Here is a 55,920-nt window from a genome sequence, read left to right as displayed (position 1 = left end):
CCGCCGACCTCGGCAGCGACCTCGCCGGCTCCCTCCGACTCCCCGCTCACTACTGCGGCGTCTACGGCCTGCGCCCCACGCGCGGACTTGTCCCGGCTCGCGGCCACATCCCCCGCCCGCCGGGATGGATCACCAGCAGCGACATGGTCACCCCCGGCCCCCTGGCCCGCCACCCCCGAGACCTCGGCCTGCTTCTTGACGCGCTGACAACACCGTCGCCCGCCGAGAACAGCCCCTGGCTCGTGAAGCTGCCCACCCCCCGCCGCTCAGTCGGCCAGCTCCACGTGGCGGTGTGGGCCGAGGACGCGAGCTGCCCCGTCGACCGTGAAACTGCAGATGCTCTCGCCGCCGTCGAGCAGGCTCTGGCCTCCGTGGACACGAACGTCGTCCGCACCGCGGGACCGGTCGGCTTCGCTGACTCTCTCCGCCTGTTCGAGCAGCTCCTCCATGCCACCTCGACGGCCGCCACCGACGATGAAGCCGGCGCGGTCGAGCTCGCGGCGGCGTGTGATTTGCACGAGGATGACGCGAGCCCACGGGCCACTTTCCTGCGCCACCGAACGCAGACGCACCGCGTCTGGCTCCGCGCCAACGAGGAGCGCCTCCGGCTCCGGGAGACGTGGCATCGATTCTTCGCCGCCGGCGAGCACGATATCCTCATCACCCCCGCCGCTCCCACTGCGGCGATCCCGGCTGGCTCCCGCGCTCTCACGGTTGACGGCGGCGAGCGGAGCTTCTTCGACCAGACCGGTTGGGCCAACCTCACCAGCCACGTCGGTCTGCCCAGCCTCGTCGTACCTGTTGCGCGAAACGTGGATGGCCTCCCGATCGGCGTGCAGCTCGTGGGACCGGCCTATTCGGACCGGACCCTGCTCGCTCTGGCCGAACACCTGGCGTCGCTTCTCGGAGGGGTGGCCGTGGGGGGCAGCCTTTGACACTGTTGGCCAGCGGCGCGCCGAGCCCTTGTGTCACGGTGGCAAGCAGCCAGAGGAATATGCGGCGCCGACCCGGCGGCCACGGCCGCGCGGGAGGAGCTCAAGGGCTCTTCGTCCGCTGGCTCGCTGCTGCGGAGAACAGGCTGCGGCTCAAATCGATCCCCCTCGTTCAGGCGGTCGGGTACCAGCTCGATCTGTTCGATCTCGATCGGGTCGTGCTGCTCGGCGGTGCGGTACATCGGCTGCCTCCTGGGTCTGGGGTGGGGCCGTGACCGGATGGGGGATTAGTCGTACAGGCGTCCCAGCAGGGCACCCTGGCCGGACTGCAGAACGTGGGCGGCCTCCAGCGGGATCCAGAAGCACTCGAAGCGGGTGGGTTCGTTCTCGCCGTCGTGGTCCTCCTGGCTGGCCCAACGCTCCGGTGTGGTCTCGGTCAGCTCCAGGTGGAAGACGTGGCGGTGATGAATCTCGAACCGGTACGGGCTGATGTCGTATTCGGCCTCGCCGAGCTTCCGCACGATCTTGAAGTCCTTTAGGCCGGTCTCCTCGCTGGCCTCCCGCAGGGCCGCCGCCTCCGGCGTCTCGCCCACGCGGATGCTGCCGGCCGGGACCTGAATACCGACTTCCTCGTAGCTGTAGTCGGTGTGCCGAAACACCAGCAGCTCTTCAGCGCGCACGACGTAGCACAGCACCTTGTCCTTGGTGACCTTCTGGGGCACGGACACCTCTCCTGAATGCGGTGGAACGGGACGCGAGACAGCACCCGGCGATCACGGCTCACGGCCGCGTGCACCCCAGTCAGCCAACGGTCGTACTCGGGCAGTCGGCCCCGAGTTTAGATCTCGCTGCAGCACGTCACGAAAGCACGAGGTCTACCGAACTGCCGTACAGGGCACGGGTGATGGCCTGATCGCATCTCTCATCTGGTGATTGTCCCTGCTCGCCCTTCTCTCCTGCGGGGCAGCTGATCCGGAACCAGGCCGCTTGCCGCACAGCAGTGGCCGCGTTTGCAGTTCATCCGCCGGACGGGACAGGAGGCGATGGGCGTGCCGCAATTGGTGCCGACCGGCCGTCACCTCTACGGTGGGAATCCCACATCTTGTGGTCATCGAACATCGGATGCCCATAGGTTGTAGTCGTCGCCCTGTTATGCCCTTTTCGACCACCCAGAGGACACATTCGATGGCGGACCGAACCGTTGACGGCATGGCGCGTACTCAGAGGGTCGGGGCGCACCCCCTTAGACAGGTGCTCCCGCGATCCCCGAGGCGCCTGAAGTCGACGACTCGGTCGTTCGAGGTCGGCGAGGGGAAGGGCTACCTGACGGTCGCCTGCACCGCGGACGGCAGTCCTGCCGCGGTCACGATCTCCATGGCTAAGCAGGGCTCGACTATGGCGGGCCTGATGGACGGCTTCAGTACGACCATCACCCAGGGTCTGCGGCACCAGGTCCCGCTGGAGGCGTTCGTGCGCGAGTACGTCAGCATGCGCTTCGAGCCTGCGGGCCTGACCAATGACCCCGAGATCAAGCAGGCCACATCCGTCCTCGATTACGTCGGCCGGCGTCTGGCGCTCGACTTCCTGCCGTACGACACGCGGGTGGAATTCGGCGTGCTGACGGCCGAAGAGCGCGTGGCCAAGGAGCTCCAGGACAACGTGGGCGACGCAGCGTGGACCGACATGATCGGCCTGGCGATGTCCGCGCCGACCGTCACTAGCCCCCGTCGAGGTTGAGAGCACGACAAGGCGGGGCCGACCCGCGATGCGTTCGCGGGTCGGCCCCTTCGCCTGTACCAGGCCGTGTGCGCCGGTTCAGTCGTCCGTCCAGGTGAGCTAGTGCCGCATCAGGCAACGTTCACCTCGTTCATGTCAGACTGCTCGGATGATCGTCAGACTCGCGGGAGATGAAGACTTCCCCGGCTTCCTTGGCCTGGCGGCCCAGGTCGAGCACTGGTTCGGACCGATGGTGGAGGATGTCGGTTTCCATGACGCTGTGCGCAAGCACATGCGTCGGTCCAGGGCGCTCGTTGCTGTTTCCTCGGAGCCGGATCTCCTCGGCGGGCTGCTATTCGGAGCGAAGGCGTCCACCTACCACGTCCACTGGCTTGTCGTCTCGGAGCAGGCACGGGGGAAGGGCGTCGGTCGTGCACTGATGTCGGACGCGATGCGTAGATGGGTGCAGAGCCCGGGCAGCATTGAGGTGGTCACTTTCGGGGTCGAACACCCCGGTGCTTTCGCCAGCGGCGCGCGTGTCTTCTACGAGCGACTCGGCTTCGCCCCTGCCGAGGCTATCGGTCCAGGGCCGGAAGGCGGTTCCCGGCAGATCTATCGCCGGGCCGTCGCCTGAGCAGTACCGCGGTCGGCTCGTTCATGGTGCTGTGCTCCCTCGTGGTGCCCGTGCTGGGGCTACTTCTTGGCGACCACGTACACGCTGCCCCACTGTCGCTTCGGATTGGCCATCGTGGCGTCGAAGTCCCACGGTTCTACAGTGCGGAAGCCAGCCTCGGTGAATAGCTGTATCAGCTTCTTTTCGTCGTAAGCCCAGAGGTGGGGCGTGTAGTTGGGGGTGTCGTCCTGGTCGCGGAAGGCGTAGTTGATCAGATCGAGGAAGGTGTTGATGTCGCCGCGGCAGTTCCGCTTGGAGTACCACCGTTCCACCATCTCGGTGGCCAGCTCGGGGTTGGCGGGGTAGTGCTTCAGGAGGAACGCGGCGTCGGGTATGCCCGTGACGAGCTGCCCGCCGTCCGCGAGTACGCGGTGCGCTTCGCGGGCGTAGTGCTTGACGGAGCGGGGGTAGTCGATGTGCTCCAGGAAGTGCTCGGAGAACATGAGCTGCACGCTGGCATCGTGCAGAGGGATGCCTTCGCGGATGTCCCACAGGAGGTCGGCGGGCGGGACGGCGTCGATGTTGAAGAAGCCGTCGATCCTGTGGGCGCCGCCGCCGATCTGTACCTTCTGGGGCGTCGTGTCGATGCGGCCGTTCGGCCAGGCCCGGTTGGTGGCCTGGTGGTAGCGGCTGATCTCGAGCTCCTTTGCTGCGGCTCGCAGGGTGCGGGAGAGCCCGTGGCTGGTTGCGGGTTCCTGCAGGAGGGCAGCGATCTGCTCGCGGAGGAGGTCGAGCGAGGGCGCGGCGGGGTGCACGGTCATGTCGTCTCCTGACGGGGCGGATCAGTTCGGTGAGGGTTCGGGGACTGACCATTTGTTGTTGCGCATCAGCGTGTACTTGATGTCCACGAGCCGGGGCGCGATGGTCAGGTCCAGCTTCTCGACGGGGTGCACGCGGCCGGCCTCGTCCCGGACGGCCCGGTAGATGCTGTACTCCAGGTCGGGGTAGGCCGGGTTGATGCCGACCTCCCCCTTGGGCATCGTGCCGTTGAAGGGCGCGATGATGTCCATGTGGTTCCAGTAGTTCCACGCCTGGAGCGCCTTGTGCTGGTCGAAGTAGAAGTAAAAGTCGGGGTAGCGGCCGAAGGTCCGCAGCTCCCGGTGGATGAGGTGGCCGAGCAGCGGCCCCATCTGGGCGGCGAGACTGTCGAACTCCCAACGGGTGTGGCGCCAGCCTTCCGGTATCTGGCCGGGGGTGAAGAGACGCGCGGCGACGAGGTAGCTGATCCGGTCGCGTAGGTAGGCGCGGGCGTGCACGGGATCCACGGTGGTGTCAACGCTGGCCAGGAGCACGTCGAACTTGCCGGGCGCAGGGCGGAACTTCGCGAGGTCGAACCTGCCGGCCATGTCGGGGAAGGTGGCGAACAGCATCTCCTTGTAGAGCCAGTTGTTGAACTCGCCGCGCTCGATGAGCTGCTGGGTGTGGTCACTGGTGGAGTGGAGCATCAGGTACTCGGCCAGGGCCTCGAAGTACAGGTATCCGAGAATGGGCAAGCGCGGGATCGTCTCGTCCAGCAGTTCAAGGAATGACGGGGCGGCGACGTCCGCGCCTTCGTAGACGATGGCTGCCGCGAGGGCGAGGAAGGCGGTGCTGTTCTTGATGCGGCTGACGATCGTCTCGCGCAGCGCGGACCGCTCGGCGTTGGACAGCAGATATTCCAGGTCGCTGTAAATGCTGAGGTGGATCGCGCCCAAGCGCAGGTAGTCCACGCCCGCCAGCCCGCGGTACGCGCGACGGGGCCGGGTGATCTCGAAGATCAGCGGGGTCGGCGTACGGCCTCCGCCGCCCTTGGCCACGAACGCCGGCGCTTCCTTGTTCAGGACGTACTCGGCGAGGTTGTGCATCCGGAACCCACTGCCGTGCACAGTCAGCGGTGCGCAGTAGATGCTGCCGACCAGGCACCCGCCCGACGGGTAGAGAAAGCCGTTCTGACTGATCTCCTCCAGGGCGTGGGTGACGTGCAACAGGTGCAGTGGTCCATCCCCGTTGAGGGTGTCGAAGAGGGCGTTCGTCCGCAGGAGCGCGCCGTGGGGGGTCTCGTCGGCCAGCCGCGATTCCCACCGGGCGGACTGCTCGGCGAGGGGCCCTACCTGGTCGCGGGTGTCGGGTAACAGCGGGGTGTCGTAGAAGGCGTGAGCATCGGCCCACAGGTGGTATGCGTCGTGGGTGTCCATCAGGTGATTAACCCCCGCTGCTCCAGAGCTTTGAGTATGGAGTCCGCGCTGTCGATGCCCGCGAGGTGAGCGGCTTCGGAGGCCACCACGAGCTCGAAAGCCGTGGGGCGCAGGGAAGCGAACGCGGCGGCCCGTACGCGGGTGGGGTCCGGCCACCAGGAGAGCTTCGGGAGGCGGTAACGGTCCAGGGCGTCGGCGGCCTTGAGCAGATCGGTGATGTGCCGGGCTCGCGCGTAGTCGGTGAGGTCGTCCGGGGTGAAGACGTCGTACGGCACGTCGTGCAGCCGGACGGCCGTCGCGACCGAGACGATGCGTTGCGGCGTGGGTGCAGTGTGGAAGTGCGCCCAGACCATGTCGGCGTTGCCCGTCAACCAGATCGCGGCGCGTGCCCCGTGTCCGCGGTCGTCTTTGTCGTGGACTCGGCGGCAGTCGTGGACGGCTGCGGCCATCACGAGCGTCGCTGTGTCGTCTTCGGTCAGGTCGTCGGCGTCTGCGAGAAGCGCGGCCAGGGTGGCGGTGCGCATGGCGTGGCGAACGCCGTGCAGCGAGTCGGCGAGCTCGGAGTTCGCCATCCAGGCGGTGGGAATGGCCGAGCGGTAGACCAGCCGCTGGGAGGTGGCCCGAAGCGCCGGAGTCACTGCGTCGGGGAAGTCCGGCCGGTTGGCTTCGATCCATCGCACGGTGGCGTGGTCGGTGAACTGGTGGTGCGGAAGCTGCTTGCGTGCAGCCAGCTCGACCAAGCTGTCGGCCGGCGGGGTGGTGCTCATCGGGCCTACCCCCTCGGTGGGTCGGAACGGCGGGTATCGCTCAGGTCTGCGGTTCGATCTCCTCGAACGGCATCTGCTGGTCCTTGCGGGCCTGCTCGGCGGACTCGAACGCCGCGGTGAAGTCGGCCAGCTCCTGTTCGCTCATCAGCGTCACACCCAGCTCCTGAGCTGCGGTGGTGACGCGGATAACGGCCTCCTCGCGGGCCGTGTCGCTGGCGTTGTCGTCCAGCAGCACTTCGAACTCGGCGTGGTGGCCCCACGCCTCGCTCCACTTCACGGCGATCTCCACGCCCCGGAAGCGGTAGTTGTGCCGCTGGTTGTACGCCTGGTGCATGTGCGGCTCGAAGCCGAGTGCGTTGAGGACGGTCACGGCCGCAGCCACGTCTTCGCGGGCGATGGGGAACTCGGTCTCCGGGAACGCTGCGCCCTGGCCGATCTTGCTGTGCTTGAGGGTGATCTTCGCCGAGCCGGCGGCGGTGTTGTCCGTGACCTTGAGCAGCTTGTCGGGCAGGACGTAGAAGTAGATGAGTTTGTCGTCGCGGCCCAGGTCAGTGGCTTCGCGCTCCAAGCGGGCGGTGAGCCGGTCGTGGGTCCCTTTGTCGTAACGGGCGCGCATCTCGATCTCGATGGGCAACGGCTCTGTCCCTTCTTCGGGCATGGGTGATCCGCCCGAACCCGCGCAGGCCGTGGGCCTGGCTGGTCCGGTTGGCGGGTGGGATGCGGTTGTGATCGACGGCGGTGCGGTCAGCGTGCGGACGTGATCCGCACCGCCGTATCAAGGCGCGTGGGCGTCAGCCGAGGTCGCCGAAGCGGCTGCGCACGACGCCTTCGTGCAGGTAATTCGGCAGGTCGACGCCTCCGACGGAGGTGCGCTGCGTGGCCACCTGCTCCTCGGTCTCGGCGGGGAAGCCTTCGAGGAGCTGGAGGGTCTGCTTCACCCACTCGCGGGACTTCTCCCAGTCGCCGGCGTCGCGGTGCCGCACGGCCAGAGCGTAGGCCGTCTCCGCCGCGGCCCAACGGTCGGTCGCCAGCTCCTGCTGGAAAACCGACTCCAGTTCCTGGACGGACGCGACACGGGTCTGGTTGGTCATGGTGCCCTTTCGGTTAACGGTGTGCCCCAGTGGTGCTCAACGCTTCGACGTCCCCGTGGTGACGTCGTCCGCCTCAGCAGGCGAAGATCTCCGCGAGCGTGCGGTAGTCGTGCAGCTCGTCCTTGTCGAACCACAGCTCCACCTCCTGTGCGGCCTCCTCCTTGTTGCCGCTGGCGTGCACGAGGTTCGCCACGGCCTTGCCGGAGGCCACGCTGGCGGCCTTGCCGTAGTGCGAGAAGTCCCCGCGGATCGTCCCGGCCGGAGCCTCGTTCGGGTACGTGCTGCCGACGAGCTTGCGCACGGTGGCGATTGCGTCGAAGCCTTCGAGTACCAGGGCGATGACCGGCCCCTGCTGCATGAACGCGGAGGTGAAGTCGTAGACCTCCTTGCCCAGGCGCTCTTCGAGGTCGAAGTAGTGGCGCCGGGTGAACTCGGCGTCCATCTGCTTCATCTTCACCCCCACGATCTTCAGTGCCGCTTCCTCGAACCGGGTGATGACCTTCCCGCCGAAGCCGCGAACGAGGGCGTCGGGCTTGAGCAGCACAAGCGTGCGCTCCACTGTCTGGCTCTGCTCATGGGACATGAGTTCCCTTTCATCTGCCACGCGGGTGATATGACGGTCGCTCAGCGCGTCAGTGATTGAGGTTACCCGCGCCGGATCAGCCGATCGCGCCTGGCAGTTGGGCTACAGCTGACGGTGCCGCCTCACCCTCCTGATACGGACATTCGAAAGCCGAAAAGTGATGCCCCATCGAACGCAGGGCGGCCGGAACCTGGTTGACGGTCGGGCGCGGGCACCGTCGGAGCGAAGCCGAGCGGGGGTGCTCGCGGCAGGCGCCGCAGCCTCGCGTGAGGGAGTCGGGAGGCGGTGCCGGCGCTGGGTGACGGTCCAGTGCGACTGTTCCAGACGGAAGACGTACGGGCGGCACGCGGTAATCACGGCGTCGCCGCTCCGGGCTCCGATCTCCCCGATGATCGCGACGTGGGTCTCCTGCGCGTCGCACCTGCCAGGAGCCCAGTCGAATCGCCCCCACAGATAGAGCGGCTTCACCGCCAACTCCAGCTTCCAGAGGGATAGGTCCCCGTTGGCCGGCTGCGTCCGGTGGTCTGCATCGTGTCCCTCCGTCGTTCGGTTAGTGGCGGCCGGTCCGTGCCGGGCCCGGCACGGACCGGCCTGCTGCCCGAGGCGGTCAAAGCGTGACTCGCGCCCTGGGTCGCGCTCTCGGCCACTTCCAGACCGGATTTCGATCTTCCAACTCGCCGATCTCGCAAGGGTTCTGAACTAGCATGCCTGGGGGCTGCATCGCTCGCGCATTTGTGCGAGAGGGCGGGACCGGTCTGGGGTGGCACGTCTTAGAGTCAACCGGTGTTCGCTCCCCTCCGCCATGAAGCGGCAGTGCAACTAGCTTGCAGTTGAGACGCATTGACCATGCACGTTGCCGATCGGATACGTGAGGGCCGCGATGGAAGTAGTGGATGTCTGGACCGGCCAGCTTGCCTGCACACTCCAATCCGCTCTCCGCATGACCAACGAGTCCTTCGCCAATCGTCTGGGCATCTCGTCACGAACTGTCGCCACCTGGCACTCCGACCCCGACGTCATCCCGCGCCCGGAGATGCAACAGCTCCTCGACTCCGTCCACGAGGACGCGCCGGCCGCTGTCCGTAAACGCTTCGCGCTGATGACGGCGGGCACAGGCCAGGCAGACGCCGCGGCCACGTTTCCCAAGGCCCAGGCCCTGCGCGTCGCCATCGCTGTCGTCGTCCGCGACGCCGACGTTCTGCTGGTCTGCCGCCGCGCCGAGGACGTCTCCGGGATCACCTGGCAGTTTCCCGCGGGCGTCATCAAGCCCGGCGTCCGACCTGAGACAGCGACCATCCGCGAGACGCTGGACGAGACCGGTGTGCATTGCACCATCCGCCAGCGCCTCGGCGAGCGGCTCCACCCAGTGACTGGCGTGCACTGCGTGTACTTCCTGTGCGAGTACCTCGCTGGGGACGCGATGAACAGCGATGCCGTGGAGAACGTGGACGTGACGTGGGTAGCCAAGAGCGCAGTGACCCGCTTCATCCCCGTCGACAACATTTACCCGCCGATCCTGGAAGCACTGGAGGAAGACGTATGACTGAGCAGACGGCAGCGGAGCGGCCGGGCATCTCCGCTGCGATCGTGGTCCACGAGAACCGCGTCCTGATGGTGCGGCGCAGGATCTCCGAGGGCCAATTGTCATGGCAGTTCCCCGCCGGCGAGATCGAAGACGGGGAGACTTCCGAGCAGGCGGCCGTACGTGAGACACAGGAGGAGGTCGGACTGGCCGTGATCGCAGTCAAGCCCCTCGGCGAACGGGTCCACCCCAAGAGCGGAAGGAACATGTCCTACACCGCCTGCGCGGTCACCTCCGGCACCGCTTACGTGGCCGACAAGGACGAACTGTCCGAGCTGAAGTGGGTTGCGCTGGCAGACATCCCGGAACTCGTTCCGTACGGCCTCTTCGAGCCGGTGCAGGCGCATCTCGACAGCGTGCTGACCTAGCTGTCGGCGGGAGGTGAGGGTCTACATCAGCTCCTCGAACATGTGCTGGAGCCGCCGAGGGACGGTCATGCTGACGCGCCGGTGGGCGGGGAGGTGTCGTTGTCGGCTGACTGGTGCCTATAGACGGACACATGGTGCGTGCTGGTCGCGGTAAATGGGGAGCCCTCCCAGTCGGCGGTCCGCCGTTCCAGGCGAAGGCCAGCCAGCTGCGCCATCAGGTCCATTTCGGCGGGATAGGCGTAGCGCATGACGTTCGGCAGAAGATGACAGCCATCCGGGCCGACGAGTACGTCCTGGGCCCGGACGACCTGGTGCACGGGGTCGTGCACGAACGCGGACCATTTCAGGTGTTCCTCGCTCAGTTCGCGGACGATCATCTGCTGGCGTTCGGAGGCCATGCCCGAGGCGTGCGGGACAGCCGCTTCGACGACGAATCCCCCACGGGGAGTTAGGTGTTTGGCCGCGCTGCGGAAGCAGCTGACCTGGTCCTCTTGTTTGGTCAGCAGGAAAAGCGCGCTCGCTATGACGTAGACGAGTGGGTAGTGCGTTCCGAGCTCGAACCGGGCCATGTCGCCGATCCGCGCCTGGACAGGCGAGCGCCCCTCGGGGGTTTGCTCTTGGTGCTCTTCGAGACGGCTGATCATCTCCTGGGAGGCGTCAAGGCCGAAGACGGGTGTACCCCATTCGGCCAGAGGAAAGGCGACGCGGCCGGTTCCGATGCCGAGCTCCAGGGCTGCGCCGTCCCCGGCGAGGTCGGAGAGGGCGGAAGCCGCGGCGGTCGGGTCCGAGTTACGGGTGTCCACGTCGTAGTACGGGGCCCAGTGGTCCGAGCGGGTGGTTTGCTGGTGCAGGTTTTCCATGATCTCTCCTGTGGCCCTAGGTGAACTCTGGTGCGGGTGTGTGCGCTCTAGTTCTGGTTGGGCGGCGCTGCGCGAGTACGCCGCCGCCGAGCAGGGACGACAGCTTCGCCGGTCTGAAGCGCCGAGGCAGGCGCTTGGTCCTTTGCGGCTCAAGGTCCGGGAACGGTTACTCCGGTGGGGTGCTGGGCGTGGTGTTGGCGCGGGGGCGCCAGTTCCGGGTGGCCGCCACGTTGGGCGACTTACAGGAGCTGGCCCACGGCGATGAGTTCGCCGACTCGCCCCTCGGCGGTCTCCCACCAGGAGCGGATGGGAGCGGCTCCGCTGCCCTTGGCGAGTGATCCGTCCGGGCGGCGGTCGGGTAGGCCGAGGAGCTGCTGCTCGATGGGGGTGAGGGCGGGGTCCCTCTGGAGATGGGTGGCGGGGTCGTCGACGGGGTGGAGCCAGCGGTATCCGTACTGGAGCATGAGGGCGAGGCGGGAGCGGCCGGAGAGGTTGATGCCTCCGGTGTGCCAGGTCCGGTTCTCGAACAGGACGGCGTCGGTTCCGGCGATGTCAGGCGTAATAGCGCTGGGCGGGTCGATGGCGCCAGCGGGGACGACGGGTTCCTCGGTGAGGCGGTGGCTGCCGGGGAGGAACATGGTCAGCCCGCAGTCGGGGGCGACGGGGGTGAGGTAGTAGGCGGCCTTGATCGCCATGCGGGGGGTGTGGGGGAAGCCGAGGTCGGCGGTGACGCCGTACATGTCGCGGTGCCATCCGTGGCGCTCGGGGATGCGGATAGTGCGGGGCGGACCGCTGGGCAGGGCGATGAGGTGGGCCGACAATAGGTGGATGTTCGGGCTGAGGAGCTGGACGACGGTGGGCAGGACGGCCGCGTTGGCGAGGAGCGGGAGGAAGGCACAGTCGAGGTTGAGGCATCCGCGGAAGCCGTCCTTGCCGTCGCCTCCTCGGTCGCGGCCCTGGGTGATGGCGCTGGCCAGTAGCCGCTCGGCGGCGGTCAGGAGCCGGTCGCGCAGGTCCGGGGTGATCGCGTCGCGGACGATCGCGTACCCGTCGCGTTCGAACGTGTCGATGGTGCCGGCGTCGGGGGTGACGGGTGGGAGCGGGGCGCTCATGCCGGTATCTCCTTCGGGAGGTCGGTGAGGGTGGTGGCGAACTGCCACAGGCCGGGGTCGTCGAGGCCGCAGAGCTGGAGGAGACGGGTCTGGGAGACGGGGTGGCCGGGGTCGCGGTAGCCGAGGACGGTAAGCCGGGGCCCGGGGTGGCGGCGTCCGAGGAGGGCGTGGATGTCGGCCGGGTGCCCGCTGGTGGCCAGGACGATCGGTGCCCGGGTGCCGAAGTGGCGGGCGAACGCCTCCGGGGCGAGGGCGAGAGGGCGGGCGCCGTCCTCGGCGAGGACCGTGAGGTCGTGGACGTGGACGTACCGCAGGCGCAGGCCGGGGCGTTCGGCGCGCAGCCGCTGAGCGAGGGTGGTCAGGGCCTCGGCGGGCAGGTCGCCGGCGGAGGCGAGGATCAGGTCGGGCTCTCCGGGGCCGGGGTGGGTCAGATGGGGCCAGATCGCGATGCCGTGCCGCAGTTCCTCGTCGAGGGTCTCCAGCGGGTGGTGGACGACCGTGTGCTTGCCGGCGACGACGATCGTGCACCGGCCGAGCTTGCGCAGGGCGAAGGTGAGGGCGGCGGCGGCGCGCCCGGAGTCGGCGGGGGTGAGGACGTGAAGCGTGGGGTCGCCGCCGGCCAGAAGTGCCGTAGTCAGGCTGGGGTTTTGATGGGTGAACGTGTTGTGCCAGCCCAGGCTGGTCAGCAGGTAGACCAGGCTGGGCAGCGGGGCGAGCCCGGCGTGACGGCGCACGGACCGGTGCTTGAGCTGCTGCTGGATGAGGCTGAGGGTGATCGGCGCGAACGCCTCGTAGGTGGCGACGAGGGCGTGCCGGCCGGTCTCCGTGTAGCCCTGGGCCCAGGCGTGGCACAGCTCCTCGCTGAGCACTTCCACCGCCCACGGCACCGGGCGTCCGTGCTCGTCGGCGAGGTCGAGGCGGTTGGAGGCCAGCTCGTCGGGGCTGAACACGCGGAACGGTCCCTGCTCGGCGCGGGCCCGCAGGACCTCGGGGACCACCTGCGCGAACGGGCGCCCGGCGGCGCGGGCGGCGACCTGGGCGGAGGCGGCGACGCAGCCGCGCGGTGCCGGGAGGCAGTCGGGCTTGGGCCGGGGCAGCGGCAGCGCGGGCAGCAGATGCGGCCGGGGCCGGCCGCTGGAGGTGAGGAGCTGGGCGGGCTGGTACGAGGCCAGCCAGTCGGCGAGCGCGTCGAACTCGGCGGGCACACCGGCTGGGTTATGCAGCGGCGTCTTGTGGACCGCCGGGGTGCCTGCGAGGCGGGCGGGGACGCCGTGGCCCTTGTCCAGGGTGAGCACCAGGACGCTGGAGGGCCCCGGAATGCCCAAGGGCTGGGCGGCGCCGAGTGCTTCGGCTACCGCCTGGCGGAGCTGGCCGATGTCGAGCCCGTCGCTGTAGACGGGCCGGTGGCCAAGGCCGGTGAAATAGGCGGTGAGTTCGGCGCGGCCCAGGGTGGCCAGCACGCTCGGTCCGCCCATGCGCATCCCGTTGAGCAGGACGACGGGAAGGACTGTGCCGTGGTCGCCCGTACCGTGCAGCGCGCGGGTGGCGAGCCACGAGGCGGCGGTCGTCCCGGTCTCGCATTCTCCGTCGCCGATCAGGACCAACGACAGCCGGTGGGGCGCGTCGAGGACCGTGCCTTGTCCGATCGCGAGGGCGGGACCGAGCTGGCCTCCGGTGTGCAGGTGGCCGGGGATCATCGGGGTGATCTCCCCGCCGACGCCGGGCAGGGGGAAACCCGTGAGGAGTTCGCGCAGCCCGGCCGCGTCCTGGCGCAGGTGAGGATGGGCATGGCCGAGTCGGCCGGTGAGGTAGGCGTGGGCGAGGGCGGAGGGCCCGGCGTGCCCGGCGCCGTGCAGGACGTGCAGCTCGTAGCCGTCGGGGACGGCCGCCTGGAGCGGGCCCAGGGCGGCGAGCATCCGGTTGGTGGGCGGGCACACCCCCCAGTGGCCGGCCGGTCGCGTCTTGACGTCGCCCGGAATCAGGGGCCGGGCCAGGAGCGGGTTGTCGCGCAGGTAGAGCTGGGCGAGACAGAGGTAGTCGAGCGCGTCGGCGACGGCGGCCACCGAAGCGTCGGGCACTAGGCGGTTCGTCCGGCGGGCGAGGTCAGCCCACATGCGGTCCTCCAGCCGGGGCGAGAGCGGCTTCGACGGTGCGGGCGTGAACGGTGCCCTCCCGCTCCAAGCGCGCGGCGGTGCCCATAGGGCAGTCGACGATGGTCATGTGCCGGCCGTGCGGGCAGATCCCGCCGTCGACGACCGCGGCGATACCGGCCCCCGTGGCCCGTTCGAAGGCGGCGACCTGGCCGACTGTGAGCGCCGGATGGTCCTCGTCGCCGGCGGCGGGGGTGGAGATGCTGCATACGGCGGCGGCCAGCGGCTCGCCGGCCAGGGGAACCAACTGGCCCAGGACCCCGTCGGGGCATCCGACGAGCGCCGGGGAGCCCACCGCCGCGATGGGCTCCACCCCCGGCTTCCACGGAAGACGCAGCGCGAGGTCCCCCGGCCACAGGCCGCAAGCCAGCAGACGGGCGTCGTCGCTCAGGTCGAACAGAGCCTCGGCCGTGTCCGGGGAGTCGAGCAGGAGCAGCAGCGGCTTGGCGGTCGGGCGTTGCTTGGCGCGGAAGACAGCGTTCGTGGCGGTCGGGTCGGCGGCGCGGACACACAGCATGTACCAGCGGGGGGTGGGCACGGCGACCACCTGCCCGGCGGCCAGGAGCCGGGCGGCGTCGGGGAGTTGGTCGGGCGTGAGGACGTCCACGATGCTCGGCCCTTTCACGCGGTGCCGGGGCGGGTGAGGGCGGCGAGCGCCGGGTACTCCAGCCACGGGTCCGACAGGGCACGCAGGGCGAGGTCGGTGTGCTGGGCGTGGTGGACGCGGAAGTACGCCATCACCCTCGGGGTGCTGCTGGTGTTGATGCCGACATGGTGCGGGACGAGGTGGTGCATCGTGACCACGTCGCCGGGCTCGGCGGTGAAGGCGGTGCCGTCCTGGGCGTCGATGTCGTCGGGGGTCTGTGCCGGCTGCCCCAGGGCCCAGTCCGTGGCGAAATACCGGGCCATCTGGTGGTGCCCGCCGGGCACGTAGTGCAGAGCGCCGGCGTCCGCAGTGGCGCTGCCGTCCAGGACGACGCCGACGATGAAGGTGAACGTGCGCAGGTCGCGGGGTTCCAGGTGGGGGCAGGAGACGCCGTCGACGTGCATTCGCTTCACGGGCTGCTGCGCGCCGTGGGGCAGCCGGATCTGGATCTGCGCCCGGGTGACCGGGGCGGTCCTCGCGGGCCGCAGGAGATCCCCGGCTAGCTCCGCCAGGCCGCTGTGCTGGTAGACGGTGAGGAGGTCGGGGTGCTCCTCCAGCTCGGGGGCGAAGCTGCGTTCGGTGTAGGCGGTGAGCCGCGCGGGGTCGTACGCCTCGGCTAACCAGTCGCTGACGAGGTCACGGGCCCGGGACAGGACTACGCCGTGGACCAGGCCACGGCGTATGAGGACGCCGTCGTCGATGAACTGGCGCCGCTCGTCGTCGCTCCACGTCAGAGGTCGGGGCATGGTGGTTCTCCTTCCGGAGGGACGGGGCAGAGAGCCGGGGCGGGGAGAGGGGCCGCCCCGGCGAAGAGGGAGGAGCGGGTTAGCCGCGTCGGCCGAGGACGACCTGGAAGGAGGCGTGCTCGATCAGCCCGCCTGCGGCGGTGTGCTCGTCGAGCAGAGCTCGGGCACGGCGCTCGAAGTCCTCGACTCGCTCGCCGAACAGCGGCCGGGCGGCGAAGGAAGTCGAGTACAGGTAGCCGATCACGGTGTCGGTGGTCCACTCTCGCTCGACGGCGATGGTGTGCTCCTCGACCTGGCCGAAGGCGGACTCGGCGAGGATCTCGCTGTATGGCCGGTCGTGTGCCTCGTACTTCTTGCCCACTCCGGCTCGCCGCTTCTCGCCCAGGTACTCCTGGATCAGGGCGCGCAGGGCGTCGGTCCACTCGGTGCGTGCGGTCCACAGGCTGCCGTCGCCCATGACGGCGACGGTCGCGTCCGGCGCGGTCATGCCCTCCAGACGCGACAGCACCACCTCCTGGTCCATCCAGTGGAACGCGCGGCAGACCGTGACGAGATCGGCCCGGGTGGAGGAGAGCGGGGTGAATTGCTCGGCCGAGGCGTTGTGCAGGCGGACGGTGACCGGCAGCCCGGCGAGCGCCTTGTCTGCCTCGGCGAGCATGCCCGCGTCCTGCTCGACGACGTCGATCTCCGTCACCGTCCCGGCCAGGGCGAGGGGGACCTGTCCGGTGCCGGACCCGAGGTCGAGCAGGGCTCGGTGTTCCTTGCCGGCCACCCGCCGCGCGAGCAGCTCGACGGCCTCCTTCGGGATGCCGGGCCGGTAAGCGGCGTAGAACGGGGCGGTGGCGTCGAACTGGCTCACGGGATGATGCTCCTGATCGTGTGGGTTGGCGGAAGGACTGTCTGCTCTATGTGCCCGACCGCGCGGGCGAGGTCCGGTACGACCGTGACCCGCCCGGGGTGCTCGGCCAGCAGCCGGAGGGCTTCGGCCGACGGCGGGTGCGGGGTAATCCACAGAGCCTGGGCTCCGGCGGCAAGGGCACCGCGCACGTCGTAGTCGAGGCTGTCGCCGACGTGCAGCACCTCTGCGGGATCCCGGCCGTGCAGCGAGGCAACAGTCTGCACAGCGCGTGGGTCGGGCTTGGCGAACCCGAGCTGCCACGAGGGGTGGTGGGCCCGGAGGTGCGGGGCGAGAAGGGCGGCGACGTCGGTCTCCCGCTCGTCCCAGTGGCTCACGTTCGACAGGGTGACCACCGGCACGACCTGCGCGATCCGTGCCACCGCCACAACCGCGCCGGGCCACAGAGCGAAGTGAGGCGGGCGGTGGTCGTGGGGGAAGGCAGACGGCGCGAGACCCAGAGCGGCGCACACCGTCTGCGGCCCCGCCGCATCACGGCGCGGGTCCAGGGCGTGCAGGATTCGCTGGGCGGCCCGCTTCGCCTCACGGGCCGGGAGCGGGGACAGCTCCACCAGGCGCTGCGTCAGCGTTGTCCCTGACGGCTCGCCCAGGGTGTATCCGACATCGAGGCTCACCAGCCGCACCCCACCCACGTTCACGATAGACCCGCCAGAGCCGCGATGATCAGGCCGATCCGCTCGGTGCGCACTGGCCCGGAGCCAGCTTCGCTAAGGAAGGTCAGCAGGTGCCGGGCTTCGGCCGGCGACCAGCCGCTGGTGTCGACACCGGCCTCGGCAGCAGCCTGGGCGAGGTCGTCGGGGATCGTCGGCGGGCGGGCGCCGTGCGGAATCAGCAAGGTACCGCCCCACTCCTCCCCGTCCTGCGACTGGGGCAGGACGGGGACGAGGGGTGCCAGAACGGTGATGTCGTCGAACGTGAGGATCCGGACAGGGAGGTCGGGCAGGCGCACCGGCTGGTCGAGGCGAAGAGTTGTCGACAGGAAAGTGTCGTGTCCGCTCAGCCGCTCGTCCACGACGAGCAGGACGGCTCCTTCGCGCCGCTCCAGTCGTCCGCGGACCACTAACTCACCTGTGTGCCTAGGCATTACCAGCGCACCTCCATCCCGAGACCGGGCCGGTCGGGAAGAGCCACATGCCCGCCCTCCGGCCGGAGCGTGCCGCGCAGCGTCCGCTGCCGGCGTGGCTCCCACACCACCTGGTACTCCACCGCGCCCGCCGCGTGAGGGAAGGCTGCGGCCAGGTGCACGGCGGGAAGGAACGCCCGCCCGTGCAGATGGACGGGCACCCCGGCATCGTGAGCGACGCCCACCCAGTCCCGCGCTTCGGTGATGCCGCCGCACCACACCGCGTCGAACGTGAACGCCTCCGGTCGGCATCGCCTCAGCAGGACTGCGACCTCCTCCAGGCAGGACAGCCGCTCGCCCACCGCGACCGGTAGACCTTTCGTCTGCCTGCGCAGAAGTGTGTAAGCGGCCAGATCGGTCCGGGGGAGCGGGTCCTCCACCCAGCGCACGGCCTCCGGGATGAGTCGTCGTGCAACTTCCCTGGACCGTGTGGGGCCCCATGTGCCCAGGGCGTCCACCGCCACGCTCTGACCCGCCCACTTCGCCGCCCGTTCTGCCAGCAGTGCCAATTCGTCGGCTTCTGCCTCGCGCAGCGCCCATTTGGTGAAGGCGAACCCCTGGCCAGCGGTGGCCTTGACCGACTCGATGGCCGAATCCGCGTTCAGGTCCAGGGAGAGCCAGGAGGCGTAGACAGGCACCTGCCGTGCGGGACTCTCGCTGAGCAGGGCCGCGACCGGGAGGCCGGCGAGGTGCCCGTGCAGGTCCCATACCGCGCAATCCAGCGCCCCGACCGCCCAGCGTCCGAGCCCCGCCGCGTGCGGACCGAGTTCGGCCAGGAGTCTGCGCAGCAGACCGTCGTGGTCGACCACCGGGTGGTGCAGAGCGCTCTGCCCGAGCCGGGTGGCTACCAAGGCGGCGGGCAGCTCGTCGACCGGAGCGAACACGCCGGCCACCCCGCCGGACTCGACCACCACCGCGAACTGGCTGTCGCCGCCCTCCCACGGGCCCGCCACGTTTTCGTCGAGGCGCTCGACCCTCACCCGGTCGATGGCCGGGTCAGCGAGGCCCATCGACGAGGTCCTCTCCCGCGTAGGTGAAGTACCACAGCGGTCGGTAGCACTCCCAGCCCACCGGCTGCAGCCCAGTCTTCGCCATGGCCCGCTCGATCACCGTACGTGCCTGCAGGTAGTACTTCAGGCTCTCCGCGCCCGGCGTCCGCATCCCCTGCATGATCACTGTGTGTGCCTGGAAGACCTGGACGTTCGGGAACGCCGTGACCTCACCCGCCAGCTCGTTCACCCCGCGCATGAGGTCCTCCATCGGGTCCAGGCCGACGATGTACGTGTACGAGGTGTCCAGCCCTGCCTTCCGCGCCCGCGTCAGCAGGCGCGGCATCTGCTCGGGGCCAAGGTCGGCTTTAGTCGCTTTCATCAGGGCCTCGCGCCGGGTGAAGTGCTCGGTCGTCAGCCTGAGCACGAACGGCGAGACCTGCGATGCGATGGTCTCGAACGCCTCGTCGGTGCGCAGCACGGAGGTGAGGAAGCCGATCCGAGCCGTGACACCGGCCCGCTGCAGAGCGGGGCGTAAGGCGGTCAAGTGCGCGACGGCGGCCCCCTCGCGCTCGAAGCAACCGGTGGAGACGGTGACCTCCTCCAACTCGGCCAGGTTGCGGCGGGGGTGCTGCTCGCCGAGGGCCCGCAGCAGAGCGTCGAGCCCCTGGTCCTCCTGCATCCTCGGGTCGGCGGCGGCCTCCAGGGTGTTCGGGCACCAGCCGCACCCGACGCACCGGCTGCGGGCGTTGGGATTGAGGGTCGCGGCACGCCCCTCGTTTCGGAAGTACCCTCCGACCGCCTCGTCGGCATCGATGCGCTCGACGTGTGCGACCACCTCGCCGTTCAGCGACAGCTCGTCACCCCGGAGCCGGAACGGGCTGGCCGGCTGGTTCAGCGGAACGATGATCTGCCAGGCAACGTCGGGGCGGCGCACGAGGCGGAGGTTGACCCTGGCCCGGTGACGGTCCTGGGCCGAAGTGATCCCGTACAGGTTGACGGCGATCAGCAGCACGTCCTCGACGGGGACTTTGTGGCGCAGGGCGGTCTGCTCCAGATCATGCAATCGGCCGGTGCCGACGGCGCCGTCCGAGGATATGGGCCGGCGCATGGAGAGATGTGGCATGGAGGACTCCAACTTGATCTTGAGTGGTGTGTGTTGCTACAGGAGCGCGGCACCTACCTCGTGTCGCGGCAGATCATCGGTGTCGGCCGTTGTGCTAGTGCACCGACTACTCGGCTGGGGCGAAGGTGGTGAAGTGCGCCGGCGGGTGGTCGATGGGCAGGCTGGGCCGCCAAGAGGTGAGGATCTGGGCGCTGCAGACGAACAGGCCGTCGGGGAGCTGATCGAGCGGATACCACGCCCAGTCGCCGACGCTCTCCTCCGGCTGCGTGGCCGGTTGTCCTTGCCAGGCGTGGACGAGCGCGCCGACGGTGATCCGCAGGACACCTTCGACGTGGTCGACAAGCGTGCCCAGGAGTCTCACGTCGCCGCGCCGAGCGACCAGACCGGATTCCTCGGCGAGCTCGCGGATGACCGCGTCTTCGAAGGTTTCCCCGGCCTCTACGCTGCCGCCGGGCAGTTCGAGTGTTCCGCGGCTGTGCCGGCCCAGCAGGATGCCCCGTTCGCTGAGCAGGATCGCGCCGACGCCGACGGCCGCGTGGGCGGCCGGCGCTCGGGTGCTGCGGGGTCGGCTGGAGACTCGCGCGGGCCGGTTGGGAAGGCGCCGGGCGCGGATGAGCTGCTGGATGACCGAGGCGCTCTCGTCGGGGTGCGGGAACAGCTCGATGGCCTCGACTCGGAAGCCGTATTCGGTGAGCAGGTCCTCCCACAGCTGCGGTGCCAGGACCCACATCTGCGTCGGCAGGGGCGGGTCGTCGCGCAGCAGGATCATCTGCTCGCGCGGTGCCACTTCCGTGGACGGACCGCGGCCGTGCAGGTCGGTGTGGAGGAGCGAGAGGATCAGAGGTGCGCCGGGGCGCAGGCCATCGCGCAGGGCCGGCAGCGAGCGGTGCGGATCAATGAAGGAGAGCGTTCCGATCGCGTACGCGGCATCGAACGGCTCGACTCCGGCCAGGTACTCGGTCACGTCCGCCTGGACGAACTCCACGCCCCCTACGTCCGCGTGGGCGGAGACTGCGCGTTCGTGCTGGGTCGGGGACAGCTCGATGCCGGTGACGCGGGCTCCGTGAGCCTGGGCGAGATGGACGGCGTGGTGTCCAGCCCCGGAGCCGATGTCCAGGACACGGCGGCCGGCGACATCGCCGAGGACCTCCGCTCCCGGTCCGATCCCTTCCCAGGGCGTCCAGCCGAGCCGGTCGGGGATGGGCGGTGTGTAGGCGCGGGCCATTTGGCGCTGGCCGTAGATCTGCCAGGCCCGGGTGTTGGTGTCCTCGGCGGGCACGGTTGCCTCCTGATAGGGATGGTGAAGGTTCAGGTGTGCGTGGTCAGGAAGGTGGGGCCGTCACCGCGCCTTGCTCGCTCGATGGCGTCGAGACGGGCGAAAGCGAGCGGTGCCATCAGCTCCTGCCAAGTCGCGAGGTCGTGGACGGCCCACATGTCGTGCTCGGCGGGGTCGAGGCGGATCCGGCCGAGCTGCTCGGCGGTCAGCCGACCTCCGTCGAAGATGAGCCCGACCTTGTTCAACGGCAGGCGTGAACCGGCGTGCATGAAGTGCGTGAGAAGCAGCTTCGGCGCGTCCAGACCGAGTTCAAGGCCCGTCTCCTCGACCGCCTCGCGCTGAGCGGTCTGCAGCGGGTCCTCGTCCGGGGCGTCCAAGTTGCCGCCGGGGAACTGCCAGAGTCTCGAGCCGTAGACCGAGCGGAGCTGGATGGGCCGGTCGTGCGCGTCGCGGATGTACAGGCAGCCGTACACCGTGTGGTGGGGGACGGTCTGCGCGTACTGCTCGGCTGTCATCGGCATGGGGCGGCCGGGCCGGGCGGGGCGGTGGTCGAAGGCAAGGGCGAGCACGCCGAGGGCTTCCTCGTCCGGTGGGTAGATGCCGCGGAGGTTGGCGAGCAGCTCTCCGGGCGGCCCGTCCGGGTCGATGCGAGCGGTGTCCTCCCAGCGGAGCAGGTCCTCGAAGGAGGAGTACGGGGTGATCCGCTGCACGATGACGTCGAGTTTCCGCCCGGTGTCCCGGTCGTGGAAGACGACCGTGTCGCCGACGCCGATGTCGCGCTTGTTCGGGGCGGCCACCCTCACTTCGATCGTCTTACGACCGGCTTCCACGTGGCGGTAGTACCTCCCGAGCAGGTGCATGTGGTGCTCGGGTGGTGCGTCTCCGGCCGATGGGCTCGGGACGGCCGGGATCGTCTGTTGCGCGTCGTCGGGCATACGTGCCTCCGTTCGGTGCTGTCCGTCCGTCGCGGTCGTCCGGACCGGTCGTGGAACGGTGGCCGCCGCACTCCTGTGTCTGCGGATCGGAGCGGGTGGCGGGGAAGTAGAGTCCGCCGGCGTGCTAGGGCAGTTCGATCGGTCCGTAGCGCGCGTGAGGCTCCTGGCGCATCAGCGCGTCGTACCGGTCCGCTGCCGAGAAGTGCCAGAACTCGGTCCCATAATTCGTAAAGCCCGCGCTCTCCATGGCGTTGAGCAGCAGCGTGCGTTGGTGGCGTGCCTGGTCGCTGAGGTTCAAGGCGTGCGTGAAGCACGCCCCGTTGCTCTCCTCGGGGGAGGCGTTGACGCGGGTGCCGAGGTCGAGTTCGTGGCCGTCCTGGTCGACGAGGGTCACGTCCACGGCTGCTCCCGCGGAGTGCGGCGCGATCTCCGGCGGAGACACGTACCGGCTGGCGGCCTGGTGCAGCTGCTCAGGTGCCCAGTCGGGATGGGCGGCGGCCAGCTCATCGCGGTACTCGGTGAAATAGCGCTGCTGGAGCGCCAGTGGCCGGTAGCCCTCGATGAACAGCAGGTCGGTGCCGGCGGGCAGGAGCGAACGGGCATGCTTCAGCCGGGCGAGGACGCCTTCATGGACGTGGGCGAATGCGCCCAGCGGGTCTTGCTTGCGAGGGTCGACGCGGAAGTCGTGGTCGCGCACGTCGACGAGCGGCTCTCCGCACTCGCGCACCGGGATCGCCGCGACCTGCGGATCGGACATCAGCACCAAAGGGTTCATAGAGTCTCCCTGTGACGGCTTGCACTGCGGTAGCGGGGCGGCGGCAGGGATCAGATCGGCGTCGCGCACGATCCGGGCGACGGTGTCCTGCAGCGTGCTGTCGACCGGGACCACGGCTTCCAGACCGCCGGGCAGCAGATCCAGCTCCCGGTACCACGAGGTGAGGTGGCTGTCGGTGACTTGCTCCAGGTACGCGGCGTCCGCCTTCGACGCATGCCGTACCAACGTCGACTCCAGCGGCACGTCCAGGTAGTAGCAGGCCGAGACGCCGCGGTGGTCCCGTACCAGCGACGTGATCATGTGGCCGTAGCGGTCGGCGTACAGGATCCCTTCGAGTACCACGTGGAAGCCGGCGTCCAGGGCCTGGCGGGCGATCCTGCCGAGCAGGGCAATGTTGGCGCCGCCCGTGGTGTCGTGCTCGCGCAGCACGTTCCGGCGGATCACGTCCTGGCCTACGATCGCGACACCGCGGCCGTAGTGATCTCGCAGCCCCTGGGCCACGCTCGACTTGCCCGACGCCGAGTTCCCGCGAAGCACCACGAGTCGGGTGTCCGGGCGCCCGGCCGCTGTAGCAGCGGGCATGCGACTGGGTGCGCTGGTCGGGGTGCCAGTCATGCGGGCCAGCCCGTCTCGCTGTAAAGCTCACCGCTCTGGATCTTCGCGATAGCCAGTCGGGTATAGGGGACGAGGTCATCGGGAAGGGCAGTCGGGTCCCAGAATCTCCACTGCAGGCACTTGTCCGGCTCGCGCAGCTTCGGTTCCCCGCGCCAGGTACGGGCGCGGAAGAACAGGCCCATGCGGGGTGGGTTCCTGGGCTTGCCGATGTGGTGGACGACGTGGACGAGTTCGACATCCTGGCGCTCGATCTGCAGGCCGGCCTCCTCCTGGGCCTCCCTGATCAGGCAGGCGATAGCGTTCTCCTGCTCGCAGTGGCCAGCCAAGACGTGCCAGGTGGACGGCGCGAACGCGGAGTTGGGGTGGCGCAGTCCGAGCAGCACCGTCCCGTCGGGCCGCTCCAGATAGAGGTGGACGCCGATGATGTTGGGGACCGTGCCGTGCGGCGAAGCCAGACGCTCCTCCTCGGGTTCGGGCCCGCTCCGCATCGCTGGATTGCGGGCGGCGTGGCGCCGAACGAGGTCGCTGGTGGTGTCCGCGATGCGCAGGCGGTGGAGGTCCGAGGGGGCGAACCAGGCCAGCATTACCCCTTCGGTCAGATGGAGTTCGCGCGGATCACCGTTCCAGCGGCCCGCGTAGATGGCGATGGGCACGGTCGCGCCGGCGTCGTCGGTGGCGTACTCGGTGCCGAACGGGGTCAGGTCGGTGAGGTCGAGGCCGGCTTCCTCGGCAAGTTCGCGCCGGACGGTGTGTTCCAGGGTGGCGTCCTGGGGCTCTCGGCCGCCGCCCAGAAGGGACCACATGCCCGGCTCCCAGATCTGGCCGGGGAAGTAGTCGCGCAAGTGGAGCAGGTACTCGCCGCGGTCGTTGTGGATCAGGGCCGAGGCGTTGGCCGTCTCCGGTTCGACCTGGAACGGGAGCTTGAGCAGCTTCTCGCGCAGGGTCGGTGAGGTCACCCGGTCCACGGGGCGCCACTCGATGCCGCCGACTTCGTCCTCCTGAAGCACGACCGGCACCTCGGTCGAGGTATGCAGCCGGAAGAGGAGGCGGAGGGCGAAGTGCTGGTGGCCGGGTTCGCCCTTGCCCGGGTGGGCGTCGATGTCGTGGATGTCGATGTCCAGCGGCACGGTCTCGTAGCCGGGCCACGCGGTGACGGCTCGGGGCGGGATCCCGGTCTCCTCGTGCAGCTCCCGCAGTGCCACCGCTGCCAGGGAGTCGTCGGTGGGCTCGGTGTGTCCGCCTGGGGCTAGTACCTTCCCGCTGGCCAGGTGCAGCACGTGCAGGACGCGGCCGAGCTGATCGACGACGATCGCGCTGCAGGTGACGTGTCCGGTGAAGGTCGAGCGGCTGGCGATGTCCTCGCCGGTCCGGTCGAGGGCGTCCAGGAGGACGCCGAGCTGCTCGCGCTCGTGGGGGTGGCGTGCGAGGTAGGCATCGACGGTCGTGCGGATGTGGTGGTGCGACAACGGCATGTGGCTACCTCGGAGGGGGCGTGAGCGGGGCGAGTCAAGGCGGGGCGGTCGGTGGGGTCAGCTCAGCCGCATCCCCTCCGCAGGGATCTCCTCGATGGCGGCGGGGCGAGCGGTGGGCAGGCGCCACTGATCTCGTGTCGTCTCCATTGCGAGCTGGGCTTGTCGCGCTCCGGGCGGGCCCCAGCCCAGCAGGGCGGCTGCCTGGGCGGGGGTGGCGATCAGACGGGCGAAGGGGCGTCCGGTGGCGGGGTCGACGGCCGCTGGCCTGATGGCGGTGACCCGGGCGGCCAGGCGGAGCCGGGCGTTGGGCCCCACGCCTCCGTAGACCTCGCCGGTCTCGTCCAGCACCCAGCCCAGCCGAACCGGATCGGCCAGGGTGAGCTGGGCTTCCTCGGCGGCTTCGCGGCGCAGGGTGTCCTCGGGCGTCGCGTCGGTGCTCTCCACGGTGCCGCCGGGCAGCATCGGCAGCGCGCCCCGCGGGCCGGGGTCGGCCACAAGTACGACCCTGCCGTCAGGAACGAAGCACCAAGCCCAGGCTTGCCGTACGGGGAGCCGCTCGGGCACGGGGCCGCGGTTGAGGGGGCTGTCCCACAGGGGCCGGTAGCGGACGTGGACGTCGTGCCGGTCCAGGGCTGGGACGTCGAGGATGTGCTGGCCGTCGGCGAGGTGGGCGGTGGCGGTGTTCCCGAGTCGGGCACGGTAGGCAGCGAGCATGATTTGCGCATCCACGGGGCGCAGCCGCCGTACTGCGTCTCGGGTCTCCAGGAAGGCGTACTCGGACAGCTCCTCATAGGGCAGGCTGATCGCCTCCACCTGGTTCGGGCGAAGGGTTCCCGCGTCGAAGACGAAGCGGACCTCGCCGGGGCTGGTCGAGCGGGGTGCGAGGTCGGGGTGGTACGAGGAGAAGGAGTGGACGGCGAGCACGGCCGACAGAGGCAGGACGAGGCCCAGTTCCTCAGTGATCTCGCGCCGGCAGGTGACGTGGGGGTGTTCGCCGGGTTCGACGACGCCTCCGGGCAGCAGCCACGTGCCGTCCTTGCGGTAGGTGGGGCGCACCAGCAGGACCCGGCCGACCTCGTCGGTGATGATCGCGGCTGCGCCTAGCCAGGCAGCGTGCCGGGCGGCGGCGTACTGCGCCGCCGGCAGAGCAGCATCCGGAGCGACGCGATCCGAAGGGGAGACAGGAGAGGACACGGGTCTCTGCCTTTCACGACTATGGACGGGTGGACGTGCAGCACGGGTGGGAGGCGGTGATCAGGAAGCACCGTCGTTCATCCGGCGTCGTTCCTTTCGAGGTCGGTGGGACGGGCGGTGCTGACGGGCAAGATCGGCCAGTCCACGGTGACGCGGGTGTGCTTCTTGGCGAACACGTGCGGCTCGTGGACCGGGCCCGCCGGAGCACGGCCGGCTGCCGGGCGGGCGGTGATGAGGGGGCAGCGGGCGCCGCGATGGTTGCGCTGCCAGCTCTCGACGTGCTCGGCCATCTCCCGCGCGGCGAGGTGACCGTGGTCGCCGTAACCCTGGACGACGAACTCGTACCGGCCCTTGCCGTCGTCTCCGTCGCCGATGCGCTCATGGGCCAGCCGGGCGAGGGAGGCTCCGCGGACGATCGCGGCGGCGGGCCAGTGCGGGGGCGGAGGGTTGAGGACCTGGTGGTCGCCGTCGGGGTCGGCTTCTAGGCGGCAGAAGCCGGGCAGGGCGCCGGCGAGGTAGAGCGTGAGGAGATCGAAGGGCTCCTGGCCCTCGACGGTGATGTTGGTACGGGTGACGGTCGGCTCGCGGGTGAGGGCGGGGGCGAGTTGGTCCACGGACAGCGGGGTGCAGTCTTCCCAGGAGAGGTGGACTCCGGTGCCGGGGACGGTGCGGCGGTTGGGGTTCCAGGCGCCGTCGCCCTGCATGGCGACGAAGCCGCAGATGACGAGCGGTTCGTCGCTGTGCAGCGCCCCCTTCTCCTTGGTGAAGCCGATGGCCCAGTGGTAGCCGTGCAGGCGCAGCGGCGCGACGAGTCGGCCGCCGACGGACAGGGCGTCGATCCAGGGCAGGTCCCAGGTGTCGACGGTGACCACGATGGCGTCGAATCCGCCCTCCGGCACCACCTTGGAGGGCAGATACTCGGCGTCCGCGGTGACCACACTTACCTGGCTGTATCCGGTCTCGGGCAGGAAGCGGACGGCTCTCTCGGTGACGACCGGGTCGATGTCGAGGGTGGTGACGTGACCGGTCGGACCGACGAGTTCGGCGATCAGGGCGGCGTTGTATCCGCCGGAGCCGATCTCCAGGACGCGGTGGCCGGGTTGGATGCGGGCGGCTTCGAGCATGTCGGCTTGTAGCCAGGGCGCGGAGATGGAGCTGGTGGTGGTTCCGTCGTCGCGGTGCCGGGTGGCGACGATGTCGTCGGCGTACGCAGAGGGGAGGGGGACCTCGGGGGCGAAAGCGTGCCGGGGCACGGTTCGGAAGGCGCTCTCGACTGCGGCGGAGCGGATGTGGTTGCTGGCGCGGAGCTGCTCGACGAGCTGGTGGCGAAGCTCACTCGCGTCGCTGACTTCGGTGGCCGATGAAGTCGTCACGGCATTCCTTCCGGTGTTCGTCGGACGGTTGAAGCATGGGGAGCAGGGAGGATCGGCGGCGGGTCGGTTCACTTGCCTGGCGGAGCGGTGGTCTGGCGAGGGCGGGGTGGTCAGGGGGTGTCGCCGCTCATCCGTCGCTGCAGTTCCCACAGCGTGCGGAAAAGTCCAGGTTCCTGGGTGAGCTGGGCATAGGTGCCCTCCTGGACGATTCGTCCTTCGTCCAGGACCACGATTCGGTCGGCGACGGCCACGTTGGTGAGCCGGTGTGTGATCAGCAGGATGGATCGGTCCTTGGCCAATTCGCGCAGGCCGGAGAAGATCCGGTGTTCCGCACGGGCGTCGAGGGCGGCCGTGGGTTCATCCATCACCAGCAGCGCTGCCTGCCGGTGGAAGGCGCGGGTAAGAACGAGGCGCTGCCACTGCCCGCCGGAGAGCTGCTGCCCGCCGAACCATTCGCTGGTCAGGAGGGTGTTCAGGCCGGAGCGGAGGCCCGGCAGTATCTCCGCGGCGCCGGATGCCTCGCACGCGGCGAGTAGCGCTGCATCGCTGGTGTCGCCCTGCCCGAACGTGATGTTGTCGCGCATCGTCAGCGGCAGGTACGTGAACTTCTGCGGCACCAGCGCGACATGCTTCCACGCTCGCCACGGATCGAGGTCCGCCGTGGAGACGTGGTCCCAGGCCACGTCACCCTCGGTGGGCAGTAGCAGCCCACACAAGAGACGCGAAAGGGTGGACTTGCCGGAGCCGTTCTCTCCGACCAGTGCCACGATCTCGCCCCGCTTCACGTGCAGGGAGACGTCGCTCAGGCTGTCCTTGGGGGCGCCGTCGTAGCGGTAGGTGACGTTGCGGACCTCGAAGCGCTGCGGGGCGGCAGCCACCGTCTCGGTGCCACGGGAGTCGGCCATGGCCTGCCCGTGGGCGTTGTCGAGAAAACCTTGCCAGTCCTGTACGTACCAGCCGGTGCGTACCAGGCGGGCCCCGCCGTTGATGATGCCGCGCACCGAGCCGGTGGCGGTCTGGAGGGCGAAGACGGCGCCGCCTCCGGCCGCCAGGCCCATCTGTCCCGACGCCAGGAGCCACAGGAGCGCCGCCCACACCGCGATCGAGGCAATCCCGCCGGCCACGGCTCCGGCCAGTCCCATCCAGGCACCGGTGTTCGCGGCCTGGCGTTCCGCCGCGTTGACGGAGGCGGCCAGCTTCCGGTACCGGCCGATCAGGAAGGGACCGGCCAAACAGGCCCGCATCTCCTCGCTGGACTCCATGTAGGCCATGTGCCAGCGCAGCTTGCTCAGCATCCGGCGCCGGCCGGAGGTCTCCAGGCCGGCGAGGTAGATGACGCGGGCGGAGCGGACGTAGGCGGCGGCCTGCGGCAGGCACGCGAGGAAGAGAAGGGGAAGGAGCAGCGGATGCAGGACGGTCAGAACGGCGGCGCCGGCCGCGAGTGTCGCGGTGGCTGCGAGGACGTCCTGCGCTTCCTCGACCAGGTCCGGGGTGACCTGGGCGCCGCGGTCGGCGATGTCGTAGGCGTCGTTGTAGCCGGGCTTGTTGTTGGCGGCCAGTTCCGCGCCGAGCGCGGCCTCGACCATCGTCACTTCCGCGGCCCGACCGAGCACTGGGCGCAGTCGGCCGGTGAGCCAGACGACCGCGATCCCCAGCATCGCGCGCAGACCGGTGGCAGCGGCGATCACGGCCAGCTGCGGGGCGGCATCCCACAGCCTCTCGGTGATGTCGCCCGCGGAGATCAGCGCGGTGATCGTGCCCGTGACCGCCAGGAGGCCGAGAGCTGCGAGGACGCCTGTCCCGACCTGACACACCAGCAGCCCGATGGTCGCGCCGCGGTCCACACGCCACGCCATCTGTACCGAGCGGCGCACGAGCGAGGGCAGGCGGCGCGCCATGGTGCGGGAGGTCAGCTGAGAGCCGGCCTGGAGGCGTGACTCGTCGCGGTAGAGATATTCCTCTTCTCGAACGCTGGCCTCCTGCGGTTCGTCCTCCGGCGTGGTCCCTTTCGGTGGTTGCGGCGGCTGGTCCTGTGTAATGGCCGAGGTCATCGTTCCCCCTAGGACGGTCACTGCGGCAGAGTCGTGAGGTCTAACGACACGGCTGCGATATCGAACACACGTCATTCGGTCGTGCTGGAAAGCCCGCTATTGCCTGCGTGAGGGAACCCTGCAGGCGCGGGATCCCTGACGGGGCTTGGAGCAGCTCCGGGCGGGAAATGGCCGAAACGCCGACACCGCCGCGCGCCGTGGACAATCCGGCAGCTCCTCCCGGTCGTCCGCTCCTAACGGGGTTCCGGTTCGGTCTTCAGCAGCCTTTCCAGCTCTGCGGAGGCGTGGGCGACCGCGCCCTTCAGCGCCTGGTGGTGGTGGGCGGGCAGGACGCCGGATCCCAGTCCGGCTGCGGCGATCACCGCGTGGAGCGCGTGGGTCGAACCGGCGTCCAGGACGGACGCGGCGATGGGGTGGTGCAGTACGTCGCGGGCAGCGTAGGCGTCGAGCCGGGCCACCTCGGCGATGGTTTTGGGCAGCGTGTCCGCGCACTGCCCGTCGGGGGCCAGTTCGAGGGCGGTCAGGCCCGCCCGGGTCTGGAACACGGCGGTCGACGGATCGGGAGGGGCGAGGAGCACGGTGGCTTCGTCCAGAGTGTGTTCGAGGTCGGCCCGCGCAACCGGGACGCCGACGGGACGGCAGTGGGTGCGCAGGAGCAGGCCGATGGGGGTCTCCCAGGATTCCGTGGGCTGGGTGGTGTCGATCAGGTCGAGGGCCTGTTGGCTTCGTCCTTGTTCCATCAGAGCCATGATTTTGATCTGGCGGCCGTCGAGGAGCCGGTTGCCGATGCCGCGGTGCTGGGCCATGGCGTCGGCTGCTTCGGTCCATCGGCCGATGCGTGCGAGGGCGCGGGCGCCGTCGACGAGCAGGGTGACCCACAGCTCCTGGCACACTTGCCGGTGATCGGCCTCGGTGCTGGTCAGCGCGGACAGGTCGATGGTGCGGCCGTCTATCTCGGTCTTTCCTCGTTGGCGGGCGGCGTGGTTGAGGCAGGTGAGGAGGTCATAGGCTGCCTCGCCTTGGCCGTCGCGTGTCAGTAGCCGGGAGAGGTTGACCAGTGGCATCAGCGACATGACGCCGGTCGGCCCGCTCTGCTGTCCGGCGTCGGCGAAGACCTGGTGCTGGCGCCAGCACAGGTCGGTGGCCAGGTTGGGCAGGCCGACGTCGGAGGCGATGAGTGCGGCGTAGTTGAGGATGCTGCAGGTGCGGGCCACCAGGTCGTGGTGGCTCGCACCTGCGGGTGCGACGGTCAGCCCGGTGAGGTGGTTGATGCGCTCGTCCAAGGGGAGCGCGGGCGCCTTGGTGCGGCGGACCAGGGGGATGCGGCTGGCTATCGCGGGGATCATCGGCTCAGCCCTTGCGCGCCCAGTCGACGGCGAGTCGGCTGTAGGGCTTGTCGACGACGAAGCGCGCCTCGTCGACCGTCAGCTGGTCACGGGAGTCGGCGACGGCCATCCGGAAGCCCGGCTCGGGGGCGTCGTTGCCGCCGCTGGCGTCCCAGGCGCGGATCTCGGTCACGGCGCGCTCGGCGAGGTCGCCTCCGCCCTTGCCGTGGCCGATCACACCGACCTCCCAGTACCGGCCCTTCTCGTCTTCGCCTTCACGGATGGTCAGGTAGGCCAGCGACTCGCCGTCGAGGGCGGCCATGGAGCCCCACCCGAAGTGCGGGGTGAACCCGGGGCGTTGGCCCGGCAGGCGGGACAGGCCGTTGGGCAGTGCGCAGGCCAGGTACAGGTACAGCCACTCCCACGCCGAGCCCTGTCGGAACTTCACCCCGGTGTAGATCTTACTCTGCTGCTCGTCGAGAACCGTGCGCAGCGCGTCGCGGTTGACGTCCTGCTCGCTGAACGTCTCCAGGCGCACGTTGCCCTCGCCGGACATGGGGACGAGGGTGTACACGTCGTCGCAGACTCCCTTGCGGAGCGGGACGAAGGTGGCCATCTCGCAGGAGACGGTCTTCCACGTGTCTCCGTCGCGTTCGAAGGCGAAGGAGCGGGAGATGCTGCCGCGGATGCGCATCGGCAGGACCAGGCGCCCGTCGGGCGCGAGCTGGTCGAGGATCTTGACCGGGACGTCGCCCGCGCCGACCGTGAATTGGATGCGGTCGTAGGGGGCGTGCTCGGGCAGCCCGGCCGCCCCGTCGGCCATCACCGCGGTGGCGTTCTGCACGCCGGCTTCGGCAAGGTGCTTGCTCGCGCCGGCGATGAGGTCCTCGTCGACGTCGAGGGTCCACACCTGCCCGCCGGGCGAGACGATCTGGCCGAGGAGGGCTGCGTTGTATCCGGTGGCGGCCCCGGCTTCCAGGACCTTGTGACCGGGCTGGGCGCCGAGCTGTTCGAGCTGGGTGGCGACGACGGACGGCGCGGAGATGCAGGAGATCATCTCCCCGTGCTCGTCGTGCTTGATCGGGACCGCGTCCTCCTTGTACGCGCTCTCCAGGTCGACGCCGGGCAGGAAGGCGTGCCGGTCGGTGGTGCGGAACGCGTCGATGGCAGCCTGGCTGCGCAGGTGGCCGCTGTCGACGAGGCGCTGGGCGAGGGCTTCGCGCAGCTGGGTGGGGTCGTTCACGGGTGTCACGGTGGTCTCCATTCGAGGGAGGTTAGGGTCCGCCGGGGCGGACTTGCGGGTAGACACGTCAGCGCCTTCTCCGGTGGAGAAGGCGACGTGACGGCCGAGCCACGCGGTGGCGGCCTGCGCGTCAACGGGTACGCCCGCGCGGTTGAACGCGAAGATGGCGTGTTGGGCGAGCACGCCCCGGATTCCGCGTATCAGTCGGCCGTCGGCGGCGAGTCGGCGCAGGCGGCGGCCGGCATCCTCGAACGCGGCGACGCGCTCGCCCCAGCCCGCTTCCGGCTGCGGGCGCAGAGCGGCGTCCGCGTTCATCAGCCGCCGCATCGCGGAGACGGCCTGCTCCAGCGCGGCCCCCTGGGGCGGGTTGACGGGATGCCGCAGGGCAGCCCACCGGGCGTAGACGTCCCCGACTTCGAACGGGTCCAGCCCTGTCGCGCGGATCATGGCGGACAGCAGCATCACGCTGCGCTCGCGGGCGCCGGGGGTACTGGTCTCGGCGAGCGCGGCCGGGCTGTCGGCGCAGAACACGTCGTGCGCGACCTGCATGCCCTCGGGGCCGCCGAACGCATAGGTCTCCGGCTCGTAGATCCCGCCCGTCCAGCCGGTGATCACACGGTCGGCGACGAGCTGGTCCAGCAGACCGGTGGCGGACTGTTCGGTGCGCAGGCGCACGCCGGCGTCCTTGCGCAGGAAGTGGAACCGGCGTCCGGATAGCGCGGTGGCCAGGGCCTGTGCAGCGGTGTGGTGCGGGTCGGGGAACGCCACGGAGGCGTGCCACCAGGAGGTGTTCGGTGGGATGGGCAGGTTCTCGTCGTCGAAGGTCATGGGCAGCGAACTCCTTGCGGGACGGCAGGGTGGGGGTCAGGTGAGCAGGAGGGCACGGGTCCAGCCGGCGGTGCCGGTGTCGTGCAAGGCGAGTTGGGCTCCGGCGCGGCCTTCCAGGAAGCCAGGTTTGGGCAGGTGCTCCCAGTCGGCGGCCAGCCGGCGGTGCAGGTCCTTGACGATCGGCGTGAAGCGGGCTGGCGCGGGGCTGTCGGCGGCGACCGCGCGGGTGAGGGTCAGCAGCCCGGCCCAGCCGTGGCAGAGGGTCGAGTCGGTGATGCGGTCGAGCTGCTGTGGGTCGGTCAGGATGGTCTCGACGGTGTCCTCGGCCGCTTGGCGCCGGGCAGGGTCGCCGAGGGCGAGCGCGGCGAGCTGTTGCGCGCGGGCGATGCCGGTCTGGCCGTAGCACCAGGACTGGCGGGCCGGCTCCGCCTCGGGCGGTTGGTCGGCGTCCAGGTGGGCTGCAATGGACCAGTAGTGGGTGCCGTGCCGGTCGAGCCAGATCGCGAACGTGCCGATGGCCTCCTCCTGGCCGGGAACGCTGACGCCGTCGCGCAGGGCGATAGAGAGCACGGCCAGGGGCCCCGCGATCCCGTGGGCCATGCCGTTGTTACCGTGCCCGCCAGTCATATCGGTCCCACCGGGGCCGGCCGCCGACCACCACCCCGGCAGCATCCGACCGTCACCGCGGACGGGGCGGGCGAGCGCGACGAGGCAGGCGAGAACGTCGTGCAGCCGGGGCGCGATGGGGCGGGACAGCAACAGCGCGGCGAGCCCGGTCAGACCGCGGATGAGGTCCCATTCGGCGAGATGGGGCAGCGGGCCGGCGGCCTGACGGCGGTGGGCGGCGGCGAGCCGGGCGTCCACGACGCGGTCGACCGCCGCGCGGACGTCGTCGCCGACCCCGTTAGCGAGGGCCAGGACGAACTCCAGGGCGGGTGCGCCGTGGAAGAGGCTGGCGTTGCTGCCGGTGCTCACGCCCCGGGCGGTGGCCTGGGCGAGGTGACGGCGGGCCGTGGACAGGTCACGGCGCTCGATATCGAGCAGGGCCATGCCCAGGGCACCCTCGGACAGGTCCTGCGTACGGGGCACGGTCGTCGTCATGAGCGCCTGGCCAGGGGGACGACGATGCTGTGGGCCCGGCCGCCGATCCACCCGTCGGCGTCCAGCGGGGGCGCGTCGTGCAGGGTGGCGATACCGACGGGGCTGGCATCCAGGTGCGCGCGCAGCAGGTCCAGGTCGACGTCGCGGGTGAGGTCAAGGGTGAGGTGCTGGTCGTCCTCCGCCAGGAGTACCTGTTCCGGCACCCGGAACCGGGCCCGCCAGGCGTGGAGCTGATCCGCCCACTGCTGCAGTGGCGCGGTGCGGTCAGGCAGTATGCGGCTGCGGATCTTCCACCGGGCGGTGGCGAGGATGGTGCGGCGGTAGGTGAGTGCCGGGGTGAAGGGCAGGGCCCAGGCGGCGCCCCAGTCGAACCAGGTCACCTGCGGGGACGCGGCCCGGCTGATCTCGCCGAGGAAGCGGGCCATCGGCGGGGTGTAGTTGTTCCACAGGAAGTTGATGGCGGTGGGGGCCAGCAGCTCCAGCGGCTTGCCCGTCGCGGTCTCCACCAGCTGGGGGCGGCCGTCGGCGACGGTGACCGACAGGTCGCGGGGGAAGAGGACGTTGGGGCCGGGGCGGCGGAATTCGCCGACGCTGACGACGCGGGGCAGGCCCTGCGGCGCGCGGGTGAGCAGGTCGGCCGGCACACGTCCAGCGTGGAAGGAGAGCTGCGCGAGTTCCGCCTCCGGATCGACGGTGGGCAGGTTCGCGTACGCCGCCTCCGTACCCGGCAGTAGGTGCCAGAACCGGCCGGTCATCGATCCGGCCGAGCGGGAGACGGTCAGCACACGCAACCGAAAGTCCCCACGATTCAGAGCCGAGACGGAGGAGGCGTGCACCTGTGTAGCAAGTTCGACGTGAGGTGCCAGATCGTGGGGCCTCTTGCCGGCCGCGGCTTCCAGTTCCTCGATCATCGCCCCGGTCATTGCGACAGTGCGGCTGCCTTCGGCGGCGGCGGTGCCGGCCAGCTCCAACAACAGCCGGTCGCGTCGGGACATCGGCCGGGGCGGTTCGCTCGCCGTGAGGAACCCGGCCGGGAAGCCCACGCCCCGGTCAGGGTCCGTGGCCATGTCCACCGGCACCATGGTGTTCTCGCCGTAGAGCTCGGTGAATCGCTCGATCCATCGCTGCCATGTCGGTGTTCCGGTCGGGTGGGTGACCAGGCGGGCCAGGAGGGTCGCCGCGGTTTCCACTTCGGTCAGCACCTGTTCGGGCAGCCGCACGTCGGCGTCCAGCCGCAGGTCGCACGCTGTCCGCAGGCCAGCTGCCTGAGCGCGCGCCGTGGGCGGTAGGACGTCCGTGGGGTCGGCGACGGTGGCGGGTGCGCGCAGCGACGAGCGCAGCAGCCGTACCCGCAGCAGTTCACCGAGCAGATGGTGGCGCGCGGTGTCACTCACGGCGGGGAACTCCGCGGCCAGCTTGTCGGACAACTGGCTGTACCCGATCGGTGATCGGGCCAGATCGAGGACGAGACGCAGTGCGGGGTTGAGGGCGAGGCGGAACTCGGCGTCGCCTTCTGAGGGCACGTGGATGTGCTGGTCGCGCTGTTGGATCAGGGTGTTGACGCAGACCTCGGCGTCGGCCATGCGCGCAGCGTCGCTCTCCCAGTTGCTGAGCATCTCCTCGAGTCCGGTCGGTTCGGGGCGGGTCACGGCCTGGTGCTTGTCGCCGATGTGGACGGAGGTGGTCTGGGCGAAGCCGAGCGGGGCGACGCCGGCGAACAGGCCGTAGGGGGTGGAGCGACGTGCGTAGCGGATCGCATAGCGGGCGGTGGACAGCGCCGCCCGGCGTATCCGGCGCACCTTCGGTGTGCGGCCGTCGATGATGGCCTGCACCTGGTCCACCAGATGGGGGCTCGCTTGCGACACGGTGTGGCGGAAGCCGGTGTCGGACCACACCGTGCTCAGCCACGCGCGCCACTCTTCCACGGGTGCCGTGCGTGTTGGCCACGGCGGCATGGCGGGTTCGGTCGTGTGGACCGCGGCGCGCAGCATGGCCTGCCCCGCGGCCTGGTACAGGCTTAGCCGTTGCCGTGTCATCAGCGTTTCCTTCATCTTCTGGGCGTGACGGGCTGGGGCGGGCCGAACGGGGAGAGCCTCGTCCGGCCCGCGCTGCCGGGGTGACCCGGCTTACGAGGTGGTGCAGGCGCTGGGGCAGGAGCTGCCGCAGTTGTCGCCGGTGCCGCACATCAGGACCGTCTCGGTCGCCGGCGTTCCCTCGATGAAGGTGATGTCGAGCCCGAACGGGTCGTCGTCGGTCTTCACAAGGTCGGCCTGCGCGGGAGCGGTCGGCCTTTCGGTCTGGGTGGCGGTCATGCGTGCCTCCTGTAAGTGGTGGGTGGTGCGGGGTACCGGGACCCGGTCGGGTCCCGGGGTCTGATGCCCGACGAGCGGGCCAGCGAAGTTGCCTGGTCCATGGCGTCTGGGGGGGTGTGGTGCTGTCAGGCTGCTGTGGGCTGCGCCAGCGGGGTGTTCTCGGCGGCGTGTTCCAGTACCCGGGTGAAGTGCTCGGCCCGCTCGTCGCCCTCGGCCTCTTGGGCGCGGAGGTCACCGAAGTGCTTCCAATACCGGCGGCTGACGTCGCTTTTCATGATCCACGCGGCGAAGAGGGGAAGGTGCCCCTTCGGGATGAAGCCGAGGCGGTCGCGCAGGCTGAACGTGCAAAGGAGCCGGTTGGCCGACATGAGCCGCATGTACTCCTCGGTCTCCATGTCCTCGGGCTTCCAGATCTCGGCGAGTTCGGGATTGATGGACATCTGAGCCAGCCAGTCGATCTGGTTGCCCGCGAGAAGCGCCTCGTTCCGTTCGGCCTGGTGCCGCGCGTCCTGCCGGAGCCGGGCGGCTCCGACCACGGCGGTCGCGAGAGAGACTGCTGCGCCAGCAGCGAGGACGGCGGTGGTGAGCTTCATACGGCAACGGTCCTTTTCGCATAAGGGGGAACGGTGGGTGCGTCGGATCGGTGGAGTGGGCGGGGCACGCTGGGTCATGCGACCTCCGCGAGCACGACGGTCGAGGAGTCGCCGGCCTGGTGACCCTGGGCGAACCGGCGACGCACCGTCTCCAGGGCCGTGGCGATCGGTGACAGCCCGACGGAGGCCCTTCGCTGGTCCAAGGAGTCGGGCGCGCGCACTGGACACAGCTCAACTCCGCTTGCGGTGAGGGCCTGTTGAGTCCCGAACTCCTGGGGGCGACCGCTGTTGACCAAGGTGCGGTCGTAGAGGTGGGCCCAGTGCTGGACACGCGCGTCGCCGTCCTGGACTGCGCGCTCCAGCAGGGTGGCGCCCGCCCGTTGGAAGTCGGGGTCGTCGTCGGCGTGAAGAGCCAGGCTCCAGGCGGCGCGTGCCGCTTCGGCGCCGACGAGGCGGTGGCCGGGCCAGTCGTGTTCGGCCAGGACGCGGCGCAGCACCTTGGCGTCGGCGTGGTCGGCGTGACGGTCCTGGCCGAGTTGGACGGCGTCCAGCTGGTTGCGCAGGCGCTTGGCTCTGCGCGCTGCCGCCTTCGTGGCTCGATCGATGAGTTCGCGTGCGAGGTCCGGTCGCAGCGGTTCGGCGGCCGTCACGCGATGCTCCGGCTGTCTGTGGGGGACTGCGGTTCGTGGACCCGGCAGGCGATGAGCGCGCTCAGTCCAGAACGTTGCTCGGCGATGAGTTCGAGACGGGCGACGCGTTCCTCGTGCTGTCCGGTCCCCGATCCTCGTACGTCCCAGCCCATGTCGGTGAGCCGTCGGAGGACGGGGGCGATCGGATCCACGTCGAGGGGCTGGCGGGCCAGGGCTTCGGCGCGTACGAGGGGCATGTCGCGTCGGGCGGCGAAGTCGGAGGCCCACAGGGTGATCAGCTGGATGGTGTCGTCGGAGCTGTCGGGCAGGGTGTGGATGCAGCTCAGGAACAGGCACGATCCTTGGCCCCAGCCGAGGTCGGGCGCGCGCTGCGGGATCATGCAGGCCAGCAGCAGACCGTCCTCGAACAGTCCGGCCGGCTTCGATTGCGGATTGCGGAACAGGGCTGGGACATCGGCTCGGGCGGGTACCGGGAGGCCGCGCATGGTGAGCCAGCGCTGACGGTCCTGGACGAGCGCGGCGGCCTCGTCTCGCTCGGCGTCCGTGCACAGAGTCCGCATCTCGTACACGGCTGATAACTCTGGTGCGCGCTGGTGCAGTGATGCGGGAGACGTGTTCACTGCACTGCTCCGCTCTCCACCGTGCCGGTCGGCTTGGTGCCCAGTAGGTGCCAGGCGTGGGCCAGGACGACGAGCTGGGTGACGTCGGCGGCGCCTGTCTCGTCGAGCAGTCCGTCGAGGGCGGAACGGAGATCGGCGGGGGCGATCTTGGCGGCGAGGGCGATGTCGCGGGGGAAGCTGAGTTCAGCGACCGCCTTCAGCAGCAGCCGCTTCTCCGCGTTGAGCTCCGGCGTTGCCCGGTCCGTCGTCGGCGGGGCTACCTGCTCGGTCGCCAACAGGCGATGCACGAGCACATGCGGCTTGCAGCGAGGCGGGCAGTGGACGCTCACCCGGATGTCGCGGAGGTACTGACGGACCGTGTGGGGCGACAGGCCAGTCCTCGTGGTGATGTCTTGGGTAGTGAGACCGTCCACGAGGTGCTGGGCGACGCGCTGGTGGGTCGGCTTCAGCGGTGTGATCGGTGCGCTGGTCGTCGTGGACGGGGTCACGGGTGTCTCTTCCTCGGCTGGGTGGACGGTTTCCGGAAGGGGTGCCGCCGGCCCCCCGGGGGCCGGCGGCCGGCGGCACGGGCCCGCGCGCGGCGGTCGGGATTCACGGGGTGCCGCGCGCGGGGGTTCATGCGGCGGTGGGGTCGGGTTGTGCCCAGGCAGCCTCGGCAGCGAGGCGTTCGGACCACTGGATGTGGTCTTCGTCGAAGGCAGCGTCGGAAAGGCGTATTCGCTGGACCTCGCCCGTTCCGGCCGGCGGGTGGGTGTGCTGGATGTCGCGCCACAGGCGCTGGAGGACGTACTCGCGGTCGAGGGCTTGGGCGCCGTGCAGTTCCATGGAGTCCTGAACTGACTGCATGGCCCACTGGTGGCCCAGGTACTTCGCGTTGATGAGCTCGGCGTCGCAGGACAGGCTCTGGTCGAGGAGATGCACGGACTGGTAGGCCAGGATGCGTGCAGCGCGCAGGCGGGCCTCCATGTCGCCGACGCGGTCCCGCAGGACCGGCAGATCGGACAGGGCACCCCGGTAGCGGGGCCGGGCCTTGAGGTAGGAGGTCGTGGTGGCGGCGACCGCCTCGTGGATGCCCAGGCTGACGGCGGCCAGGTTGGGACGGCCGTACAAGATGCTGCTGCTCTGGGCCACGCTCAGACCCTGGCCGATTTCGCCGACCACGTTATCCGTGGGGACGCGGACGTGGTCGAGGTCGAGGCGGCCGGCGGAGAAGCCGTGAAGGCCGAGGCCAGGGCGGTGGTCAGCGATGGAGAGTCCGGGGCGGTCGGATTCGACCATGAACGCGGTCAGCGCATGGGAGGCACGCACGCCTGCCTCGGCGGTCCGGGCGATCACGAGGTGGGCTCCCGCGAGATGGCTGTTGCCGATGTGAACCTTGTTGCCGGTGATCACCCACTCGTTGCCGGCGGGTTCAGCTGTGGTCTCGATCCCGCCGATGTGCCCGCCGGCGGTCGGCTCGGTCACCGCGATCGACAGAAGCAGCGAACCGTCCGCCACCCCCGGCAGCCAGCGGACTTTCTGTTCATAGGTGGCGAAGTGCAACAGGGCGCCGACGGGGATCAGGGTGGCCTGCAGGATGGCCGCGGCAGCAGCCGAGACGCAGCCGACGCGGTGGAGCAGGACCGTTTTGGCCACATGGCCGGCGCCCAGGCCGCCGAAGGCGGGCGGGACAGTGACGGCGAACCAGCCCCGCGCGGCCATCAGATCGGCGACCTTGCGCTCCACCCGGCCCGGAGCGGCTTCCATCCGTACGGCGCGCGGCGCGACGTGCTCGGCCGCGAAGGCGTCCGCCTCGTTCCACAGCAGTTCGTGGCGGGCGGTGAGATAAGGACGCAGCGCCGGAGGCGGTGTGGCGGGTGTGGCGGTCATGGTCGTCTCCCTCTCCCTGGGTAAAGGTCGCGCGGTGAAGCGGCCGGGGATCGCTAGCGGCTCCCGGGTGGGGGGCGGTGGAACGGGTCTAGCGGACGGGCGCGTGGGCGATGTGGTCCATCACCTGAGCTCCCGTGCTGATGACGATGTCTCTGAGCCGTCGGGCTTCGCTCAGGGGCCGCTTCTCGGGGTCGATGACGCAGACCGTGCCCAGCACGGTGCCGCTCTCATGGATGAGCGGTGCGCCGAAGTAGGAGCGGATGCCGACCGCGTCGACCACGTGGTTACCGCTGAAGCGGGGGCTGGCGTGTACGTCGTGCAGCGGGAGGGCCTTCTTGCGCGCCACGACCTCCGGGCACCAGCCGTGGTCATGGCTCATGGTGCGGCCGACGATGACATACCCGCTGTCCGCAGGCGGCTGGTGCAGTCCGACGAAGGTCTGCTCTTCCAGGAACAGATTGACGAACCCGTACAGGAACCCGGCCTTCTCGGCCATGCCGCGGGCCAGCTCGTCGAAGTCCTGGCTGGCAGCGGTGGACAGGCCCAGGCGCTCCAGCAGCTCGTACCGCTGCGCCAATTCGGTCGCCTGCTGGGCCTGCGGGCCGGTGACGGCAGCACCGGCTGGGATGGACAGCCCGTGGGCGCCGTCGCGCATGCCGCGTTGCGGCAAGGACAGCGCGGGCGGGGCGGCTTGGGGCACGAGGTGGGGATCGTTGGGCTGATATGACATCAGGCGTCCTGGAGGGTGGTGGTGGATGTGGGGCGAGCGGGTCCTGCCGGTGCGTTCTGCACGGCGTGGCCGACGAGGGTCAGCAGGACGCCGGCGACGTGGCTCGGATTGCGGGCGTCCCAAGAGGTCGCCCCCACCGTCCAGCGGGGCGAAACGTCGGTGACCACCGGCACAGAGGCGGGCAGGTCGAGGGCGGCGCGGACCTGTTCGGGGTGGTAGCGGTGGGCTCCGTCGAAGTGGTTCACGGCGACGACGAAGGGCAGGCCGATGTCTTCGAAGAAGCTGACGGGGGTGAAGCTGCTTTCCAGGCGGCGGGTGTCGACCAGGACGACCGCGCCGACGGCTCCCCGGGAGAGGTCGTACCAGAGGTCGACGAACCGGTCCTGGCCGGGCGTGCCGAACAGGAACAGCTCCAGAGGTACGGGCGCGTCGGGGAGGCTGAGGCGGCCGAAGTCGAAGGCGACCGTGGTGGTCTGCTTGGCCTCGACGCCTTCCAGGCTGTCCACGTCCGTGCTCGCCTCGGTCAGGTACTCCTCCGTGCTCAGCGGCGTGATCTCGCTGACCGCGCCCACGGCGGTGGTCTTGCCGGCGCCGAACCCCCCGGCGATCACGATCTTCAGCACGGTCGGTGCACCAGCATGCGAGGGCGCCGAAGTCCGCAGGCTCTCAGGCGGGTCATCCGGCCTGGCGGTAGGCGATGGCATCGGGAAACTTCCTTTTCAGGGCCACTGAGAGGGCCGCCAATAGGTGGGTGGTGGGGCGTTCATCCGCATCTGCGTCGGAGGGGGCATAGGCAGCGGTGACGGAGATGACCAGGGCTTGGGAGTCCAGGAGGTCCGAGACGAGGATCTTGACGGCGGTGACGGGGCGGCCGAGCCGTCCCGCCAGCTCGGTCACCGAACGCCGGTGCTCCCGGCACAGAGCGAGGATCTCTTCGCATTCCTCGGCCTGGCCCAGGCCGGGCCGTCCGGGGCCGGCGTCCAGCACGGTGTCTAGGCCCAGCAGGTGCCGCGGCCTGGTGCGTCCGCGCGTCAGCGTGTAGGTCCGCACGAACGTCGAGTCCTCGGCCGCATCGCCGTGGGTGCTCACCGGGACTCATCACCTGTGCCGACACGGACGGGGATCTGCATGTAGGGGGCGAACTTCTTGACCAGGCGCCCCATCTCGAACCCGACGGGGCCTGCGTCGGCGTCCGGGGCAGCGATGACGGCGAGGACCGTGTCCACCTCACCGCGTTCGTTGCCGGGGTGGTCTTCGAAGGCCGCGCTGCGACCGGCGCTCTGGACGAAGAACAGGCAGTCGTCGCGCTCGATGATGACCTGCCGGGCCGGCCGCTTCTGATGGCTGGGGCCGGTTGCGTTCGACGCGAGGGAGGCCACTCCGCTAAGCGCGGCCGACAGTTCGTCCGCCCAATCCTTGTCCACCTCGCTGTCCAGGAGCCGCAGCCCGTCCCGCGACAGCAGAACGGCGTGCAGGACGCCCGGAACGTCGTCGGCGAACTGCCGCAGCAGCCAGGCCATGTCATCCCGCTGATGGCTCGCCGTCGCCTCGGATGCAGGCGCGACGCCGGTCGTCGAGTTCATTTCAGGGTGGGTGCTCATGAGGATCGCTCCAGAAGGGGGAAGGGCCGGCGGATATGTCCGGGCCACCGGGAACGCGGCAAGACGGGCGATGGTCAGGGCCTGGGCTGCTCAGCCGGAGTGGGAGGAGAACCGGCGGCCCCGCCGGCCTCTATGCCCGTGCGGAAGGCGGCTGCGAGCCCTGGCGTCGCCGCGGTCGCGGGGGCCTGCTCCCGCGCACGTGGCGGAGGGAAGGAACCGGCCTGCCGTGTACGCCGGGGAAGGTCGGGCGCTGGAGCAGCGTGCCCCGCCACGTCGGCGCCCGGCGGGCCCACGGCGATCGAGTGCTGGACCTGCCCTGCAGAAGGGGCAGCCGTCGCTGCGGCAGCCCGCCGTGGCGGGAGTGTGGAGGGGCGCGTTTCCCGGCGTCGAGCGCCCGCGTCACCAACGGGAGAAATCGCTACGAGGAGCCGGGCCGGAATGACAACCAGAGCAGTGGTGCCTCCCGTCACGTTCTCCTGCAGGAGAACGGACAGCCCGTGTGACTGCGCGATCTTCGCGGCGACCAGCAAGCCGAGCTGTCCCTCTCGCACCTGACCACTGACATCGACCTCATCAGGGGCCTTGAGTAGATGATTCATCTGTGCGCGGGCCTGCGGGTGCATGGAGATGGCCCGGTCCTCGACCTCGACCGCCAGCCCGTTCGGCACCCGTTGCGCCCGCACCGTCACCTTCGTCGCCGGGTCGGAGCACTCGCAGGCATTCTCGATCAGCTCGGCCAACAGGTGCGTCAGGTCCGGACCCACATGTCCGGGAAGCCCCAGCTCACCCCCCACGGAACCGGCCGCGACCACCACACGCGGGTACTGCACCACCTCGGAGATCGCACCACGCAGCGTGGTCGTGACGGGCACCGGCTGGCGCACGCTGCGCAGGGACTGCCCGCCCAGCACCGCCGTGCTCTCCACCTGACGACGCATCCGCGTCACGAGGTGATCGATCTCGAAGATCTTCGCGAGCAGTTCCGGGTCGTCGGTCAGCATCTCCAGCTGAGTCAATGCTTCCAGTGCCTTCCCGACCAGGGCATGCTCCCGCATGGCCAGGCGGCGCAGCACTTCCAGAAGGACGACGGACTGGGACTCGTCGTGCACGCGTATCAGCGAGGCGACGGCCTGCACCTGCAGTGCACTCAGCGCCTTGTCGATCTCTGCGGTCACACTGGCCGGCTGCGGCATCTGCACGTCCGGCAGCGGCGGTCGTGCCCCTCGGCACAGTTCGTCCGCCGACCACGCCACCGACTTCTCGACGGCCGCCGCAGCTCCCGTGACGGCGGTCAGCACCGCAGCTCGCCGTTCCTCTGCGGTTGTCTGCACGGCGTCGGCGGCCGTACGCACTCCGCGAGCCGCTACCAGCGCGACTCCGGCCAGCCCGCAGACCAGGCCGCCCAGGAGCCCGCCGAGAGTAACCGCGGCCGTCGCCCAGATGGCGAAGGCGGCGCCCAGCAGGCCCGCAAGAAGCAGCAGGGGCAGCACCACGGCACGACGGACGCAGCGCACCGTGAAGGCGTCGGTCCGTGGCGACCGCCGTCGGCGGTGGCCGGTCGCGGCCGGCCGTGTCGGGTACGCGCTGTCAGACATGGGAATCCTCGTCAGTGGAAATGGGACGGCTAGGCGTGCAGCGACGTCAGGGCCTTGCGGTTCTGTTGCGGCCCGCGTGCGGGGGAGCGGGGCGCCGGAACCGCCACCGCGCCTCGGTGAGGGGAGGACTGTGTCGCCAACTGCTGCAGGAGCAGGGCACTCTGGATCAGGCCCATGTGGCTGAACGCTTGCGGGAAGTTCCCGAGTTGGCGCTGCTGGACGGGGTCGTACTCCTCGGCGAGGAGGCCGAGGTCGTTGCGCAGCGCGAGAAGACGTTTGAACAGGGCGTGTGCCTCATCCAGGCGGCCGGTCAGGGCCAGGGCATCCACGAGCCAGAAAGAGCAGAGGACGAAGGTGCCCTCATCGCCCAGCAGGCCGTCCACCCCGGCGTGGTTGCCGATCGTCGGGTACCGGCGCACGAGCCCGTCCGGTGTGGACAGCTCCCGGCGTACGGCGTGCACGGTGCCGATGACGCGCGGGTCGTCGGGCGGAAGGAAGCCGACCCGGGGGATCAGCAGCGTGGCGGCGTCCAGCTCCTGCGAGCCGTAGGACTGGGTGAAGGTGTTGCGCACCTGGTCGAACCCCTGGGTGCAGACTTCGCGGTGAATCGTCTCCCGCAGTTCGACCAGAAGGCCCGGGTCCAGCGCGAGGGCGCCGGCCTCGGCCAGGCGGATGGTGCGGTCGACGGCCACCCAGGCCATGACCTTGGAGTGGACGAAATGTCGGCGTGCCCCGCGGATCTCCCAGATTCCCTCGTCGGGCTCCTGCCAGCGCTGGACCAGGTGCTCGATGAGCCGCTGGTGCAGGACCGCCGTGTCGGCGCAGTGGGCGACACCGCTCTGGTGCGCGAGGTACAGGGTCTCGATCAACTCGCCGTACACATCGAGTTGCAGCTGGCCCGCCGCCCCATTCCCGACCCGCACCGGGGCTGACCGCTCGTACCCTGGAAGCCACGGCAGCTCCCGCTCCCGCAGATCACGGTCGCCGGTGATCCCGTACATGATCTGCAGGTTTTCCGGATCTCCGGCCACCGCACGCAACAGCCATTGCCGCCACGCATGGGCCTCCTGCCGGTAGCCGGTTCCCAGCAGCGCGGCGAGAGTGTTGGAGGCGTCCCGCAGCCAGGTGAAGCGGTAGTCCCAGTTCCGTCCGCCGCCGATCTCCTCGGGCAGCGACGTGGTCGGCGCGGCAACGATCCCGCCGCTGGGTGCATACGTCATCGCCTTCAGCGCGATCGAGGAACTAACCACTGCCTCGCGGTAGGGCCCGTCGTAGGTGCCTTCCTGCGTCCAGTCCTGCCAGAAGTCGAGCGTCTCGGCGAGCGCGGCCTCCGGGTCGGGAACCTCCGGTGCGGCTGCGTGAGAGGGGCACCAACTGAGCACGAACGCCACGCTCTGCCTGGCGGCGATGGTGAAGGCACTGACGATGACGCCGTCCTTCTCCACCTGCTGGACGCCCGTGTCTAGCCACAGAGCGTCCGCGCCGGCCTCCGCGACCATGCGCCCCCCGACCTCGTGGATCCACGGGCTGACGCTGCCGTACCCCGGCCGCGGACGCAGGGCCGAGACCATCGGCACCTCGCCGGACACACCCTCGACAATCCGGATCACCTGGGGTGCCCCGTCGCGCGGCGGCATGAAGTCGAGCACTCGAACCGACCCGGTCGGAGTGCGCCACAGCGATTCGAGGACGAGCGAGTCACCGCGGTACCGGCGCTCGGAGACCGCTCCGGCCTCGGATCGGCCGGCGGGCGGGGCCGGGGCGATCTGCCAGGAGCCGTGCTTCTGCGTGCCGAGCAGGCCGGCGAAGACGGACGGCGAATCGAAGCGGGGCAGGCACAGCCAGTCGATCGAGCCGTCGTCGCAGACGTGGGCACTGGTCTGCATGTCGCCAATCAGACCGTACTGCTCGATACGCGGAAGACGCTTCATCGTGTGGATCTCCGTAGACCCCGCGGATCCGGGGATGGCATCGGGACCGCCGCAGCGGCCGGGGACGGTAGATGAGGAAGGACTCGGTGGTCACTTGTGTGGGGAAGGTCCGTTCTGCCCCTGTGCGGAGTCCTCGTCCTGGGGAACGGTGCGGCCGGGTGCTCGGCCACCGCGGAAAATCAGCCAGGCCATCGGGCCGAGAACTACCGCGATCAGAATTGCCCCGGTGGCGGTCATGCCCGGGGCACCGACGCGGCCAGAGCCAAGAGGACGAAGGCGACAGCGAAGACCGAGCCGCGCAGCACATTGAGCTGCGGCCTCCACCAACGCCGTCTCCGCATGGGCTTCGCGGGGACAACGCCGTGCGCTTGTACGGCCGCGACGAGTGCCTGAGTGGCCTCGGCCAGCTTGACCAGATGCACCCTGCTCGGCATGTAACCGTCGGGTACGCCTGCTGAAGCGAGCTGCTGCGCGCCGCGCAGCGCCGAGGCCGCAGGCGGTACGACGGCCCCGAGCTGTCCGATGTGACCGCGAAGGCGCCGCGCAAGTTCCTCCACGTCGCCGGCGCTCCCCGGCAGCGGCGAATCCTCGTCCAGCACGAGCGCCACCGTCTCCGCCGCGGCCACCGCCCGATCGCGCTGCGGGCCGGGTGCGGCGCCGATACCGCCCTGCCTGCTCGGGGCAACGCGCGGGCCGGCATCCCGACGGGAAGTCAGCGGCAGACGCATGACACAACTCCTCTTCACATCAGACCAGCTGGGCTCGGCCGCGACTGGTGCGACGCCTGGAACAGGGTTCATCGGGGTCCTTCCAGGTGGGCAGCGCAGGAGAGCGCGGCAGCAGCGCCGATCACTCGACGTAATTGCCTGGTGACCAGCGAACACCCCGCCGTAAAGGCTTGGGAATGACTTTTAGATGACGTTGACCCATCAGTAACCTTGATTGGGGTGCCGTCGGCGCAGACGGTCCTGACATGCTGGGCGCCATGGTGACTCTCGATGGAAAGCCCGTATCCGTAGACGACCTGCTCCCCCTGGCGCTCACGAACGTCGGGCACTTCACGTCCATGCGCGTCGACTCCGACGGCAGCATCCGCGGTCTGACGCTGCACCTTGAACGCCTCACGCGGGACTGCAAGATCGTGTGGCACGCGGCCCTGAACACCGACCGTGTCCGCGAGTACGTCCGCCAGGCCGTGGGGGGACAGGCCCTTCCGTGCGTCGTGCGCGTGACGATCTACGACCCGAAGGTCGAGATGGGCCACCCGGCCGATGCCAACGAGCCGCACGTTCTCGTGTCCGTACGCGGCGCCGGCTCCCTGCCTCCAGCCCCGCTGCGCGCCCAGAGCCAGGTGTTCGAGCGTGACCTGCCCCAGGTGAAGCACACCGGCCTCTTCGGAGCCCTGCACACCCGGGGGGCGGCTCAGCGAGCGGGCTTCGACGATGCCCTGTTCGTCGGCCGCGACGGCTTCGTCTCCGAAGGTGGTACCTGGAACGTGGCCTTCGTCGACCAGGAGGGCACCGTCGTGTGGCCCGACGCTCCCGTACTGCCCGGCGTCACCATGGCCCTGCTCCAGCAGCAAGCCGACCACCGCACTACAACTGTCACCCTGGCCCAGGCGAAGGGCATGGCCGCGGCCTTCGCCACGAACACCTCGATCGGCGTCCGCCCTCTGGCCGCGATCGACGACACCGACTTCCCTGTAGATCACCCCGTCTTGAGGCAACTCCAGGAGACGTACCTGTCGATCCCCGGCGAGACCCTGTAGGGCAAGACCATGGCGGGGGTAACCAGGTGGACCGGCCGAGAGGCCGAGTTGCTGCGAATCGCCATGCGCAAGAGGCAGAAGGACTTCGCCGATCTGGTCGGTGTGAACCCCCGCCAGATCCCCCGATGGAAACGCCGGGGGGAGACCATCGAACTCGAACTCGATAACCAATCGGCCCTGGACACGCTGCTCGCCCAGGCCCCGCCCGACGTTCAGCAGCGATTCGCCGCACTCATGACCGAACGCGCCGCAGTTGAGCACGACGAGCGCGCCGAGGAACTGCTGCGTAGGGACCCGAGCACTCGTCGGCACCCGGTCGATGGGAAGGTCATGGCCCTCGTCGAAGAGGGCATTTTCCTCTCCGGCCCAGACAACCGCTCGGTTTGGCTGGAGCCGTTCCTCATGGACGTCTACCCGACGACCAACGAGGACTACGCGAAGTTCGTGCTGGCCACCAGGCACCGACCACCCCAGCACTGGCCCGACGGCCACTGCCCCGTCACGCTGGCCACTCACCCTGTGGTGTGGGTGACTTGGCACGACGCGACTGCGTACGCCCGATGGGCCGGCAAGTCCCTGCCTTCCTCGCGGCAGTGGGAAAAGGCCGCTCGCGGACCGCGCGGGCGCATCTACCCCTGGGGCAACGAGCCGACAGCCGCGAAGGCGAACACGGCCGAGGCCGGAATCGACGCGACCACCCCCGTCTCCCGCTACCAGTCCGGCGCCAGCCCGTTCGGCATCTTCGACATGTGCGGCAACGTCTGGGAGTGGTGCGGCACCGAAGAGGAGCCCGGCAACGGACGGCGCCAGTTGAAGGGCTCCGCGTTCACGTCCCCGATCGAACGGGCAGCGCCTTCCCTGCTGAACGCTGCCGCTGCGTCGATGAAGGACAACGACACCGGGTTCCGCTGCGCCACGCCCGCCTAATTCGGCCGCTGTGGCGGACCAGTTGATCCGACGGTGGCGGTTGTGAGCCGTGGCGCCAATCGTCAGCGCGCCGCCGGGGCCGGGCGAGGCTGCGCTCCTCGTGGTGCGTTTGCCGGACATCAGCTTGCCGCCAATTTGAGCTCGCACCATGTGGTGGCGCCGGCATCCTCAACACCCCAGGTACCTCGACCCTCTTCGGCGAGCGACTGGACGAGAACAAGGCCGCGGCCGTTCTCGTCGGCGTCACGGGGGGCCTTGGGACGGGTGTGGCAGCTAGGTACACCGTCGTGTACGTCGATGCGCAGGAAGCCTGCACGGAGCGAGAGAATCACAGTGACCTCCCGGCCGCCGCTGTGCACGATGGCGTTGGTGACCAGCTCGGAGACGATCAGGACCGCCTCGTCGGCGACGTAAGCCAACCCGCGGGCACTCAGGCGCTGTCGGGCTCGGCGCCGCATGACGCCCACCTTTTCGCCGTCCTCGGGCGGCGGAAGCTCACCCGGCGGTCGCTGCCCGATGCCGAACGTGGAACGCATGAAGTCACCATCGCGATTGGGGCCAGGGCGCGGTCGTTCGGTAGTCGTTGTCATCACGTCCTCTGGGGGGCTCGGAGGACCGCCCGGACCGCGGATACCGCTCTGGAGAGCGGGCTCTGCTCGTCTTCGGGGGCGAGGAGGGAACGTGCTTCGGCAAGGCAGCGGACCAGCTGCACCGGTGCGGTGAGCAGGGGGGTATCGCCCACGGTCGACTCGGCACTGGGTGCCTCCAGCCATTCCACCGGTACACCCTGCGCTGATGGCGCGAGCCCGGGGATACGAACCGCGTGGCCGATTCCGAGGCACGTCGGAACGGCACTCCGGTCGAGCCAGGATGCCCCGACGACCAGATTGCCCCAGCGGGCTGCGGTGCCGGGCGGCACGAGGATGGCCGCCGTGGTCAGGTTCGTGAAACGGACGGCCGGCCCTACGGTCTGTTCGTAGCGGCGCAGGATGTCGTACGCCAGTTCAACTACGTTGCGGGGTGCCAGCACGACATCAAAGGTGATGCCGGTCGGCAGTCGCCGGGGGAAGTCGGGCGTACGGCGCCAGGCGCTCACGGATTCGGCCGGCGAGGCAGTGGCTGCGGCGAACCACGCGGACAGGCGCTCGGGCTCGCCAGTCACGGTGCAGGTCTCCATGAGTCCCTCCCAGGTCGATAACCGATCCTTGAGCACGCACAGTGCCTCCGACGTCACCTAGTGCATCGGAGGAGGTGGGGCAGTGAACAGGTCTTTTCGCCGGAACCTTGATCGCCCCCTACCCGCCCTTCACCCGCCCTTTCCGCTCCCATTTCCTCCCCACCAGCGCTTTCACTGACGACGCCTCACACAGCCCGCGAGATGACCGCTACGGTGAGCCGACACCAGTCGGTAAAGGGGGTATCCGGTGAGCCGCAGCCCGATGAGAGCGCTTCGCGAGAGCCGCAACCGGACCCAGGCGAAGGCGGTTGATGAACTCAACTCCCTAGCTGAACGGCTTGCTGGCGAAAGGCGGGTCTCGAAGTGCCCGACCTTCACCGTCCGCCAGATGTCGAAGTGGGAAAGCGAGACGAAGCGGCGCCCATACCCGCACCCCGATACACGGGTGGTCCTTGAGTTGTACTTCCGGCGGCCAGTTGAGGAGCTTGGACTCCGCCCGGTTGCTGGAGAGGAGTCTCCTGACACTTCTGCTGTGCCTGCCGTGACGCAGGTCCCGCTCATCGAGCAGTCGGCCGCCACGATTCCGCTTTTCGCCGGAGGCGACCAGGACCCGCCGCCGTGGCTGGCTCAGACGACGACAGATGTGGCCAGCTCCACGGACTGGAAGATCGCCGAGGATGAGGTCGATCTACTCCGCGAGGCTGCGGACGACATGGACGCGCAGGACCAGCAGTTCGGCGGCAACCGACTCTGGCGGCCGACGCGTGCCCACCTGCTGTGGGTACACCACATGATCGACCGCGGTATCTACGACGAGCAGCTTGGCCAGCAACTGCACGCACTCGCAGGCAAGTTCACTACCAGCCTGGGCTGGTTCTCTTACGACGCCGGGCTCCATGCCCAGGCTCGGCAGTACTTCTCCGAGGCCCTGAACGCCGCGATGTTGACAGGCGACGATGTGCTCTCCAGCCGCACGCTGAGCAACATGGCCCGCCAGGCCGTGGACCTGAACAAGGGGCGAGAAGCGATCCGCTTCGCCCGACTGGCACAGACACACGCGGGTATGTGGAGCGCGCCGACGCGTGTCACGGCACTCTTGGCCATCCGTGAAGCTCAGGGGCACGCCCGGGTCGGCGACGCCTTCAACTGCGAGTCCGCGATCAAGCGGGCCTGGAAGGAATGGGACCGCGGGACGGACGACCGCGACCCTGATTGGACGACGTTCCTCAACCAGGCCGAATTGGTGTGCCTGGAGGGGATGTGCCGACTTGACCTCGGCCAGACTGCTCGCGCCCAGAAGCTCCTGGCGCAGTCGGAGAAGCTGCAGGACGTGGCTCACTCGCGGAACAGAGGGATGTGCCTCGGCCGGCTTGCGACCGCGGCCATCGGCGCTGGAGACATCGACCACAGCGTCGATGCCGCGAGGAATGCCATCGGGCTGATCCGGACGGCGGGCATGTCTTCCGCTCGGGCAGTCCAGCAACTGAAAATCGTCCACGATGGACTGGCCCCTCATCACCGCGCCCGCGGGGTAGGGGACCTGCTTGAAGAGATTCGCGCAGTCGTCGCGTGATTCGGCAAAGGAGAGATGCAACCAGTGGATGCGGAGTACCAGCGGTACGACGGGGCGTCGGTCAAGGCCATCATCGACGAGCTGGTCGAGGTGTACGCCCGGGTGTACGACACGCCCCCGTACATCGGCGACCCGTTCTTCTCCGTCGACTCCTTCCGGGAGCGGCTGGGGGCTGCCTTCGGCAGCGAGGGCTTCGAGACGGTGACCGCGCGCCGGGACGGGCAGATCATCGGATACGTGCACGGCGCTACGCTGCCCGCCGACAAGCCGTGGTGGATCTCCCTCGGCGACCGGAGGCCCGCGCAGCTCCAGACCCTCGCTGATGCCCGGCAGGTCTTCTGGCTCCGAGAGCTGATGGTCCTCCCCGAGTACCAGGGCCAGGGCCTCGGCAGAAAGATCCATGACACCGTGATCTCGGGACGCGCGGAGAGTGCCACCACCCTGACTTGCATTATCGACAATCAGCCGGCGCACGATGCCTATCTGCGATGGGGGTACACGGTGATGGGGGAGATCAAGCACGCCCCAGAGTCGCCGACCTACAACGCCATGTACCTGCCCAGCTCGTGACGACCGGAATGATCATGTACCAAGCAACCGCCCAGCCCACCCCGGTCACGGCGACTTCCGGTCGCCGTGACCGACTCGCGCCGGATGCCGCGATCCTGTTCGCATACGGGACGCTCCAGTTCGATGCCGTCCTCGAAGCGCTGATCGGTCGGATACCGCAGCAGGTGTCGGTCAGCGCGCCCGGCTGGCGCGCGGCGTCGCTGGAGGGGCGTGTCTACCCGGGGCTCGTAGCGGCGCCCGGCTCTGCGGCGCCCGGCGTACTGTTCACCGACCTCAGCCGGAGAGAATGGATGATTCTCGACGCCTTCGAGGATGACCGTTACGACCTGCGCGAGGTGACGCTGACCTCCGGCGGGCGAGGACTCGCCTACGTCTGGCCGGACGGCGAGGTCCTCGAAGGGGACTGGGATGCCGAGCAGTTCCGTACCCGTCACCTTGACGAGTACGCCGCGCGGTGTGCGCGGATTGCCCCGGGCCTGCTCGCCAGAGCTGCACACTGAACCGGGCGGCGACGTACACGCAACCACCCTCGGGACATGCCGCGTACGACGAGACCGGGTCCCACGCGCAGGTCACAGTGGCTGTGTTCGGACCGGAACGCAGACCTGCGGCGAACGTGAGGGTTAGGCGCCCGTCGGTGATGACCAGGCGCTGGTCGATGACGTGGCGCGGATGTGCTGCGCCGAAGGCGCCAGCCCTTTCCTCACGCCGAGGTAAGCGGGGCCCTCACCACGGCAGGCCCGAAAACGGATTCGCCCACGGCAGACGAGAAAGGGCCCCGTGGGACTGGAACCTTTGCCGAAGACCATGTCAACGTACAACCTCCCCGGAAAAACACCAGGTCAGAGATGCTCCAAGCGGAGCGGGGGCCAGCGTCCGGCGCTGGCCCCCGCCTCCCGTCTCACGCGCCATGGTCCCTACCAAGGAGGCCCACCTGCCGAAAGTCGCACTTCGATCGGCCCGCGTCGCCGCTCCGATCCTCCTGGCGCTCGGCGCCATGAACGCATGGACCGCCCAGACGAAAGCTGACTACGCAGCCCTCTCCACGGCCCTGTGCCTCTGCGTCTGTGCCGCCGGCCTTTTCGGCGAGGACCTTGTGCAGCGCGGACATCGCCAGGACCTGGTGGTGCTCGCGCACATCGCGGCCCACCCGGGTGCTGAGGCCCGTGGCATCGCCCGAGCCGTCTGCGCCCCCGAACGCGTCGTGGCTCGCAACCTCAGCCGACTCACCGAAGACGGGCTCGTGCTCCTGGTCGAAGACGACGCACACCCCGCGCTCAGGTCCTACCGGCTTACCTCGTAGTCCGCGGTTGCGGGGCGGAATGTAGCCCACGATCCCCGGTTACCGAAACCGGGGATCGTGCAGACCATAGAGGGAGTTCGCACCCGACTGTGCTTGGCGGTGGAGTCGGAGCGGGCTAACCGACAGGGCCCAGCAAGTGGAGAGGTAGTACCCGGCCCGCCCGCCGCATAGCTGTCGGCTTCTGCTCCAAGCCCCTCATGGCATGGGTAGTGCTGTCGGCATTGCCCAATCGACCACGCGCCCCAGCAAGGAACCCAAACGTGCGCCGATCCGTGATACCCCCTGCCCATTTTCGCTCAGATAGCTGCCTCCACGGCGGCGCTGAACGGCAACCCTCTTCTGCTGTCATGCAGGTGGCGTCGTGAGCGCCGGCGGGAGCAACAGGCTCCTCACTCCGGGAGAAGTGGCTTCTTGGCTGCAGGTGAGCGAGATCACCGTTAAGAACAAATATCGAGCGTGGGGACTTAAGGCGCAGAAAGTCGGACGCCTTCTGCGATTCCGCGAGCGCGACATCATCGCCTATCTCGAAGACAACTACGGATAACGGCCGCTCGGCCATTCCTCGCACATGAAGGGTGTCAGTTGGCAACCGTATACCAGCGATGCAAGTCCGATCCCAAGGTCACCACATACCCGTGCGACAAGCCGCGCTGTGGACATTCTTGGACGGTCCGCTATCGGGAGCCTGGCGGTCGAACGGCGCGGCAGCGCGAAAAAACGTTTGCGAAGAAGACCGGTCCAGACGGTGCGGACGCCTTTGCTGCCAAGGTCGAGACCGACAAGGGGATGATGGTCTACATTGACCCCGATGCTGGCAAGATCACCGTCCGCATCTACGTCGAAGACTGGCTCGAACGTCGAATAATCGGCGACGGAACCTACAACAATTACAAGGGCTTCATCGATAACCATCTCGTCCCCCGGCTAGGCCGAAAAACCCTCGCCGGAGTGACCAAGCGGGATATCGAGCACTTTAAGGCTGCCATCAGCAAAGAGCTGGCCGCGAGCACGGTGTACGACCGCATGAAGATGGTGAAGCACATCTTCTGGTCCGCAAAGGAAGAAAAGCGGATCCAGGAAGATCCGACCAAGGACGTCAAGAACGCCCCCGGGTCGCGCGCCGTCGACGAGGACGAAATCCCGACCCTCGACGAGGTGCGGCTGCTGCACCAGCACATGTCGCCCCAGTACAAGCTCACCGTGTGGCTCCAGGCCGGGGTCGGCATGCGAGTGAGCGAGGCCCTGGCCTTCCACGTCGGATGCTTGCGCAACGACATGGTCCGGATCCGCTGGCAGATCAGCGCGAAGGCGCACCGTGACGATTGCCGAACACGGCTCGTCCCCCTCAAGCACCGCGAGGAGGGCGAGTACCGCGACGTGCCGGTCGCGCCTTTCATCTGCACGGAGATCGACGAGCACGAGAAGCTGTGGCCGCCGATCCCGATCACGTTCCGCGACAAGGCAGGGAAAGCGCGTCAGGTCGACGTCTTCTTCGCTCCCCGTGAGCGCGGCAAGGGCACCATGCCCACGGCGAACACCTACTCGTATCACTTCAGGAAGGCGTGCGTCGCCGCCGGCCTCGTCGATGTGGAGGGGAAGCCGAAGTACCACCCGCACTCGCTGAGGCACTTCTTCGCTTCAACCGCGCTCGCGGCGGGCATACCTATCCACGAGGTCTCACGCTGGCTCGGTCACAAATCCATCACAACCACGGTCGACATCTACGGCCACCTCGTGCCGGAGGCGTGGGACCGGTGTCGTGCCATCATGCAGACGGCGTTCGAACCCGCCGCGTAGGCCCGGGCGACGAGCTGCTGTGCTGGGATGGTGCTGGGATGGACACCCAGAAAGCCGCGTTTTCGCAGGTGGGAGCTCTGCACCAAACATTCCGCTTCAACGTGTAACGGCCGACATACCGCCACGTCGCTGGTCTGGCAAACATGCAGGGCAGGAAGGGTCCGGCTCTTTGGAGTCGGGCCCTTGGCTTTTTCCCGTGCTGGGATGGTGCTGGGGTGCGGGTGGGCTGCCCGTCCTGGGATTGAACCTGGCGTACGTCTCAGCTCTTCTGGGTCTACAGCCACCTGGGCGGGGGCGTTCCCGCCAGTTCCGGAGTGGTCGTGATCCAGCACTGAACACGTGGAATGCTTGCTGATCTGAACAGGTGTGAAGTGGGCTACGCATGCTCGAAGAGCCGAACGAGCCGTTGGGCGGAGTGGATGAGGAGATGTACTTCTCCAGTAGACACTCACGCATCGAGTTCATTTCCTTCGAGCACCGAATCGCGTCTCTCGCCTGGCCAAGCGGCAAGATCGAGAAAAACGTCGACCTTGAACTGTCGGAGTTGCGGGCGAGACGCGCGGCTGGACGCACAGGATCAGAGGTTGGGAGGGCGAGTCCGATGAGGCGCTCGATGAGTCGGTGTTCACGCTGGACTCGGACATCCGGCAGATCAGTGCTGGAGTGATCATCGTGGCTGCTGTCGCCGCGCTTGAGTCCCTCATGAACCAGATCTTGGACCAGCCCGGCGACGCGGCTCTACACCGGGCCGGCCTGACGCGAAAGGCTCGTGAGTTCGCTATCCGATGGTCGGAGGTTTTGGACGCCGCAGCCCTTGAGGAGGATGTGGTCTGGCTTCGGAAACGACGCAACTCCTTCGCGCACCGGTTGATCGATGACGTTGACGTCCAGTGGCGAGGGAACGTTCCGGACTGGGACTTCGATGACGAGGCAGCGGACGAAGCCCTGTAAGGGTCGGGCGGATCGCGTCGATGCTGGTGGAGGGCTGGGAACAGCAGCTGCTCAGTGCTGGGAGGTGACCTGCCCCCTGCCCTAGTACTCCAGCAGTACTTCGTGGCTTGACCTGGGGGAACGTGGAGCGGTGGGAGTGTAGCGGGCAGGATGCCGTCACGGACGACTTCCGCCCGCACCCCCCTCGAAGGAGTGCCCACGACGGCGGTAG

57 protein-coding genes (1 of these 57 only partly in view) are annotated in these 55,920 nt (G+C 69.2%); 14 read left to right on the top strand and 43 right to left on the bottom strand.

Annotated features, from left to right (window positions below):
• Positions 1–935: the 3' portion of an amidase family protein gene (locus ACGFYH_RS31810; protein ID WP_393806635.1), read on the top strand. The gene continues 502 nt to the left of window position 1, outside the view; only the last 935 of its 1,437 coding nucleotides appear in the window; the start codon falls outside the window, past its left edge; the stop codon is at positions 933–935.
• 284 nt (positions 936–1,219) lie between these two features.
• Here ACGFYH_RS31810 and ACGFYH_RS31805 read toward each other — a convergent pair whose 3' ends face one another.
• Complete coding sequence (locus ACGFYH_RS31805) at positions 1,220–1,654, bottom strand: NUDIX domain-containing protein (protein WP_393806634.1); 435 nt, start codon at positions 1,652–1,654, stop codon at positions 1,220–1,222.
• Positions 1,655–2,183: 529 nt separating this feature from the next.
• Here ACGFYH_RS31805 and ACGFYH_RS31800 point away from each other — a divergent pair.
• A complete protein-coding gene (locus ACGFYH_RS31800) occupies positions 2,184–2,669 on the top strand; it encodes a ribonucleoside-diphosphate reductase (protein ID WP_393806633.1) in 486 nt (161 codons plus the stop codon).
• A gap of 148 nt (positions 2,670–2,817) precedes the next feature.
• Positions 2,818–3,282, top strand: coding sequence for a GNAT family N-acetyltransferase (locus tag ACGFYH_RS31795; protein ID WP_393806632.1), 465 nt, complete (start codon positions 2,818–2,820; stop codon positions 3,280–3,282).
• 59 nt (positions 3,283–3,341) lie between these two features.
• On the opposite strand, the gene ACGFYH_RS31790 is transcribed toward ACGFYH_RS31795, so the two are convergent.
• The 6 genes from ACGFYH_RS31790 to ACGFYH_RS31765 all read right to left on the bottom strand — a co-directional run bounded on the left by ACGFYH_RS31790 (position 3,342) and on the right by ACGFYH_RS31765 (position 7,936).
• On the bottom strand, positions 3,342–4,082 hold the full coding sequence (locus ACGFYH_RS31790; RefSeq protein WP_393806631.1) for a class I SAM-dependent methyltransferase: 741 nt from the start codon (positions 4,080–4,082) through the stop codon (positions 3,342–3,344).
• A 21-nt stretch (positions 4,083–4,103) separates the two neighbouring features.
• On the bottom strand, positions 4,104–5,495 hold the full coding sequence (locus tag ACGFYH_RS31785; RefSeq protein ID WP_393806630.1) for a hypothetical protein: 1,392 nt from the start codon (positions 5,493–5,495) through the stop codon (positions 4,104–4,106).
• Positions 5,495–6,262 carry a hypothetical protein gene (locus ACGFYH_RS31780; RefSeq protein WP_393806629.1) on the bottom strand — a complete coding sequence of 256 codons (768 nt, stop codon included), beginning with the start codon at positions 6,260–6,262 and terminating at the stop codon, positions 5,495–5,497. The genes ACGFYH_RS31785 and ACGFYH_RS31780 overlap by 1 nt, the downstream gene beginning before the upstream one ends.
• A 40-nt stretch (positions 6,263–6,302) precedes the next feature.
• Positions 6,303–6,896, bottom strand: coding sequence for a CYTH domain-containing protein (locus ACGFYH_RS31775; RefSeq protein WP_393806628.1), 594 nt, complete (start codon positions 6,894–6,896; stop codon positions 6,303–6,305).
• Between the two features lie 157 nt (positions 6,897–7,053).
• Positions 7,054–7,353 carry a hypothetical protein gene (locus tag ACGFYH_RS31770; protein WP_267081105.1) on the bottom strand — a complete coding sequence of 100 codons (300 nt, stop codon included), beginning with the start codon at positions 7,351–7,353 and terminating at the stop codon, positions 7,054–7,056.
• 73 nt (positions 7,354–7,426) lie between these two features.
• Entirely contained in the window at positions 7,427–7,936 is a 510-nt protein-coding gene (locus ACGFYH_RS31765) for a nucleoside-diphosphate kinase (protein ID WP_393806627.1), read from the bottom strand.
• Positions 7,937–8,816: 880 nt separating this feature from the next.
• Here ACGFYH_RS31765 and ACGFYH_RS31760 point away from each other — a divergent pair.
• Positions 8,817–9,479 carry an NUDIX hydrolase gene (locus tag ACGFYH_RS31760; protein ID WP_097921547.1) on the top strand — a complete coding sequence of 221 codons (663 nt, stop codon included), beginning with the start codon at positions 8,817–8,819 and terminating at the stop codon, positions 9,477–9,479.
• The gene (locus ACGFYH_RS31755) at positions 9,476–9,886 is read left to right on the top strand and encodes an NUDIX hydrolase (protein WP_267081108.1); all 411 of its coding nucleotides are present in this window, start codon (positions 9,476–9,478) and stop codon (positions 9,884–9,886) included. The genes ACGFYH_RS31760 and ACGFYH_RS31755 overlap by 4 nt, the downstream gene beginning before the upstream one ends.
• A gap of 65 nt (positions 9,887–9,951) precedes the next feature.
• On the opposite strand, the gene ACGFYH_RS31750 is transcribed toward ACGFYH_RS31755, so the two are convergent.
• The 34 genes from ACGFYH_RS31750 to ACGFYH_RS31585 all read right to left on the bottom strand — a co-directional run bounded on the left by ACGFYH_RS31750 (position 9,952) and on the right by ACGFYH_RS31585 (position 46,371).
• On the bottom strand, positions 9,952–10,746 hold the full coding sequence (locus tag ACGFYH_RS31750) for a methyltransferase domain-containing protein (RefSeq protein ID WP_393806626.1): 795 nt from the start codon (positions 10,744–10,746) through the stop codon (positions 9,952–9,954).
• Between the two features lie 239 nt (positions 10,747–10,985).
• Positions 10,986–11,858: a phytanoyl-CoA dioxygenase family protein gene (locus tag ACGFYH_RS31745; protein ID WP_393806625.1), complete on the bottom strand. Its 873-nt coding sequence runs from the start codon at positions 11,856–11,858 to the stop codon at positions 10,986–10,988.
• A complete protein-coding gene (locus ACGFYH_RS31740) occupies positions 11,855–13,972 on the bottom strand; it encodes a phosphoketolase (protein ID WP_393806624.1) in 2,118 nt (705 codons plus the stop codon). Before ACGFYH_RS31740 ends, ACGFYH_RS31745 begins: the two co-directional genes overlap by 4 nt.
• Positions 13,962–14,615 (bottom strand): L-threonylcarbamoyladenylate synthase, encoded by a 654-nt coding sequence (locus tag ACGFYH_RS31735; RefSeq protein WP_393806623.1) that lies wholly within the window; start codon positions 14,613–14,615, stop codon positions 13,962–13,964. Before ACGFYH_RS31735 ends, ACGFYH_RS31740 begins: the two co-directional genes overlap by 11 nt.
• A gap of 14 nt (positions 14,616–14,629) precedes the next feature.
• Positions 14,630–15,400 (bottom strand): phytanoyl-CoA dioxygenase family protein, encoded by a 771-nt coding sequence (locus ACGFYH_RS31730; RefSeq protein ID WP_393806622.1) that lies wholly within the window; start codon positions 15,398–15,400, stop codon positions 14,630–14,632.
• Positions 15,401–15,479: 79 nt separating this feature from the next.
• Complete coding sequence (locus ACGFYH_RS31725; protein ID WP_097921463.1) at positions 15,480–16,259, bottom strand: class I SAM-dependent methyltransferase; 780 nt, start codon at positions 16,257–16,259, stop codon at positions 15,480–15,482.
• Entirely contained in the window at positions 16,256–16,930 is a 675-nt protein-coding gene (locus ACGFYH_RS31720; protein WP_393806621.1) for an HAD family hydrolase, read from the bottom strand. The genes ACGFYH_RS31725 and ACGFYH_RS31720 overlap by 4 nt, the downstream gene beginning before the upstream one ends.
• Positions 16,931–16,950: 20 nt before the next feature.
• On the bottom strand, positions 16,951–17,328 hold the full coding sequence (locus ACGFYH_RS31715; RefSeq protein WP_393806620.1) for a hypothetical protein: 378 nt from the start codon (positions 17,326–17,328) through the stop codon (positions 16,951–16,953).
• Between the two features lie 71 nt (positions 17,329–17,399).
• Positions 17,400–18,449, bottom strand: a complete 1,050-nt coding sequence (locus ACGFYH_RS31710; protein WP_393806619.1) for an enolase C-terminal domain-like protein — start codon at positions 18,447–18,449, stop codon at positions 17,400–17,402.
• Positions 18,436–19,554, bottom strand: a complete 1,119-nt coding sequence (locus tag ACGFYH_RS31705; protein WP_393806618.1) for a hypothetical protein — start codon at positions 19,552–19,554, stop codon at positions 18,436–18,438. The genes ACGFYH_RS31710 and ACGFYH_RS31705 overlap by 14 nt, the downstream gene beginning before the upstream one ends.
• Before the next feature lie 106 nt (positions 19,555–19,660).
• A complete protein-coding gene (locus tag ACGFYH_RS31700) occupies positions 19,661–20,833 on the bottom strand; it encodes an NUDIX domain-containing protein (RefSeq protein WP_393806617.1) in 1,173 nt (390 codons plus the stop codon).
• A gap of 29 nt (positions 20,834–20,862) precedes the next feature.
• The gene (locus ACGFYH_RS31695; protein WP_393806616.1) at positions 20,863–21,765 is read right to left on the bottom strand and encodes an NUDIX domain-containing protein; all 903 of its coding nucleotides are present in this window, start codon (positions 21,763–21,765) and stop codon (positions 20,863–20,865) included.
• A gap of 124 nt (positions 21,766–21,889) precedes the next feature.
• Positions 21,890–23,080, bottom strand: coding sequence for a M15 family metallopeptidase (locus tag ACGFYH_RS31690; RefSeq protein WP_393806615.1), 1,191 nt, complete (start codon positions 23,078–23,080; stop codon positions 21,890–21,892).
• A gap of 71 nt (positions 23,081–23,151) precedes the next feature.
• The gene (locus ACGFYH_RS31685) at positions 23,152–24,627 is read right to left on the bottom strand and encodes an NUDIX domain-containing protein (RefSeq protein ID WP_393806614.1); all 1,476 of its coding nucleotides are present in this window, start codon (positions 24,625–24,627) and stop codon (positions 23,152–23,154) included.
• A gap of 57 nt (positions 24,628–24,684) precedes the next feature.
• A complete protein-coding gene (locus ACGFYH_RS31680; protein ID WP_393806613.1) occupies positions 24,685–25,821 on the bottom strand; it encodes an NUDIX domain-containing protein in 1,137 nt (378 codons plus the stop codon).
• A 77-nt stretch (positions 25,822–25,898) separates the two neighbouring features.
• Complete coding sequence (gene fxlM, locus ACGFYH_RS31675; protein WP_393806612.1) at positions 25,899–27,194, bottom strand: methyltransferase, FxLD system; 1,296 nt, start codon at positions 27,192–27,194, stop codon at positions 25,899–25,901.
• Positions 27,195–27,304: 110 nt separating this feature from the next.
• Entirely contained in the window at positions 27,305–29,245 is a 1,941-nt protein-coding gene (locus ACGFYH_RS31670; RefSeq protein ID WP_393806611.1) for an ATP-binding cassette domain-containing protein, read from the bottom strand.
• A gap of 233 nt (positions 29,246–29,478) precedes the next feature.
• Positions 29,479–30,591: a hypothetical protein gene (locus ACGFYH_RS31665; RefSeq protein WP_393806610.1), complete on the bottom strand. Its 1,113-nt coding sequence runs from the start codon at positions 30,589–30,591 to the stop codon at positions 29,479–29,481.
• 4 nt (positions 30,592–30,595) lie between these two features.
• Entirely contained in the window at positions 30,596–32,641 is a 2,046-nt protein-coding gene (fxlM, locus tag ACGFYH_RS31660) for a methyltransferase, FxLD system (RefSeq protein WP_393806609.1), read from the bottom strand.
• Positions 32,642–32,677: 36 nt separating this feature from the next.
• Positions 32,678–33,742, bottom strand: coding sequence for a lanthionine synthetase C family protein (locus ACGFYH_RS31655; protein ID WP_393806608.1), 1,065 nt, complete (start codon positions 33,740–33,742; stop codon positions 32,678–32,680).
• Entirely contained in the window at positions 33,739–35,778 is a 2,040-nt protein-coding gene (locus tag ACGFYH_RS31650; protein ID WP_393806607.1) for a lantibiotic dehydratase family protein, read from the bottom strand. Before ACGFYH_RS31650 ends, ACGFYH_RS31655 begins: the two co-directional genes overlap by 4 nt.
• A 90-nt stretch (positions 35,779–35,868) precedes the next feature.
• Complete coding sequence (locus ACGFYH_RS31645) at positions 35,869–36,054, bottom strand: FxLD family lanthipeptide (protein WP_097921476.1); 186 nt, start codon at positions 36,052–36,054, stop codon at positions 35,869–35,871.
• 125 nt (positions 36,055–36,179) lie between these two features.
• Entirely contained in the window at positions 36,180–36,647 is a 468-nt protein-coding gene (locus ACGFYH_RS31640) for a DUF6082 family protein (RefSeq protein WP_393806606.1), read from the bottom strand.
• A 74-nt stretch (positions 36,648–36,721) separates the two neighbouring features.
• Complete coding sequence (locus ACGFYH_RS31635; RefSeq protein WP_393806605.1) at positions 36,722–37,297, bottom strand: DUF6624 domain-containing protein; 576 nt, start codon at positions 37,295–37,297, stop codon at positions 36,722–36,724.
• Positions 37,294–37,866, bottom strand: a complete 573-nt coding sequence (locus tag ACGFYH_RS31630; RefSeq protein WP_393806604.1) for a hypothetical protein — start codon at positions 37,864–37,866, stop codon at positions 37,294–37,296. Before ACGFYH_RS31630 ends, ACGFYH_RS31635 begins: the two co-directional genes overlap by 4 nt.
• A gap of 47 nt (positions 37,867–37,913) precedes the next feature.
• A complete protein-coding gene (locus ACGFYH_RS31625; protein WP_311659042.1) occupies positions 37,914–38,405 on the bottom strand; it encodes a DNA-binding protein in 492 nt (163 codons plus the stop codon).
• A gap of 127 nt (positions 38,406–38,532) precedes the next feature.
• The gene (locus ACGFYH_RS31620) at positions 38,533–39,786 is read right to left on the bottom strand and encodes an acyl-CoA dehydrogenase family protein (RefSeq protein ID WP_393806603.1); all 1,254 of its coding nucleotides are present in this window, start codon (positions 39,784–39,786) and stop codon (positions 38,533–38,535) included.
• Between the two features lie 88 nt (positions 39,787–39,874).
• On the bottom strand, positions 39,875–40,516 hold the full coding sequence (locus ACGFYH_RS31615) for a GAF domain-containing protein (protein ID WP_311659039.1): 642 nt from the start codon (positions 40,514–40,516) through the stop codon (positions 39,875–39,877).
• Complete coding sequence (locus ACGFYH_RS31610; protein ID WP_179888477.1) at positions 40,516–41,139, bottom strand: ATP/GTP-binding protein; 624 nt, start codon at positions 41,137–41,139, stop codon at positions 40,516–40,518. The genes ACGFYH_RS31615 and ACGFYH_RS31610 overlap by 1 nt, the downstream gene beginning before the upstream one ends.
• Before the next feature lie 52 nt (positions 41,140–41,191).
• Positions 41,192–41,605 carry a DUF742 domain-containing protein gene (locus ACGFYH_RS31605; protein ID WP_097921483.1) on the bottom strand — a complete coding sequence of 138 codons (414 nt, stop codon included), beginning with the start codon at positions 41,603–41,605 and terminating at the stop codon, positions 41,192–41,194.
• The gene (locus ACGFYH_RS31600) at positions 41,602–42,117 is read right to left on the bottom strand and encodes a roadblock/LC7 domain-containing protein (protein ID WP_097921484.1); all 516 of its coding nucleotides are present in this window, start codon (positions 42,115–42,117) and stop codon (positions 41,602–41,604) included. The genes ACGFYH_RS31605 and ACGFYH_RS31600 overlap by 4 nt, the downstream gene beginning before the upstream one ends.
• Before the next feature lie 74 nt (positions 42,118–42,191).
• Positions 42,192–43,712: a sensor histidine kinase gene (locus ACGFYH_RS31595; RefSeq protein ID WP_393806602.1), complete on the bottom strand. Its 1,521-nt coding sequence runs from the start codon at positions 43,710–43,712 to the stop codon at positions 42,192–42,194.
• Between the two features lie 29 nt (positions 43,713–43,741).
• Positions 43,742–45,643 (bottom strand): glycoside hydrolase family 15 protein, encoded by a 1,902-nt coding sequence (locus ACGFYH_RS31590; RefSeq protein ID WP_393806601.1) that lies wholly within the window; start codon positions 45,641–45,643, stop codon positions 43,742–43,744.
• A 233-nt stretch (positions 45,644–45,876) separates the two neighbouring features.
• Entirely contained in the window at positions 45,877–46,371 is a 495-nt protein-coding gene (locus ACGFYH_RS31585) for a DUF6415 family natural product biosynthesis protein (RefSeq protein WP_393806600.1), read from the bottom strand.
• A gap of 257 nt (positions 46,372–46,628) precedes the next feature.
• Here ACGFYH_RS31585 and ACGFYH_RS31580 point away from each other — a divergent pair, with 257 nt between their 5' ends.
• Positions 46,629–47,411: an aminotransferase class IV family protein gene (locus tag ACGFYH_RS31580; RefSeq protein WP_393806599.1), complete on the top strand. Its 783-nt coding sequence runs from the start codon at positions 46,629–46,631 to the stop codon at positions 47,409–47,411.
• A gap of 9 nt (positions 47,412–47,420) precedes the next feature.
• Positions 47,421–48,338 carry an SUMF1/EgtB/PvdO family nonheme iron enzyme gene (locus ACGFYH_RS31575; RefSeq protein WP_097921488.1) on the top strand — a complete coding sequence of 306 codons (918 nt, stop codon included), beginning with the start codon at positions 47,421–47,423 and terminating at the stop codon, positions 48,336–48,338.
• Between the two features lie 119 nt (positions 48,339–48,457).
• Here the strand turns inward: ACGFYH_RS31575 and ACGFYH_RS31570 are convergent, their stop codons facing one another.
• Together ACGFYH_RS31570 and ACGFYH_RS31565 are read right to left on the bottom strand one after the other, a co-directional pair.
• Positions 48,458–48,874: an ATP-binding protein gene (locus ACGFYH_RS31570; RefSeq protein WP_257134748.1), complete on the bottom strand. Its 417-nt coding sequence runs from the start codon at positions 48,872–48,874 to the stop codon at positions 48,458–48,460.
• Between the two features lie 53 nt (positions 48,875–48,927).
• Positions 48,928–49,515 (bottom strand): hypothetical protein, encoded by a 588-nt coding sequence (locus ACGFYH_RS31565; RefSeq protein ID WP_097921489.1) that lies wholly within the window; start codon positions 49,513–49,515, stop codon positions 48,928–48,930.
• A gap of 532 nt (positions 49,516–50,047) precedes the next feature.
• Between ACGFYH_RS31565 and ACGFYH_RS31560 the strand changes: the two genes are divergently transcribed.
• The 7 genes from ACGFYH_RS31560 to ACGFYH_RS31530 all read left to right on the top strand — a co-directional run bounded on the left by ACGFYH_RS31560 (position 50,048) and on the right by ACGFYH_RS31530 (position 55,709).
• Positions 50,048–51,088, top strand: a complete 1,041-nt coding sequence (locus ACGFYH_RS31560) for a hypothetical protein (protein ID WP_393806598.1) — start codon at positions 50,048–50,050, stop codon at positions 51,086–51,088.
• A gap of 15 nt (positions 51,089–51,103) precedes the next feature.
• Positions 51,104–51,658, top strand: coding sequence for a GNAT family N-acetyltransferase (locus ACGFYH_RS31555; protein ID WP_267079502.1), 555 nt, complete (start codon positions 51,104–51,106; stop codon positions 51,656–51,658).
• Positions 51,655–52,158 carry a gamma-glutamylcyclotransferase family protein gene (locus tag ACGFYH_RS31550; RefSeq protein ID WP_179888479.1) on the top strand — a complete coding sequence of 168 codons (504 nt, stop codon included), beginning with the start codon at positions 51,655–51,657 and terminating at the stop codon, positions 52,156–52,158. Before ACGFYH_RS31555 ends, ACGFYH_RS31550 begins: the two co-directional genes overlap by 4 nt.
• 410 nt (positions 52,159–52,568) lie before the next feature.
• The gene (locus tag ACGFYH_RS31545; protein WP_393806597.1) at positions 52,569–52,961 is read left to right on the top strand and encodes a MarR family transcriptional regulator; all 393 of its coding nucleotides are present in this window, start codon (positions 52,569–52,571) and stop codon (positions 52,959–52,961) included.
• 361 nt (positions 52,962–53,322) lie between these two features.
• Positions 53,323–53,505: a helix-turn-helix domain-containing protein gene (locus tag ACGFYH_RS31540; protein ID WP_097921493.1), complete on the top strand. Its 183-nt coding sequence runs from the start codon at positions 53,323–53,325 to the stop codon at positions 53,503–53,505.
• A 38-nt stretch (positions 53,506–53,543) separates the two neighbouring features.
• Positions 53,544–54,758, top strand: coding sequence for a tyrosine-type recombinase/integrase (locus ACGFYH_RS31535; protein WP_393806596.1), 1,215 nt, complete (start codon positions 53,544–53,546; stop codon positions 54,756–54,758).
• 621 nt (positions 54,759–55,379) lie between these two features.
• On the top strand, positions 55,380–55,709 hold the full coding sequence (locus tag ACGFYH_RS31530; RefSeq protein WP_393806595.1) for a hypothetical protein: 330 nt from the start codon (positions 55,380–55,382) through the stop codon (positions 55,707–55,709).
• The last annotated feature ends 211 nt before the right edge of the window (positions 55,710–55,920 follow it).

Source organism: Streptomyces sp. NPDC048392 (genome assembly GCF_043200575.1).
GTDB lineage: Bacteria > Actinomycetota > Actinomycetes > Streptomycetales > Streptomycetaceae > Streptomyces.
This window is presented reverse-complemented; position numbering and strand designations above follow the sequence as displayed.

Bases quoted from the DNA above. Each gene is read 5' to 3' on its own strand.
- ACGFYH_RS31795 (WP_393806632.1), top strand. From the start codon at position 2,818: ATGATCGTCAGACTCGCGGGAGATGAAGACTTCCCCGGCTTCCTTGGC.
- ACGFYH_RS31790 (WP_393806631.1), bottom strand. From the start codon at position 4,082: ATGACCGTGCACCCCGCCGCGCCCTCGCTCGACCTCCTCCGCGAGCAG.
- ACGFYH_RS31785 (WP_393806630.1), bottom strand. From the start codon at position 5,495: ATGGACACCCACGACGCATACCACCTGTGGGCCGATGCTCACGCCTTC.
- ACGFYH_RS31780 (WP_393806629.1), bottom strand. From the start codon at position 6,262: ATGAGCACCACCCCGCCGGCCGACAGCTTGGTCGAGCTGGCTGCACGC.
- ACGFYH_RS31770 (WP_267081105.1), bottom strand. From the start codon at position 7,353: ATGACCAACCAGACCCGTGTCGCGTCCGTCCAGGAACTGGAGTCGGTT.
- ACGFYH_RS31765 (WP_393806627.1), bottom strand. From the start codon at position 7,936: ATGTCCCATGAGCAGAGCCAGACAGTGGAGCGCACGCTTGTGCTGCTC.
- ACGFYH_RS31760 (WP_097921547.1), top strand. From the start codon at position 8,817: ATGGAAGTAGTGGATGTCTGGACCGGCCAGCTTGCCTGCACACTCCAA.
- ACGFYH_RS31755 (WP_267081108.1), top strand. From the start codon at position 9,476: ATGACTGAGCAGACGGCAGCGGAGCGGCCGGGCATCTCCGCTGCGATC.
- ACGFYH_RS31750 (WP_393806626.1), bottom strand. From the start codon at position 10,746: ATGGAAAACCTGCACCAGCAAACCACCCGCTCGGACCACTGGGCCCCG.
- ACGFYH_RS31745 (WP_393806625.1), bottom strand. From the start codon at position 11,858: ATGAGCGCCCCGCTCCCACCCGTCACCCCCGACGCCGGCACCATCGAC.
- ACGFYH_RS31740 (WP_393806624.1), bottom strand. From the start codon at position 13,972: ATGTGGGCTGACCTCGCCCGCCGGACGAACCGCCTAGTGCCCGACGCT.
- ACGFYH_RS31730 (WP_393806622.1), bottom strand. From the start codon at position 15,400: ATGCCCCGACCTCTGACGTGGAGCGACGACGAGCGGCGCCAGTTCATC.
- ACGFYH_RS31710 (WP_393806619.1), bottom strand. From the start codon at position 18,449: ATGGGCCTCGCTGACCCGGCCATCGACCGGGTGAGGGTCGAGCGCCTC.
- ACGFYH_RS31705 (WP_393806618.1), bottom strand. From the start codon at position 19,554: ATGCCACATCTCTCCATGCGCCGGCCCATATCCTCGGACGGCGCCGTC.
- ACGFYH_RS31695 (WP_393806616.1), bottom strand. From the start codon at position 21,765: ATGCCCGACGACGCGCAACAGACGATCCCGGCCGTCCCGAGCCCATCG.
- ACGFYH_RS31685 (WP_393806614.1), bottom strand. From the start codon at position 24,627: ATGCCGTTGTCGCACCACCACATCCGCACGACCGTCGATGCCTACCTC.
- ACGFYH_RS31670 (WP_393806611.1), bottom strand. From the start codon at position 29,245: ATGACCTCGGCCATTACACAGGACCAGCCGCCGCAACCACCGAAAGGG.
- ACGFYH_RS31665 (WP_393806610.1), bottom strand. From the start codon at position 30,591: ATGATCCCCGCGATAGCCAGCCGCATCCCCCTGGTCCGCCGCACCAAG.
- fxlM (WP_393806609.1), bottom strand. From the start codon at position 32,641: ATGACCTTCGACGACGAGAACCTGCCCATCCCACCGAACACCTCCTGG.
- ACGFYH_RS31655 (WP_393806608.1), bottom strand. From the start codon at position 33,742: ATGACGACGACCGTGCCCCGTACGCAGGACCTGTCCGAGGGTGCCCTG.
- ACGFYH_RS31650 (WP_393806607.1), bottom strand. From the start codon at position 35,778: ATGACACGGCAACGGCTAAGCCTGTACCAGGCCGCGGGGCAGGCCATG.
- ACGFYH_RS31645 (WP_097921476.1), bottom strand. From the start codon at position 36,054: ATGACCGCCACCCAGACCGAAAGGCCGACCGCTCCCGCGCAGGCCGAC.
- ACGFYH_RS31640 (WP_393806606.1), bottom strand. From the start codon at position 36,647: ATGAAGCTCACCACCGCCGTCCTCGCTGCTGGCGCAGCAGTCTCTCTC.
- ACGFYH_RS31620 (WP_393806603.1), bottom strand. From the start codon at position 39,786: ATGACCGCCACACCCGCCACACCGCCTCCGGCGCTGCGTCCTTATCTC.
- ACGFYH_RS31615 (WP_311659039.1), bottom strand. From the start codon at position 40,516: ATGTCATATCAGCCCAACGATCCCCACCTCGTGCCCCAAGCCGCCCCG.
- ACGFYH_RS31600 (WP_097921484.1), bottom strand. From the start codon at position 42,117: ATGAGCACCCACCCTGAAATGAACTCGACGACCGGCGTCGCGCCTGCA.
- ACGFYH_RS31595 (WP_393806602.1), bottom strand. From the start codon at position 43,712: ATGTCTGACAGCGCGTACCCGACACGGCCGGCCGCGACCGGCCACCGC.
- ACGFYH_RS31590 (WP_393806601.1), bottom strand. From the start codon at position 45,643: ATGAAGCGTCTTCCGCGTATCGAGCAGTACGGTCTGATTGGCGACATG.
- ACGFYH_RS31585 (WP_393806600.1), bottom strand. From the start codon at position 46,371: ATGCGTCTGCCGCTGACTTCCCGTCGGGATGCCGGCCCGCGCGTTGCC.
- ACGFYH_RS31580 (WP_393806599.1), top strand. From the start codon at position 46,629: ATGGTGACTCTCGATGGAAAGCCCGTATCCGTAGACGACCTGCTCCCC.
- ACGFYH_RS31575 (WP_097921488.1), top strand. From the start codon at position 47,421: ATGGCGGGGGTAACCAGGTGGACCGGCCGAGAGGCCGAGTTGCTGCGA.
- ACGFYH_RS31570 (WP_257134748.1), bottom strand. From the start codon at position 48,874: ATGCGTTCCACGTTCGGCATCGGGCAGCGACCGCCGGGTGAGCTTCCG.
- ACGFYH_RS31565 (WP_097921489.1), bottom strand. From the start codon at position 49,515: ATGGAGACCTGCACCGTGACTGGCGAGCCCGAGCGCCTGTCCGCGTGG.
- ACGFYH_RS31555 (WP_267079502.1), top strand. From the start codon at position 51,104: ATGCAACCAGTGGATGCGGAGTACCAGCGGTACGACGGGGCGTCGGTC.
- ACGFYH_RS31545 (WP_393806597.1), top strand. From the start codon at position 52,569: ATGGTCCCTACCAAGGAGGCCCACCTGCCGAAAGTCGCACTTCGATCG.